Source organism: Mesorhizobium sp. WSM4837, assembly GCF_055811435.1.
In genome coordinates this window covers 56,183-97,941 of sequence record NZ_JBVVQE010000024.1, presented here as the reverse complement: position 1 = coordinate 97,941, position 41,759 = coordinate 56,183, and the positions used below count along the sequence as shown (strand labels likewise).

Genomic DNA, 41,759 nt, shown 5'->3' with positions numbered 1-41,759 from the left:
CCCGTCTCGCGCTTCTCGCGTGGCTTGGACATTCGCCGTCCCCTCGATTCGCCGCCGCCGAACCGAGTGAATCACGCTCCGCAGCACAAGGGAATCGCAAAACCGAATTGTAGGAAAACAGCGCTCATAAACCGCCAATCCTGCAATTCCAAAGCCGCTATCCGCCTCAATCAACATGCCAGATCAATGGCTTGCGGATAGTTCACGGTCGACGAGCCTAGATCGCTTTAGGCGCGGCCGGGAACAGTGCCGACCTGCGATTTAATCACCTGTTCGCTGGAATCGCGCGAATGCCGGAGGGTCCTTACAGGAGCCTCAGCAACACTGTCGTCTTCAACAGGCAAGAACCGGCTGACAAGAACGACGGCGAGAGGAATCAAGAAAACGATACCCGGGTCGGCGCCGCCGCTTGCCAGGGATCCAGCCACGAGCGCCGATAAGGCGCAAGCGCGGACACTCGACGCGATCGCGTCGACCTCGGGATCGATGCGACCGCGGCCACCCCGCACCCCCCGCACCAGCATTGCCAACAGAACTGTCATCATCGCGGTGCCGAACAGCCCCAACTGGGAAAGCACCGCGATCGGCCAACTCGAGGCGCGCGAGCTTCCCAACCCGACCCCCAGTCCACCTGTATCGAAGAAAGACTGCAGGCTTTTGTAGTTCCAGTAGCTGCGCTCTTGGCCGGAGGCTGATGTGACTTTGTTGATTACCGTGTTGTCGACAAGCTGCAAGACCGGATCGAAGAAATGTGGATAGAACAGACTGGCGGCCATCGCGGAGAGGAGCAAGGGCGGTAGCAACGCGATAAGCAGTGCCTCCCCCAACCTCAGCCGACCTGAAGCGAGCGACTTCACGATGGAAAAGACAACGGGCACGCTTACGATTGCAAGACCAACGTAGGCGGTCGACGATGTCGACAGCAGCAGGAGAACAAACAGGGCCGCTCCTAACCCCAATGCGAATTTGGATCCGGTCTTGCGCCAATAGGTGTAGGTGAACGCCAGCCCTGCCAGCGATGCCCCACCGAACGACGATGCCTCTGAAAACGCCCCCGCGATCCGCCAGAACCCAGCTTCCGTGACCTGCGTCAGCATGGCGTAGTTGGCCGTACGGATCGGGGCAAGGACGTCGCCGGCACCGAGCACCTTGCCCAGCAAATCCAGGGCGCCCATCAGCACGTGCAAGCTGAACCACAGGAAGAAGCCCCGCCTGATATCCGCTAACGTGCCGCTGCGCCGAAGCAGCAGACAGGCCGCCAGGAACGTCAGCCCTCCCAGAATAAAGTATCCCGCCTGAGAGATATTGGCCGATACCGGCGCCAAGGCCGCTTCGTAGACGCCCCTGCCGGTGCGGGAAGCGACGAAGGCGCTTGTCTGCCCTGCAAAGAGCCTCGGAAATAACAGCGCTCCGATGCAGACATAGATCATCAGCGCGCAGACGATCCATGCGGCACCTATACGAACGAAGACCGCGCCTATTTCTCTCCAGATTCCCCGTCGAGCCAGCGCGGCTACTATCACGAGCATATCAAAGACGGTAAAGATAAGCGGCGATGAACCGCCAAGCGAGGTTATTGTCCCGATTGCCGTCGCACCAAAGGCCAGCGAGGCAATCAGTGCAGTGATCAGCGACCAGCGCATATAAACGACGAGGGCCAGCAGTCCCATGCAAATCAGTGCCCCAACGAGGGAAACCTGCATTTCACACTCCGACCATCAATGATCCAGACCCTGACGGCCCCGCCGGAACCGCTGAGCTGAATGCTTGGCTTCACAAAAACCAGCGACTCTGATTTGCTTAGGATAAGGTTGGTTCTCGCAGCGTAGATTGACCCAGGGAGGAGGTCGCCGTGTTGCTCGCCATTATCGGCGTTGCCGGTTTTGCCCTGACAATAGGGCTTACGTTGCGCGCGCCGGCGCTGATAGTGACGACCTTGGTGGTGATCGTCGGCAGCGTCGCTGTAGGCAGTCTTCTTCACCTGTCTGTTCCAAACACCATCCGCTCGACGTTTTATCTTGTTGTCGTCACCCAAATTGCCTACCTGGTCGGCCTTGCAATTGCCGTGCTGCGGCATCGCCCAAGGGGACAATAGAGTGGGCGACAATCCCTTGTCGGCGAAAATCGCTTGAGGCCGTTTCTGCCGCGCCCCTGACATCGCCAAGGTCAGGAGGTCTGATCGAACTTCATCATGGCCGGTATCGTCCGCATCAGGATCGAAAGATCGAGGCGTAGAGACCATGTCCGAACGTACTGCGTGTCCAGCAATACGCGGTGCGAATACTCAGTTGTGTTTCTCCCGTTTATCTGCCAGAGGCCGGTCAGTCCTGGCCGCGTCTTCAAATATTCATGCGATGCGGCGCCATAGCGTTGCAATTCGTCGGCAACGACAGGACGCGGGCCGACGCAACTCATGTCGCCCCGCAAGATGTTGAACAACTGCGGCAGCTCGTCCAGGCTCGATTTGCGAAGCATCCTTCCGAAAAACAGGATACGCGGATCGCACTTCAGTTTCTGATTGGCTGCCCATTCCTGGGCGGCTTGTGGATTGCAGCTCAGATGCCGTTGGAGCACCTCCTCGGCATTCGGTACCATGGTGCGGAACTTGTAGCAGTCGAAGACCTTTCCGTTGAATCCAATACGGTGGTGAACGAACAGCACCGGACCGCCTGTGGTGGCCTTGATCAGAAGTGGGATAAGAACCAAGATCGGACCGGCCAGAATGAGCGCTGTCGAGGCTACCATCAGATCCAGCAGCCTCTTGGCCCAACCGCCGAGAGGCTGTCGGCTTTCGGTCCGCACATCGTCGTCAATGCTTGCCGTGCGCATATCCGGCTCAAACGGAACGGCGCCATGGTCATGGCTTGCGTTGAGTTGAGGCGACGAAAGGTCTGGCGTGATCGATCGTGCGGCCGCGTCGCTGTCGCGCCGAAGAAGCGATGTCGCGGGGGGCCCGGCTCCGACCGGTAGAGTCCAGCCTTCAACAGCCAGGTCTTCGCACTGCCGCAGGTTGCTTTCGATTACGTTGGACATCTTCCGCTTGCGCTCGATTTTCATACTTATAGCCTGCATCTTGTCGACGACGGATGATCTCCGGCAAGCAAGGAAAAGGTGGTAGAACGGGGGGGTTTGGCAGCGTGGCCTACCCCTTAGTTGCTAGGCCGGGTATGGACGAATGGCTGCTCCGTTCAATGCCTGGCACGATATCGGAATCGATTTTTCGACTCGCGACGCCCCGAAGGGGCGCGGATTCCCTTTGACGGGCAAGTGTCGGATTGACGGGGCGGTGTCGAGACTTGCCGCGGACTCTAAAGCGCGTCGCATTTGAACGGATTCATGCGACGAACTTTAAGTTCTTGTTTTTGATGCATGTCGTTATCGCAAAACCGCTGCGCACCCTCGGTTCAAGCCGGGTTCAAGGCCGAGGGCATGCTTTTTGCGCGCGACGTGCTGCCGAGAGGAGGCCAGGATGTCAGCGCGGCGCTTGACCTGCGCGCTTCCGGTAACGCCGGGCCGAAACAGTACGAACACGTGTCATCAACACGCCAAGGACGGAGGAATTGGTGTTTTTGAGTGTCTGCGTCAGGTCTTCCAGCTGATCAAGCGACGTCACGCCCCACTGCGCCACCACAATCACGCCATCAAGAAGCGGGCAGAGAGCAAGCCCTTCGGCACCGGAACTGAACGGTGGCAGTTCAACAATGACAATACTGTAACTGCCAACTTCGTTCAGCAATTTCTCCATATTATCGGGAATCAGCAAATTCGCCCAATTCGACGCATCGTTCTTCAAATAATAAAACGATGTCTTTTCAATGAATTGGATTTGATTGCTGATGTCTTTAGGGTTGCCGGAATCCCGATCGACCACGGTGAAATCGGAGGAAAAGAGACGTTCGTTGGCCAGTGCCGACTTATCGTCGGCGTTGATCACGAGGGTCGCCGTGCCCGACCCCCCACACAGCGCCGCCAGATTGCTTACAACGGTGCTCTTGCCGTCGCCGGGGGACACGGATGTAATTCCGATGCGACGCCCCGTTGAAGCGTTGGCCCCGGCCAGGCCCATGATCGCCTTGACGCTCCTGAGGCTGCCGCTGAATGAAGAGTCCGGGTTCCTGAGTACCTCGTCAAGCCGGCCAAAACCACCCCGCCTGAAGCTGACCGGCGGCAATTCTCCAATACAGGCCAGGCCCAGTTCGCGACGGATCTGACGCGGGGTCCTCACGTTCCGATCGAGCCCGCGTCGCGCCACGGCGAACCCGATGCCAGCTACCATCCCGGCAAGTGCGCCAAAGGCGAGGATCAGCGTCCTGCGCGGCCGACTTGCTTTCTTGGGGCTCGTCGCGGACGTGATCACGCGAGCATCGGCGATCAGATAAGGCTGTTGGTCGACCGAGTTTGTATATGCCGCGAGCAGACTTTCATACATCTTTCGATAGGTGTCGGCGGTAACCTCCAATTGCTCTAGCGTAATCTGGTGTGTTGGCTTTCCTTCGCTGTGTACGAGGTCCTGTCCGGCGACGGGCGTCTCGTCCTGACCGATGCTGTAGTCGTGTTTTGCGCGAAACTCCTGGGCGACCCGGGTCGCCCTGTTCATCTGATCACCGACCTCCCGCATCCGCCTTTCCAGCCATGCGATGCCTTCGCTAGCCGTTGCTGTTGTCGTTTGAACTTGCTCGCGCACGAACGCTTCTGCTGTGGCGTTTGCGACGCGTGCCGCCAATGCCGGATCGTGAGACTGGAATGTAATGTCCATTGCATAGGAGACACCGACACGCTGGACATCCAGACCATCGCTGAATATCTCCACCGCGCGACGCCGACGCTCGGATTCCAGCTGCGGCCCGTTCACCTCCAAACGATCCGGCCAGGGCAGCACGCTATGGAAGAAATCCGTCAGCGCAGCATTGCCGGCATGGAATCCGCCGGCATCGACGATGCCCATCCAGGCTCTGCGAAACCTCTCGCCGATGGTCGGACCGTCCAGATCCCTGAAGGTTGGATTGTCTAGGAGTCCAAGATCATCGATCACCATCATCGCGATCTTCTGGGAGCGCAGAACTGCAAGTTGGCTCTCGACCTGAGCGGTGTCGAGCGACAGGTTCACTTCGGCCGGTTGCTGCTGAAGGTTTCTGGGTATCTTCGGTTCGATCAGGATCTGGGTGCGCGCCGAATAAATAGGATCTGAGGTAGCAAAGTAGAACGTGGCGCAAACGATTCCGGCGACGACGAACGCAAGAATCGAGAAAAGATACTGCCGAGCAAACGAGACAACGTCAGCGAGGCTGATAAAGTCCTGCGGTGCGTCCGCCCCAAGCCATGGCTTGTGAGCAATTGCCGCCGACGGCCGGTCTAGCATGGCTTCAATCCATATCTGCAACAAAAAGAGCGGCGAACTGCAACGCTCGAGCAGCATCGCCACCGATGGGTCCCGCTACGAGCATGCAGCCGCGCCACTGTTATGATGACAACCGTTTAGCTCGATCGGCCCAACAGGTGGGCGCCAGGAAACATCTCATTGAGCTTGTAGACGACCTCCGTCCTGTTCGTCGCCTTCAGCTTCTTCATGATGTTGCGGATATGGACCTTGACCGTGCTCTCGCGAAGGTTGAGCTCATGAGCGATTATCTTGTTCGCCTTGCCACGCCTGAGAGCCTGGACGACCTCTTCTTGCCGCTCCGTGAACACACTCGCCATGGGCCTTGTCATATCGGCGGTTGTGTCGATTGCCTTGTGCTGGGCAAGCACGCTGCTTGCCGGCACAAATGTGCCGCCGGCAAGGACAAGATTTACGGCTTCAACACAGATCTCGAAACGGATCGATGAAGGGATGTAGGCTTTTGCGCCATAATTCAACGCCTTCAGAATCTGCTCCAGATCGTCGGTATCGGCCAAAATCAACACTGGAACCGGGTGGGCCTCATTCACGAGATCGGCGATTTCGCTGCCGGTCCTTGCATCTGTCACCTTTCGGCTGCCCACGTTCAGCAGAATAGCCGATATCGACAGTGCATTCTCTTGATGCCGCCACTCTTCGATCGAGCCGAACGACAGGATTTCCTTCCCGATGCCATAGGCGGTCAGGCATTGCGCAAGACATTGTCGGTCAAGCACTCGCTCGTCTAGCAGAGCCAGGCAAGATTCGGTCAAGCCATGTCTATGAAGATGTATTCCATTCCCAGCCTTGCGCGATACGAATTCAAGTGCACCGGGTGATTTGCTATCCAGTTGAATTGTCGGAACCATGAACTTACTCCCCAAACTCTACCCAACGTTTCGAGACCAGTACGATATGTACTGCAGGCAAATACTATTTCCCGCAAACGATGATCTGTTCGCGTCGCCTTCACTATAACCTCGGGATTTCCCAAGCCCCACCTTGGACAGCACTACCCCGTCCATAATGTTTATCGCCGAAAAGATGTGCCTTCACTAATTTAGGTTAATGAAAGGTAAAAAATTTTCTATCCCTTCACTTGGCCCTAGCAATTTGGTCTAGGAGGGATGGTAGCCAGAGAACTCACCGACATCGCGTTGTTTGCCAGGCGCGGCGGACCGTCGCTAAAGACAGCGGGCGTCGCCGATGGCAGCGCGGCTTCAGGCGCGTCGCACCGCCTTTGCATCGTGCGCCAAAGTAAGTGTCAACCATCGATATACCTGTCATCGAACTCGGCAAACTTCGTTACGCCCAGCCGATCCAGCACGCGGACGTGACCTTGGCGGAACTCCAGAAACCCGCGTTCCCGTAATTCCCGCAGCATTCGATTGACATGGACCGGCGTCAGGCCGAGCGCGTCCGCGAGGTCATACTGGGTGAGAGGGCATGCAAAGCCAGTGCGGCTGGCAGCGCCGACGCGCTCCAAGCGCGCTCTCAGCTCGAGCAGCAAGTGCGCTGTACGCGCCAAGGCGCTGCGTCGGCCTATATTGGTGAGGTGTTGGGCAACAAGCGCTCGCTGGCGCGCCAGCGTTTCAAGAAAAAGCGAGGCTATGTGGGGCGACTTCGCTGCTCCAAGAGCAAGCGTCTTGGCCGAGGCTTCCAGCACCGCAAGGTCGGTTTGAGCCACAAATGTCTGGAGAGCAGCGCCCGTATACGTCTGTGGCAGGACAATGTCGCCCTTCAGGGCAAAGTCCAAAATCTGTCGCTGTCCCCCGGCAAGGTCATGAGAAATGCAACCCCAGCCAGACTCGATTATATAGACGCGATCGCCGTCCTCCCCCTGATTGACGATAGCGGTCTGCGCCGCATATCGCTTCGGCATGAAGCCTAGCGCCTTGATATACGCCTTATCGTCGCTTTTGACTGCGACTGACGTCGGACGGTTTTCATTCTCACTCAATGAAAGGCTTGTAGCATACGTCATTCGAACCCCGCCAATCCTCCCCTGATACCCTCCCTAAGCAAAAACGTACTCCAGCTTTGACGTGTTGAGTACCCTGCACGGGCTACAACCATTGGGTGATATTGCACTGCACTCTCACAAAAAAGCAAGGATCACACCTGATCGAGCGCAGTAGGACCCGAATTCATCATAAAGCTCGACCGACGTTCTGCACCATCCATTCGAATGGTGAGGTCTCCGGCGGTCGGAAGCGATTGATGGACACCGTGCAACTTTCGACCACGCCACCCTTCCGGATGCTTACGGCTTTCGGCGTGACTGGCTAGCCTACCGACAGCAAGGCCAGGCATTGCTGCTGACTTGCGGTCGCGCTTAAGTTGTCGCGGGCGAACCGGCGGTCGTTCAACATCGGGCGGAACGTGCCGCTACCCCATCCATGCAACCTTCTGATTTCACTCCCAGACAGCACCTAGGGTTCCGCCAGATCGAGCAGCACCGGGTCACTCAAGTGCAACCGCTGCAGGCCAGATGCCTCACAAAGCCGGCAGGTCGCGCTCGGCCCGGTACGAGAATTCCTCAGTGCGGTGACAAGGTTTGAACGGACGAGAGCGTTCATTCACAGATTCGGCCACTTCGGCTCGATGAGTAACGCTGCAGTTTCAGGACCGGAACGCGTCGATTGACCGTCCCTCTTTCGAGCCAAACTCTCTCCGGGTTCAGCCGCGACACAGGCGCGAGTACTCCATTCGCGTTAGCTCTGAAGCCCCGATTGCCTCGCACGTGCGAAGAGACGCTCGCCACGCACCCTGAAGAGGGCGACGCGCTTCAGGGCGAGCGGCCGCCTCAACCGCCCTGTTGCGCTCCATAGGGTTGGTGCTCCCGCCAAGTCGCGGTGGCTCCGGTTGCGGCTTGCGGCCGGATTGGTCCGCCCTGGCGGACCGATAACTCAGGTCACGCCGAAAATGTCGCCTTGCTCGGCCCGTGATTATCGATGTAGTCGCCCGGATCCCCTGCTCACCACGCAAAAACCGTGGGATTTCCTGCCCTCCTCTCGGAGACGCGCTAAACTGCCATTTGATCTCGCTTGGCGTCGGGTCTAGGAAACTCTCGCCTGATGGCGTTTTGAATCCGCTTTTCCAGGGACATGACTGCCATGCTCAAACCCAAAACGCATAGCATAGACAGTACAAAGGCAAGGGGCGTCGAAAAACCTAATGAAAACAACCACCAGACCACAACCATTCCAACCGAGTAATGATTCAGATATACTGGATAGCTAATTCCCCCAATGTATCTCACAAAATTCCGGTAGCCTGAAATATTGTATTTAATGAATTCATTATACCTTATTCCTGCTGCCATTGCATACATGCACATCAACCACACAATCACGGCGGCGGTTTTATATGCATAACCGCGTTCAACCGACATAAAAATTTCAGCAGTGCCCATACAGCCAAAAAACAATATCAATATCGTCTTCCCCGCATGTCCCATTTCGCTACGGCCGTCGCCGCCGTTCCTGACAAGAAAGATGATCATGCCGGTCGCGAAGAAAACGCCGTGCTGCAGCAGAAGCAGTTTGAAGGGGAACCGCGAAAGCACTGATATCGCTTCTTCCGGCCGCGTGGACGGCGGCAGCAAGTGCAACCCGGAGAGAATGAGAAGGTATACCGAGCTCGAAAACCCTATTATTTTGGCCAGATCATAGAGTGATAAGCGAAACCTCGACAAAATTGACGCGGCTACCAGGAGGTAGAATACGGCCTCGACGACGAGCGACCATACGACCCCGTCGATATAAGGGCCCTTGGGAGACAAGGTTACCGATCTGAAAAAATCCATCAGAAGATGGGAAAAATCCTCGCCATAGAGAGCTCGTGCGGCCAAGCTGACGAGCGCGGACAGCCACAGGGCGGGCAAAATACGCGTAGCGCGCATGCGCGCGAAGCGCAGCGCTTGCGACGCGCCCCCTTCGCCTGCAGCGCTCATGGCAATGACGAACCCGGAAATTACGAAAAAAACTTCGACCCCTACAGCACCCAAACCGGCAAACGCCGACAGAAAACCGAAGGCGACATCGCTTCCCTCGGTGACTGACGCACTGCTCCAGGCGAATGTCGCGAAATGGTTCAGCAGCACCAAGAGCGCTGCAAAAATGCGCAAGAAGTCCATGACGTGGTAGTGGACATTGCGTTCCATATAATGTTTCCGAACCTTGCCAGAGGCCAAGGCCGAATACTATCGTGAAACGGTCAGTACGCCTGCTGCTACATTCGGACATAGCCGAATTGATTAACCGTCGGATATGACCCGTTTCGTGGGCAGATCCACCGAACTGCTACGCCTGGATTGCTCGGCGCCTTGACATGTTGAGCAGCGTTGCGTCCGATCGTTGCCATTGACGAAGAATGCTACGCGCCGTCTTCCAAGGTGACCGCATGGCTGTTGCTCATCGCCGTCTTGCCGCGACCTCGCAAGGGATAACTGGTTGAGACGGTGGATGGCGGTGAGGTTCCTACGGCTCCACCCGCTCTACTCCTAATTGGTGTCGCCCTCCTAAATGATGCCGTGCTAATGTTCTAGCCGGCTTGGGAGGTTCCAATCGACCTCATTGCGAATGTTTTCGCCGGCACGTGGGCTGCCGGCGTGCTTGCCGCCATCTGGTATGTCTGGAGGCGGCCCTCGCTGCCCATTGCCGAAAACAAGCAGGACCGCGATTTGCGGGAATGGCTGGACGGGCAGGTGTAGAGGGCCCGCCAGCACTGGGTTTTTTGACTGGCTACCGGGTCGCCGAGCGCGAAAGAGCAGCCTCTGCTTGATCGGCACTGCTCAGGAATTCGTCGCGTTCGGCTATCCACAGATCCGCATAGTCGACATTCTGCCACTCGGCAAACCACGGACCGCCACTTGTATAGTGGACCGCCTTGGGTGTGCCATGCGCCGGCTTTTCGTTCCAACCTTCAAGCCAGTTCCACTCTACCGGCAGCGAGCCCAAATCCTCATCGGCGACCCACTGCATTCGGTGGAGGTAGGCGCCACTTTCGCGGTTCACGACCTCCGGCGTAAGCGATTTAACCGCAGGATGCGCGCAATTGAACAGCATCAGCGAGGACCAGTTTTTTCGAGGGTAGGATGTCTGGACAACGCCATCCATCTTGGTGGTGGCCTTCGGCGTGTAGTCGTGCTGGACACAATAGACCGCCTTGTTCGACTTCGTGTATTCCAGCAAACCTGCGACGTCACCGAGCCACAGGAAGTCGCAATCGCAGAACAAAGCCCAGCCCGTATAGTCGGCGAGAAAAGGCGTGAGAAACCGCGTATAAGTGAACTCTGTTGACGCGAGCGGATCTTTCTCCCTCCAATACAGTTCACGGGCACGCAGCTCGTCCTGCTTGATTGGAATGACGGAGACAGGCACCGAAGCGTTTTTGAGCAAAGAGTGCCGCGCCACGTCGTAGGCGATCGGCTCACGGCTGTCCCATCCAACGAATACCCTAAACGCATCAGTCATATTCAGTACCTTGGCTCCAATTTCAAAACGGGCACACACTAACTGTCTGGCAACAACTCGGCAACAATGGCGCGGAAATTAGCCGGGGCGATTTCTAAAGCCCGCGGATTTGCCGTTCACCCCGGCCCGGCTTTCCTCGGCGCACCTCGACTTGCCACCCAACGCGACAAGCGCCCATTTCTGATAGGTGTAGCCGGCCGAATAAGCGGCGACCATCGCACCGGTCGAACCGTCCAGAAACCCCAGCCTGAAGACATAGCTGTTCATATAAGCCCAGACCGAGCGCAAAACCGCCTTGCTGATCGAGCTTTTTTTCCCCTCGGCAAGCATCCGCGCGGCGGACGCTTGCGCGTATCTGCCTATCTTGTCATGCGCGTCCGCCAGGTCGGCGATGGAGTCATGCTCCAGGGGGTGGGACAATCGCGAGACCTTGCCATTCACCACCACCTTCTCATGCACGGTGTCGTTGCTGAAGCGGCCGGACTGGCGACGGAAAAGCCTGAGCACCAGATCGGGCGACCAGCCGCCATGGCGGACAATACGCCCACAAAAACGCGATCGTCTTGGTATTTCGAAGCCGTCACAGCCTTTCGGGCTGGCGATTGCGGCCCTGATTTCCGCTGCCAGCGGCGGCTCGACCCATTCGTCGGCATCAAGCGAAAGGACCCAATCGCCTGTCGCCGCGGCGAGGGCGCGGTTTTTTTGCGCGCCGAAACCCGGCCAATCCAAGGTGATCAGCACCTTGGCCCCGAGCCCGCTAGCGATGTCCCTGGTCTGATCGGTGCTGTTATTGTCGAGGACGACGATTTCGTCGGCAAAATGTACCGAGCGAAGGCAACGTGCAATGCACGCTTCCTCATTGCGGCTGATTATGACGACTGAGAGCGCCGGCACGGTCAGACGGTTCCGGCATCAAAACTGCGACTGTTGTTCAAATGAAACTGTCCCCCGGCCGGTTGGCACTCCGGTGATCCTAACGGATTCAAAAAATATGTCGAAAATTATTTCAGGTCGAGATTTTCGTACAGCGCTATCATTCTCCTGATCATGACGTTGAAATCGTAGTGTTCGGCTGCCGCCCTGACCCTGGCCGCAGTCTCGGGCCGTGACGACAGCAGCAAGGCGCGGGCAAGCCCGGCGGCGAGGTGGTTTACGCTGGCTGCGTCGCAAACAAGCGTCGGCTCGAAGCGATCGACAAGCTCGCGCGCCCCACACCCGGTGCTGACGACGGCGGGCAAGCCGCTGGCCATGGCTTCGATCACCACTGTGCCGAATGGATCATAGATGGAAGGCAGCACCGCAATGTCGGCGGCGCCGTACCATGGCAGCGTATCTTTTTGCGGCCCCAGCATTCGGAGCCTTGCACCAAGACCAAGCCTGTCACCGGCCCGCTGGAACGTATCGGCGCGCGAATCGTGGCCAATGACCCATAACTCCGGCTCACCATCGAGCATTGCGACAGACTTCATCAAGGCAAGAAGTCCTTTTCGCGCAAAACCCGAGCCTACGAAGAGAACGACCGGCCTGTCATCGTCGACGCCAAGCCGTGAGCGGACCACGGCTCGATGCTGTCTTCGCAACTCCAGGTTGAAGCGCTCCAGGTCGACCCCGTTGGGAATATGGTGCACGCGTTCGGCCGGATAGTCGTAGTGACGGACAATGTCCTCCGCCACCATTTTCGAAATGGCAATCACCGCTTTAAGCCGTGGGCTGCCATAGGTCGCGCGCTCGAGGCGCAGCGTCTGGCGGTGAAACGGGCTCAGCGCCATCGCTGCCGTGCCAAGCCGCGTCTCGAAACGCCGTCGCTCGGCAAGATAGGCGGCATGAACGCCTTCCCCGGCACGGAAGACGTCGCAGCACGGAAGGCGATCGTTGCTCTGCACCAGGGCCGGCGGCATTTCGGCGATCTTGCGGCAGGCGGCTCGGGCAAAGGACGTCGCCCGCAGGTAGCGGGGAAAGCGGCGGCCGGCGCACTGGATGAACTCTATGCCTTCGTGTCGCGGCCAGTCGCCTGACAGCACGGCCACCGGCCGTTGACGCGCGGCGAACGCCGCCATGATGTTTTCCAGCATGATCTCGCCTCCGCCAAAGGGCGCGTAACGCTGGCGCACGAACAGGATAGGCTTTTTCGGGTCAGCTTGAACCCGTTGATCATGCCGTGGCAAATCCATGCGACCTCGCTACGCCCTTTTGCAAGCCAATCAAGCTTTCCAACTTGGCGGGACTTTGCTCGCAGTCTATTAAGCGTGGCAAGCCGGTCCTGGATCGGGGCGCTGGCGTATAGTTCCGCTGGTTGCGGCTATGCCACGACGGTAGACTGCTTTCAAGGCGAGGGTTTTTGCCGATGACCACCAGCCATGTCTCGCCCGCCGACAAGACCGTCTCGGGCAAACGCAAAGTCGGCGTGATCCGCCGCCTGGAGCGCTCGTTGCGACCGGGGCTGCGAAATCTCCGCGGTCTGGTCAAGGAGCCGTTTCTAGCCTGGGCGCATCCGGAAGCTCTGGCTTTCTACAGCAGAGCGATGCAGACGGCTTATCTGCCGGACGACCTGATCGACGTCGTCCCGCAACTCAAGATCCTGTATCTCGCCACGCCGAAGGCGGCGAGCAGCCGCATTCGCAGCAACCTTGCAGCCATGATCGGCAATGATACCGTGTCGGAGTGGCGCAGCGACCAGAACTGGAAGGTGCACAACCGAAAGGCGTCGAGCTTGCAGGCGCCTCGCCATGGCATCGTGCAGTTCCATCGCATGGCCACAAGTCCCGAAGCCTTGCGGTTCACCTTCGTTCGCAATCCCTATACAAGGCTGTTGTCGTGCTGGGCCGACCAATATCGCGACCGCCCCCTTGTGCCTGGCTATGGCAGGGTGGAGGTCTATCTGGCCCATCGCGAAAGGGCGGATCCGTCGCTGCCTGTCGGTGCTGACAAGAGCCTGTCGTTTGCTGATTTCGTCGCCTTTGCCTGCACGACCTCGACATGGCGCATCGACAAGCATTGGCAGAGGCAAAGCGACATCGTCAACCTTCCAGGCGTTGTGTTCGACCTCATCGGCAAAACCGAGACTTTCGCACGAGATTTCGAACAGGTTCTCGATCATGTCGGTGCAAGCGAGGAAATGCGACGCGCGGCGATGCCACCTCTGCACACCTCCTCGCGCCGCAGGCTTGCCGACTATTTCACGCCAGAACTGGCCGATACGATTTACCGCGCCTATGAGCGCGACTTCGATCAGTTTGGCTATCCGCGCGCGCTTCCAGAGTGAACAATCCGCGCGACGGAACCCTCAAACATACCCGAACGCCTGCATCAGCGGTTTGCCGCGTCCCTCGGTAAGCTCCTTCAATTCCATTTGACCCAGTTCGGTCTTCCAGCGGCCGCGGCCATCATAGATCGGCTTGTTGACCTGCTGGTTGCGGAGCGCGGCATGTTGGGGTTGCGCATCGAGTGTGAACCATCGTTGCGGGTTCCGATGATAGTCGAGCAAACTCTGGTCGAACGACAATCCCAGGAAGGTGCAGATCTTTTCGATGGTCGCTTCCGGGTCATTGACAAGATCTTCGTAGCGGTAAATCAGGACGTCCGTGCTGCCGCGCTCGGCAAGCACCATTGTGTTGTCCGAAATCCAGCGATCCAGGCTCTCGGTCGCATCACCAAGCCGCTTGGTCAGCGAAGCAACGGTATCGCGCCCATCGCGTACCGGCATCACGAACTTCGCGCCCGGCACCAGGCGTCGTATCCGGTCGACACGTCTGATATGACGCGGTGTCTTTTCAAGCAGCACCGACTTGCCCGCCCCAATGGCCGCCCGTTCCAGCTTCGAGTAGCGATACAGCGCAAGTGGAGTCCATTTGAAAAACACGTTGGTTTCTTCGAATGGCAAAAAGACATCGGCATGCGAGGCAAGGATCGTCGCTATCAGCGTGGTGCCGCTATGCCCGCATCCGCAGACAAAGCCTTTGCATCGGATCAATTCACACCTGCCCTGTCGTCGACATGAGATATGCCATGTCGCTGAAAGGATTCATCGAGCCATTTCCAGTAATCGAGCCGGGCAAGCATCGTTTGTATCCCGCCGCACATCTTCATAGCGCAGAAGCGCAATCTTTCGAACGTGACTTGCGCCTGAAATATCAGACACCGCAGTGTCGCGCTAGGAGCCGTTGTAGCGAGATTTGTCGGGTCGATTTGCGCAATGCCCCTCAGATTCTTCTGGTCGGCGACGCCCCAGGTCGTCAAGCATTACGCGCAGCCAAGTCCGCCCGGATTTGGGAAACGAGACGACAAGGGAGGGGGCGGCTTCCTTGCAAAAAGGCGGACTACAAACTCAACTTATAGACTCCGATTGCGGCACTTTGATCGAGCGGATCAGCGATTGTAAATATCGATTAAGGCTTCGGCAATCCGTTGCGAAGCCGGCACCTTTGGATCAATCGACAGATTGGCATTGAGGAAGTCCCGGCTTTGCTCAAAATAGGTCGGTCTTGACCTGACCGCAGCGCGGATGTCCTCGACGAGGTCATGCTCCGACAACGTTGGTTTGAAAGCGCCCATGGGCCTGTCGAACTCGACCATGGGCGAAACCGGCGGAAACAGCACCACCGGAATGCCGCAGGCGATTGCTTCATAAACAGTGGTGCTTGGGCGCGTTACGAGCGCCAGAGCGTCCGGGAGCAGTTGTGCGAAATCCAACGGCGATTTGTTCGGCATATCGACTTTTGCGAACATCGTGGGGTGGACGCTAACGACATGGGCAAGGCCGAGTTTTGCACATGCGGCTGCCACGGCTTCAATCGCCTGGCGATCTGCGGGGTCCTCGATATTCCCCTTGAAGTTCACCAGCATAAAAAGCCCTTCGTCGTGCCTGGCACCAGCGCTTGCGGCGGCACGCTCAATGACCGGGGAGCCGACAACATATGTCGGCTGTCGCCTTTGCTGCAGCGCCGCTGGTCCCATCGACAGGATGTAGTCAGCTCTCACAAATCGATGCGGCCGCAGCTCTCGCGCACCTCCGATGAGGCCGACCACACGGACCATGCCGAAGTTGATGGAGTCGATGAATCGCCTAAAAAATTGCGGCGCAAAGTCACTTCCCGTCACCAGCATGTCACCGGGCCTGATCATCCGCTCGAGGTCAGCAAAGCCGATATGCGATATTCCTCGGGTGTTGAGTTCAGGTCGCGCTACGCCGCCGCGTTTCAATCCATCGAGATGCGCGAACACGCAGCGGATGCCGCGGTCACCCAGAATTTCTGCCGCGTCAGCCAGCAGCCGAACATTGTTGCGGTTGTGTGGGACGAAGTAGACCGTCCTCGTCGCTGCCCTGCCGCGAGCGTAGATACGCCCGCGCTTGAACAGATTTCCTGGATGCACAAGCCGGTACGCCGCGAGGAGCCGCTGCACAAAGCCATCGCTGACAGGAGAAGACGCCTTTTTTCCCAAACTACTACCCAAAGATATGCATCGCCTCTTATCCGCAAAATCTAGAACGGCCGCCCGCCGGTTAGTTTACAATGCTCTCGCCGTCAAGAAAGGCGCCTAACTCTCCGCCGGTTGTAACCTGCCTGGCACACTCGCGGTGCCTTGGGCGGTGGATTCAACCAGCGCTGATGAGTGAGCCCATGTGGTTTTGCGCGTCTTCCATCACCGCGGCCCAAGGCCGTTCCCGTTTCGAGACCAGCACGGCGGAGGGATAGTAGGGCGTGCGATCGCCCTCGACCGGCCAGGAACGTTTGAACCCATCGCCAAGAATAAAGACCGACGGGATGCCGAGCGCGCCCGCCAGATGCGCCCCGGTATTGCTGATGGTTACCACGGCGTCCATCGCGGCAACCTGCGCCGCGAAAAGATCCATGTCGACAAGTTGATCCACCAAGACGTCGTGCAAGATGCGCGCGGGATCACCATCGGTCAGGATTTTCAGGTCGGGCTCGATCCGGCCATATTGCAGCGAAACGAACCGGAGGTCCGGACGGCTGATAAGCCCGCGCCATGCCGTAAGTGGCGGCAGGTCCTTGCCAGGATTGGAGCTGCCCCATGCGATGCCGACCAACGGCAGGTCATCCTTGCGATAGCGGGCGCGAAGCTCAGCGACCCGCGCCGGATCCGGCTTGAGGGGAACAAAATGCTCCCGGATCGTGGTCTCATTCGTCTCGAACACGGCAGTCAGATGCTGGACGCCGGCGAAGAGCTGGGCCTCGCCATAGGCGGCCTTGCTCCCCGGACCGACGGCCCGCACATCGGCGGCGGGAAATGTCCGCTGAAACAGCGGCACCAAGCGGTGCTCGACCAGGACGATCAGGCGAGCCGCGCGGGCGCGCGCGCGGCCGACGGAACTCGCATGGTGGATCGCGGTGGCCAGACCCTGCTTTTCGGTTTCCATCAGATCGACGAGCAGGACCCGGTCCGAGATATCCTGGCCGAGCCATTCGCCGTCGACGCGGCCCTCGACGATGTGGCGCCGGGCGATCTTGAGCTCGGCCGCAGGGCCGTAGGCGCCCATACGCATCAGCGCCTTGCTAAGTTCGTCGAGCAGGTAGACCTCGCGTCTCGACTTCGCGATCGATCCCAGCGCCAAGGCTTTCGGCAGCGCCGCCGACCAGTCGCGCGCCTCGATGCTTCGCCTATAGTCCGCCATCTGATCGGCAATGTCGCTATCGCGCCAGCGCAGGAAAAGCTGCCGCCGGTGACGACGGAACCAGACCTTGTAATTGTAGCCTGCGAGCGCCATAACTCGGCGAACCCGGCCAAGCAGTTGACTAGCTTCCATCACCAGCTCCACCGACGATTTGCGCAACCCGTCCACCTGCTTCCCGCATGGCGGACGCCCACGCCCGGCCGCCCTTTCGCACCAGTCGAACGCTTGGATATGTGGCGACGGTCTCGCCGAAGGCAGGCCACGACAGCCGAAACCCATCGTCGAGCATGACGACAGTCGGGACGCCAAGCGCTCCGGCCAGATTGGCGCCGGTATTGCTGATCGTCACCACCGCATCGAGCGCTGCGATTTGCGCGGCAAAGCGGTCCATATCCGACAACTGGTCGACGGAAGCGTCATGGATGATGCGTCCCGGCGCCGAGCGTTCGAATTCGGCGAGCGCTGGCCCGACATCGCCATACTGCATACTGATGAAACGTCCCGGCAGATTGCTGAGCAGCGCCCGCCAATCGTCCAGAACCGGCAGGTCCTTGCTCTTGTTCAGGCTTCCCCAGGCGAAGCCGATCAGAGGCCCCGGGCCACGATCGAGATAGGTGCTGCGCAGCTGGGCGACCAGTCGGTGGTCCGGCTCCAACGGAACGAAGGGCGCGCGCGCTGTCGGCTCATCCGGCCAGAAGTACCTCGCCAGTGTCTCGAAACTGGCGAAGACATCGGCGTCCACCGCAGCCAGTTCCCCTTCTCGCTCTAGCCTGACATCGAGCGCAGGATAGGTTCGGCGATAAAGTGGCGCGAGTCGCGGCTCGACGAAGACGGTGCATCGGTCGGCAGCTGCGACCACCGGCCCAAGCAGCGACGCGAACTGGAGGAAAATTGCAAGATCACCTTCGCGCCGCTCGACGGCAAGCCTACGACCCGCAAGATCACTGCCATCCCATTCGGGCCGGCCGGGCACTTGTTTGCTCGATGCAATCAACTGCCAGGCACGATTGCCGCCGCGGAGACGTCTCAGTCCACGCCCAGCTTTTTTGACAAGCCCGCGATCGCCAAGCTGCTCACCGACCAGGCCGAGTGCCAGCGCGTGTTCCCGGGCCGCCTGCCAGTCATGCCGTTCGACACTCTGCGCCATCAGGCTCGCATGGCGTTTGACGCTTTCGTCAGCATGGCGAGAGGGGCGCTTAAAAAACTTCTTTGCCCGATCGAGAACCTTCTGCAGCCGCTTGCCGTCAACACCTTGCGGGCGCAAGTCGGCGGCTCTTGCCTTTTCAAGGATTGACCGTCTGCTCGGCACAGCGACCCTCAACTATCGCTAGACAGCGTCGAACGCGCCGTCAGAATCGACGAGAGCTGCCGGCCGACGTTGTCGAGCACCACCGGCCACGGACGTCCTTCCTTGCGCATGACGACGCCGTTCGGATACCAGGGCGTTCGATCGCCAATCGCTGGCCACGCTGTCTGAAACTTGTCGTCGATCACGAAAATAGTCGGAACACCGAGTGCTCCGGACAGATGGGCCGCCGTATTACTGATCGTTACGACGGCATCGAGCGCGGCGATCTGCGCGGCGAAACGGTCCATATCAAGCATCTGGTCGACACTGTCGTCATAGATAAGCCGTGCGTCATTGCCGTTGCGCAGGCGCCGCAGCGCCGGCTTGATCTGTCCGTATTGGAGGGAAACGAACGTCGCGTGTGTGCGGGCGATGAACCGTGCCCATTCGGGGAAGTCAGGCACGTCCTTGGTGTGTGATTTGCTGCCCCAGGACAGACCCACCAGTGGCAGATCCGTCATCGAGCGATAGCGCTTGCGGAATGTTTCGACGAGTTCAGGATCTGCCCGCAGCGGCACGAAATTGGCGGCAAGTGTTTCGGCATCGCGGCCGAAAACCCAGGCGAGATTTTCGAAGGTCGCAAATTTGTCGCCAACGACATTCTGCTGCGCTGGGACTACGGTCGCATTCGGGAACGTCCTCTGTACAAGCGATACCAGGCGCGGCTCGACCCGAATTGTCGCGCTTTGCGCACATGCAGCGGCGGCTCCGGCCAGTCGCGCATGACGGATAACGCGGCCAAGGCTGCGAGGGTCATCCTCTACAAGATCGATCAGCAGTGTATCCGAGCCGAGGTCTTCTCCAGTCCACTCGTTGGCACCTTTCCCTTTTCGTTGCCGGCGAGCGGAAAGCCGAAGCTCGGCCGCCCGTGCGAACTTGCCCAGCCGTTCGAACGCCTGGCCTGCCTTCTGCATCATTTCGGGGTCGCGGGCACGATCGGCCATGATGGCCATTTCATTGGTACTTGCTTCAAGCCCTGTCCAGTCCCGGCGCGCAATCAGCGCGTCGACCTTGGCCTGCTGCTCAAGAACGGAACGAGGCTTGGAGCCGGCAAACAGCGTCCGCACGGCCTTTGTGTACCGGCGCAACTGCAGGCCCAATCCACCAATCACATACCGGATGTAGGAACCGTGGTAAAAACTGGTCATCGGCCTTCAGCGCAATACGCTCTGCCGCAGCGTTTTGCCGCCTTCGACGAGCGAAGCGGACGCTTCCAGATGGAAGATCGAGCGATAGATTTCGCTGCGCCTGGCGAGCTCGTCATGAGTCCCGGAGTCCGCGAGGATGCCAGCGTCAAACACCAGAATACGATCGGCCGCCTTGATGGTTGAAAGCCTGTGCGCAATGCAGATCACCGTGCGCTGAAATGCATCGTCGAACGCAGCCTCCATGACCGCCCGTTCGTTTTCGCCGTCGAGCGCGGATGTTGCTTCATCGTAGACAATCACGGGCGCATCCTTGAGCAGGGCGCGCGCGATGGCAACGCGTTGTTTCTGCCCGCCCGACAGGTTGGTACCGCCGGGCCCTACCAGGGTGTCGAGCCCGTTTTCAAGGTTCGAAGCAAAACTTGTGACCCGGGCGAGTTCCGCCGCGGAATCGATTTCTTGATCCGTGGCGTTCGGGCGTCCGTCACGAATGTTGTCACGGATAGAACCTTCGAACAGGAAGATATCCTGTGACACCAGTGCGATATTGTCGCGAACGTCGGCCAGGCTGATCTTCGCAATGTCCTTGTCGTCGATGAAGATCCTGCCCCTGTCCGGCTCCATCAGGCGCAGGATCAGATTGACGATGGTGGTCTTGCCAGCGCCGGAGCGGCCAACAATCGCCAGCTTCTCACGAGGTCGGACCTCGAAGGAAACACCGTGCAGCGCCGGGCTGTTGCCGCCATAGGAGAAAGCCACATCTTCAAAACGGATACCGCCCTCGGCGCCGGTGAGGTGCTCGCCTGCGGTTGCGAGTTGTCGCTGTTCGGGCGTGTCGATCAAATCATACATCTGCTCGACGGCAACCATTTGCTTCTGGATGTCGACATTGACCCGGGCGAGCCGCTTGGCGGGCTCATAGGCAAGCAGAAAGGCGGTTATGAAGGCCATGAATTCGCCCGGGGTCTTGCCGTTGCCGAGGGTCTGCCAACTGGCATAAATGAGGAAAAGGCCGATAATGAAGCCACCGCCTGTCTCCATCAATGGACTCATCAACGCCGATGTCCGGTTGATCTGGACGCCGCGCCTTTCCATCTTGCGGACAGCCTTAGCGAAGCTGGCGATCGCCTTTTCCTCGAGCTGGAACGATTTGATGGTGCGAATGCCGTCTATGGCTTCCGTGCCGATCGACTGAACCTGTGCCGCCAGCTCTGTTTCGCCCCTTGCCAGCGACTTGATCTTTCGCGTGATCGTGCTCACCGAGAGGAAGATCACCGGCAAAGCAGCCGCCGATACAAGCGACATGGTCGGGTCCTGTACGACCATGACGCTTGCCAGTCCGACCAGGGTCAAAACGTCGGAGGCCGTGTTGCTCGTCAGCGTGATGATGACGGACGCACCGGCGCGCGCATTGAACATTATCTTGGAAATGAATTTGGCCGGATGCTGATTGACGAAATGGCCAATGTCGAGGCGCATCACCCGGGAAAACTGCCGGTGTTGGAGGTCCGACACGATGGCCCTGCGGACGTTTCCGGTCGTAATGGTTTGACCGTATGCCGCGATGCCCTTGACAGCGGAAAGTCCGATGATTGCCGCGCTGATACCCCAAACGGCGGCGGCGTTCCTGTCGATATAGATGCTGTTGATCATGTCGCGCATGATCCAGGCAAATCCGGACGTCGCCGCCGCACCGGCAATCGTGCACAGCAAACCGGCGAGATACAGCTTTATGTGCGGCGGCAGGTTCTCGAGGATCAGGCGCTTGACCAGCGGGTACGCCAAGGCCGCTGAAATTCGTCTCTTTGCGCTCATTCGGTTTCCTGCTGCGATGTGTCATCGGTGTCAGTTGGCCTTTGCCGATCCATGCGACTTTCGCGACACCGCTCGCACATCTGCTATAAATCTATGTCGGATTGCTTGTCTGTGACTTTGTTCGGACGTGCAGTCAATGCCGAATCCGGATGCCAGCCCGCGTTGACGGGATCGGTGACCATGGGAGCATACACAACTCTCCGAAGGGTCCAAGAGGAATGATCGCCTGGGCTTTGGAATAGAGCCTCCGGCAAAATCGGGCTCCCAACCGCCAGAATTGATGAGCAGCCAAGGACCGGGTTAGCGATCTAATCATTCCAAGAAATAGCTTGGGTCAGGCCCGCACCGATTATATCCTGAATACCCGAATAGCTTTGCGAAATATCGCTCATCACATTGAAGTCCGGCTTGTCGATAGTGGCGGAAAGGTATTCCTTGTATTTTGAAGCACCGTTCCAATATTGGCCTTCATCGGCGGCGACCTGAGCCTTCGTCGTAAAATTAGAGAAAAACTTAAAATGAAGAAGAGCACCATAACTCTCCACGTGGTTACGCCAATAGGGTAGCGGAGCGTGAATTGAATTTAAGATCGTCAATCGATCCCCGTATACGAACGGATATTTCGTTAGGGTGTGCGTACCAAACACCCGACTTCTCGGGCCACCTCGGATTTTGATATTTTGCGGGCTCGTCGTGTAGTCGTATCCCGAAGCATCGAAATGATCGGCTATCTCCCAAGGAGCGCGTTTTGGGTCAAACGGAAAGTCCCTTAAGTCTCCTGCTGGATACATGTCGATCATCGGCGCCAGCAAGTGCTTCATGCCTCTTTTTCGGATCCAACCGGCAAGGTCATGCAGGTCGTGGCGATTCATGCCATCATAAACCAGGTATTCATCCGCATCCACGATCACGTACCACCGGTTGAACCCGTATCTGCGGATTATATCCTGTCGCCAGAAAGTTCCGCGCCCTGCTTCTCCATAGGTCTTTCGTGAGATGAATACGTCCACATCTGGCTGGCTCAACAGAAATTCCCGTGTCCCGTCCTCAGAACGGTCATCGACAATGGCAAATCTGGAAACGCCGATCGATCGATAGTGATCAAGGAATGGAATTATCTCAGGATATTCGTTCCTGACGACTGACACAAGCAATATTTCTTTTTGAGAAACTGGCGATAGATTTCCACGCGCTTCTAAATCGTCTTTCCTCAGCGCGTTGCGAAATCTATACTGAATTGTGTCGGCAATCGATCTACGGAAAATATGAAACTGGCTTCTTTTCTTCATTTGAGCTCACAAATTTCAAGGGGCTGTCCGCACAAAGATCGCAGCGACCATGTTCGGATCGCCATGTTTTTTCGAACGTCGCTCATCACTCGACTTGTTATAGGTGATGGCAAAGGTGGTTATGAAGGCGCGATCCACTCGTCAACATCCAGTGGAGATGACTAGTGCCAGTCCAAGTTGATTTTATTGGCCCAATCTCGTTTGATTGCTTCGCGGAGCGCGCGCGTACGTTCTGCAAGCTGTGGGATTTTTTTCTCGTGGGTTTCGGCAAAGATCATATCGATCTTGTTCATTATTCCACAGGATAATATCGATTCGAGCATTGGCACTTCCGCGCCCTCTACATCAATCTTCAGTATCCTCACCGGAGATCCAAGTTCTCTAACGAAATCAACTATGCTTAACTGTTCAACCTCAGTGTAGTCGTCTTTCGAAATGTTAGATTTGTCCGCATACAAGGAAGAGGATTGCGACCAAAAGTCTGGGTCAGAACTGAATTTACGTGACCGGTAGAGCTTCGCAGTCCCGGATTGGTCGGCAAGCGCCTGCTGATACAGATGGACATTTTTGAATGCTCCAACGTTCTTGCGCAGCCGTTCGAAGGTGTAGGGGTCTGGCTCGAAGGCATGAACCGTCGAGCCCGTCTTGGCCAAGGCCGAGGTGATCTCACCCAGATTCGCGCCGGCATCTATGACAATATCGCCTGGCTTCAGCCGCCGGCAGGCCCGTCCGAACAGATACGAAGCATTCCATGAGGGACGCCCGAACCAACGGCTGTAAGCGTGATATTTTAGCAATTTAACGTTCATAGTCACACAAAAAGATCCTGTCGACAGATCCTGTCGACTCCACTGAACGTCGGCACCAAAATCCTCTATGCGCAAAATCCAGATGAGAGGGAGACGTTCTATGCCAATTTTGGTGCTGCTCTGCAACAGGGTCGCCGCGATTCTTGGCGTGCCTTTAGAGTAGTCGCTTAATGATCGGGACTTGGGGCCTATTTTCGGTTGGCTTTGAAGAGAGCGTTTGCGACGATAATGGGCTTCCGCATGACGGCAGTGATTGCGAGCTTTGGCGGCGTGCCGGCCGGATTGCGGCCAGCGGGGAAGCGGGCTAAACGTCGGGCATTGCTGTCAGCGGCCAACTATGACGATCATGGAGCGATGTGACATTGCTAGAGCGAGTTCGACGAAAGTATCTTCGGCTCCGCAAGCGACTCGGGTACATTCAACCTATCCATTTGGCGGCTGCGGACAAACTGAATAACAAGTATGGCGATTTTTCCAGTTCAGGCGTCATTACAATCCGTAAAAACGCAGTATTCACTCGAAAAGATATATTCTTCACGATGGGAAGTTGCTTTGCAGAGGAAATTCGTCTTGCGTTAACAAGCAAGCAGGTCGCCTGCGTTCCGTCTTACAGAAATATCAGTTTCGACCCAGCGCAAGCCATTGTAGATGAGCTGCCCGGGCGAGAGCATATGAACTTCTATAACACCTTCACTGTTCGCCTTCAGATTGAGCAAATGCTCGGCTTGTGGGATCAAGCCAATGACGACTGGTGGCAGATCAAAAAACCTGCGCCTTGGGGTCCGATCTGCTTTCAGGACCCCTACCGCCGTCTCATCCTCGCCAAATCTCCGGAAGTTCTCAAAGAGGTAATCGAGAGCATGAACAGGGAGATGCGGGTTGGCTTCGATGCGGCCACAGCATTCATATTTACCTTCGGAATGACTGAGGTCTTCATCAACAGGGCCAGTGGCAAGGTAGCAGCACAGAAACCGCTTTATCGTGGCGGAGGCGGAATGCAGGAAACGACGCTTCACGTCAGCAGCTTTCAGGAAAATTATGCCAACGTGATGGCTACCGTGGACATGGTCCGTCAACACAAACCCGATGCACCGATAATTCTCACAGTCTCACCGGTTGCATTGGCTCGGACGTTTCAAGACGCGGATGTCGTCACGGCGAACACTGAAGGCAAATCCGTTCTTCGGGCTGTGCTTGGTCAAGTCTGCCGGGAACGGGACAATGTCCATTACCTTCCCTCATTCGAGCTTGTCACCTATGGAGGCCTCACTCATAGCTACGAAGAGGACTTACGGCACGTAAAGAGATCGGTCGTCGACGACATCGTTGAACAGTTCTTCAACGCGTACTTTGCTCCGTCGTAGGCGTCATCGTACGGACACCCCGTGCCTTGCCGCCGTGACATCGTCTCTTCGTGTCGATGGAGAGTAGCCGCAGCCATTCAGCGCTAGACGTTTGTGGACGGAAACTAGACTAGCACAGCGCGCTCTTGACCGATATAACGCCGCCGACCTATCCAGCCACGAGAGGCTAATTCATGCTGTTTTGGAACACCCGCAAGAAATTCGCAGGAACGTGGGAGGATCGCCTCGACGGGCTGTTTTCGTGCGGGGTAGACTACGCCGGCAAGACGATCCTCGACGTCGGCTGCAACATGGGCATCGTCGCTTATGAAATCGCCAAGCATAGGCCGGCTTACATCCACGGCATCGACATCCTGAAACCCGCATATCGGCGTGGCTCGCTCGATCTTTCTGGGATCTGGCGTCGAAAGCCGATTTGATGCCATGAACTTGGGGAGCCGAAAGCTTCCATCCGTTCTCCGAGACAGCTATGATGTCGTTCTGCTCCTCGCTGTTTACCAGCATGTCCGCAGGGGATTGGGCCAGGATAAGGCTGATCGCATCTTTGCCGATATCATAAACCGCGCACAGACCGTAGTGGCGCGGGTTCCAAAAGAAAAAGATATTCGTCTTCAGTCTTTAATCGAGGGCGCTGGATTCAGCTTATCTCATCGCCACCAGTCGCCGCGCGGCTGCACGGTTCAGGCTTATCATCGCCACTAGGGCTTGTTGCGTTCAGCCCGCCTTGTCGCACAGCGGCACCTTGCGCTTTGGCGCCCGATATTTCGCCACAGACTGACCGTTCCAATGTCGACCGTGACCGCGAGGTCCGATCGTGACCTTGACGCCCTCATCGTCTATCCGGGTGTCTCCGGTAAGGTCGATCTTCTGGCCGCGCTTGACCTTTAGATGTGCTGTCTCGAATGCGGGAAATTGTAGCTCGGGATCGAGACGCTTACGCCGCCCTCAGTGACACGCCGGCGCACCGTGGCAGTCACAGCCACCTCGTCGCCAATGCCTATCTCCCGCGTCATGCCAGAGATTCTGCAGCCGGCGTGGCAACCGTCAAGGGGCGAGAATCTTTCGCTGCTTGAAGTAGCTCAAGGGTGCGGGCGCCCCGCCGGGGTCCTGCAATGGAATCAAGGGACGAGGTGAGAGCCATTTCTCTGCTAAGTCCTTTGCCTGCCTCAAAGTGCGACAATTCTCGACCGCACCAGTTTTTCCCAATAGCTGCTACTTTTGTTGCGCAATTTTTCTGTTTTCCCCAGTTCTTCGTGGGACTGTTTGTGCAAGCTGAACACCGCGCGAACCTGCGGCTGGTTGACGCGGAATGCCGCGCACTAGCTTGCCTTTACGACAATCGCCTGCCCCGTTGGAAGTTCGATGATGCCTTCCGGGCGGTTTTCGAAAAATTGATCAAAGGCCTTTCGGGCTCCAGGACAGAGCGCAGAGCCGTAGTCGTCACATATGATCATGCCATTCGCGCACACCCGATCGTAGAAGAAGGCGAGCGCGTCACGTGTCGGCTCGTAAAGATCGACGTCAATATGGACCAGGGCGAAACGCCGGTCAGATACGTTGGAAAGAGTTTCCGGTATCCATCCGACATGAAAAGTGGTGTTGCTGAAGTCGGAAATATTCTCTCTGGCTACCTTCTCGTCGGTGCTGAGATCGCCGGACTTCCATGGCGTTCGGCCGTTTGGCTTGCGATCCTCTGCGGTCGGTTCCGAGAGGCCAGCGAACGAGTCAAAAAGGTGGTAGTGCCGTGGCCGAAGATCGCTCATCAGCATGAATATCGTCGACCGGCCTTGCCTTACGCCGCATTCGGCCACATCGCCGTCGATACGCTCGATCGATCGCAAGCAGCTTTGCAGGACGAAAGCCCGGGGATCTGGAATCCCACGGATGTTTTTGACCCGCTGCAGCGCCTTTCGGAAAAACGGCTGGTCTTTCCAGACCATATGACTGGAATAAACATAGAAACCGTATTTGTCGGCCTTCTTCTGAGAGACCTTATACCAGGCCACGCCTCTGCGTTTTTTCGAAATGACAGCAAGTGCCGCGTCTCTCAATTTCATCCTGTATCCTCCAGCATTCGACATGTCCATAACACGGGCAGAAGAGAAAGCTCTACCGGCATCAGGCGCGGAATGAAATCGAGTTCCGGCTGAGGGACATTAGCTTATCGAGCGCCGCAAGGAGCGCTTCCCGGTGCTCGTAATAAGCCTATGCCTGGAATGGAACGCCCATGCAGTGCGACTCAAGATCACGGGTCATGTGCCTGGGCCGGTGCGGAACAGGCGCGCAGCCGGGCATCCTGGCCGTTCTCCGGCATGAGCGCCAGCGCCAGGCATTGTCGATCCGCTAATTCGGGAGGTTCAGTCGACTGCCCCGACCAGTACATCGGGGTGTTCGATTATCGCGACCCAGCGCCCGGTATGCGTAGACGACTGCCTTTTTATGAATCGATATCCAGTTACCGACCAAGGCTTCACATCGTCATTGAGGTTGTCGAGCACATAGTCGCCTTTGTCGGTCTTGACGGTCAGCACCGCGTGCCCCTCGCCGTCCTGCTTCCTGACGACGGTGATCAGAAGGTTCGACAGCGATATGCCCTTCTGCCTGAGCAACTGGCGCTTGAGCAGGACATAATCCTCGCAGTCGCCGAGCGCGTGGTCAGGATAGGACCAGAATTCCATCATGCCGTGAACGTCCAAATCGCTCGCGGGCCTGATCGATCTGTTCACCAGCTTGTTGACGGAGGCGAGCTTGCCTTCCATGCCCGCGGACAGAAGGACTGGAGCGCTCTTGCCTGATCGTATTGCGCACTCCGCGGCCCGCCGTCTGCAGAATTCGATGTAGCCGACAGGGATGGAGGTTGGCTGCCCGGTGGCCATGGCGCCAGGCACGACGTCGGCCGAAGCCTTCTCCATCGGCGTCGCGGACATCATCAAGCCTATCAGTAGGCCGGCACACAGCCATGCCCGCGGTACCACCAATCCCATTCGCCCCGCCCCAGAGGTAACAACCCGAAACAATCTTTAATACCGCGTTACCATCATTTCATAAGCGCATCAACACAGCCGCCGCACAATTTAAAGCGACGGTCGCGAACCACCTGATGGTGGGCGCCGCACGGTCGCCCGATCAGCAAATTATGCGTTCACCCGATCAGGGGAATTGTCCCGCTTTTACGTCATCGGCGTTCTTCGGCAGTTCCGCTTACCTGGACCTGATGACGGCGCCCGACAGGTATCTGGCCGCGCAAACGCCGACAGGCGGCCAAAAAAAATTGTAGCCAAATTTGTCGAAGTCCAAGAGCTGCGGGACCTCGCATGGATTCTCATACATTCGGATACACTTCGATAGCACTCGGGCAAATCTCTGCGACAGGCTCAGCCTAGTTTCATCCGTGAGCAGGGAGCCTCGTCATGATGGCGAGACAGAGAGCCGACAGGATTTCGCAAAGCAGGAGTCAATTCCGCGCGAGCCGCCGTCGGCGGGTCTGCTCGTTATTGAAAGGAACAGTACGATGAACAAACTTGTAACCGCTATCGCCCTCCTCGCCCTGTCGACAGGAGTCTCGCTCGCTGCCAATCAAAACCCGGACCGCGATCCAACCCGCGGCTTCCCTACTGGCGTCGACAACAGCGGAATGACCTTGGATACCAGTCACACGGCTTCCTTGCCTCAACCGATGGTCGCTCCGAAAGAAGAACAGCCACAGCCCGGCAAGGTCCTTGGGGGTCGTGCGCCATGGGCGGGCAGCCGTTGATGCGCTGAACTTTTCCTCCCATGCAAAATTGTCCAATCACCCCGCATTCAGCGGGGGTGGTTGGACAAGGGCGCCCGGGAAAATCGCGCCGATAGGGTGAATTCAATGTCTCAGGCGAGCGTGTCGAGGCGCCATGGCGAACAACCATGGGATCACGGCAGGCGTCTCGGAAATGACCTTGGCAGCAGGGAAGAACAAAGCTCCGCATCAACCTGCCGAGCGCCCCGGATCGCTGCTTCAAGGTCGATTTCGACGCCATAAGCGCTAGCGATACGCGGGTAGAACGTCGACGCCGGCTCACGACCGGCTTGCCGGTCCTCATGGGATTCCAGCGCGCGCTCAACGACTCGGCGATCGAGCGGTTCTCGCGCCGAGCCAGCCGGTGCCATCCGGGATGCCGTCGTTCAAGCGATCGCCGCAAACCGGCGCCGCGCCGTCTTAGTGGCACCCCGCAATAGCGCAAGATGTATAGACAACCGGCCGCAACTGGTGTTCGTTTCCAATCCGACCGCATGGTTTTTTTCGGGAATGCAGGAAACCGCCATGAACGCCGCTCGCCTGTTCGACCTGACCGGAAAAAAGGCGCTGGTGACGGGCGCCAGCCGCGGCATCGGCCAGGCCATGGCGGAGGCGCTCTCGGCGGCCGGTGCCGATGTGGCGGTGACCGCCCGCGACGAAAATTCCCTTCGTGAAACGGCGGACCGAATTAGCGCACATCGGCGAAGGTCGCTTTGCCGGTCTCTCGACGTGCTCGACACCGATCGCATCCGCGTGGTGGTCGACGAGGTGGCGGATGCCTTTGGTGGGCTCGACATTCTGGTCAACAACGCCGGCTACGAAAAAGTCCAGCCCTCGCTCGACGTGGACGAGGCGGTATGGGACCGCATCGTATCGACCAATCTGAAGGGCGCCTTCTTCTGCGCGCAGGCTGCGGCGCGGCGGATGGCTGACGACAACAGCGGTGGCGCGATCATCAATCTTTGCTCGCTGACCTCCTATGTCGGCATTCCGACCGCGGTACCCTACGGCTCGTCCAAGTCCGGGCTTCTGGGCATGACCCGCGCACTCGCCGCGGAATGGGCATCGCTCGGCATCCGCGTCAACGCCATCGCTCCGGGGTATTTCCATACGGCGATGACGGACGCCTTTTATCAGGATCCCGATTGGCAGACTGCGATGCTGGCCAAGATCCCGCAGCGGCGCTTCGGCACGATGCAGGACTTGGCCGGAGCTGTTGTGTTTTTGGCGAGCGGGGCATCCGCCTATGTCACCGGGCATTGCATTCCGGTCGACGGCGGCTTTCTCGCATCCATCTGAGCGACTGAGATGCGGCGCAACGAGGACTGTGTAGACCGAGCTTGTATATGGTTGTATATACCACCTGACACGCTGGACGTCCTTGCATGCGACCGGCGACAAATGGGGAACCACAATGCAGGAGCGTTTTCGGGCCGCAGCTTCGCACGAAGCGGAAGGCGACAGGGAAATCGCCGTCACGGCCCGCAACGTCGGGATGGACTTCGATGGGGTTCAAGCCGTCAAGAACGTGTCCTTCGATCTGCCGAAGGGCCGGTTTCTCACCATTCTCGGGCCGTCTGGGTCCGGCAAGACAACCCTCCTGCGGATGATCGCCGGGTTCCAGACCCCGAGCAGCGGCGAGATCTTCATCAACGGTGAAGCGGTGAGCGCGGTGCCACCGCACAAGCGGTCGATCGGTATGGTCTTTCAGAGACTTGCCTTGTTTCCTCATATGACGGCGGCCGAGAATGTCGCCTTCCCGCTGAAGATGCGTCGGCGCGACGCACGCACCATTCCCGACCGCGTCGAGCGATATCTGGCTCTGGTGCGGCTCGGAGGCTATGGCGGCAGGCGCATTCACGAACTGTCCGGCGGGCAGCAGCAGCGCGTCGCGATTGCGCGCGCGCTGGTGTTTGAGCCCGACCTGCTGCTTCTCGACGAGCCGCTCGCCGCACTCGACCGCAAGCTGCGCGAGGAAATGCAGCTTGAATTCCGCCGCATCCAGCGTGAGCTCGGCGTCACCACGATCAATGTCACCCACGACCAGCGCGAGGCGCTGGTAGTTTCCGACGATATCGTCGTCATGGATCAGGGCGAGATCCAGCAGAAGGCACGGCCGATCCACACCTACCGCCAGCCACGCAACGCCTTCGTCGCCAATTTCATCGGCGTCACCAATTTCATTGCCGGCACGGTACGGGCCGTATCGGAAATGGGCGATGTTTCCATCGTTCGGGGTGATCTGATGCTTGCCGGAAAGGTCGGCGATCCGGTCAATCCGCCTGCCGAGGGCGACAAGGCATCGGGAGCGATCCGCGCCGAACAGATCCGTCTCGCCGGCGATGCTGCGCAGCTGTCGAAGCTTGATTGCATGCTGGCCGGGACTGTGACCGACACCATCTTCGAAGGCGAGCGCATGGTCTACGAGGTAGCCTGCGCCGCAATTGGCGACGAGGTCATTCGCGTTTTCGACCATGATCCCGCCGCGCACACGCAGTTCGACATAGGCGAAAGCGTGTTCCTGGGGTGGAACACCAGGGACATGCTTGTTTTTCGATAGAACCGGAGACCGGTCAAACCCAGAGGAGAATGCAGATGAAGCGCTTTAAGCCGACATTATCCCATCTTTCCCGCAGAACCTTCCTTCAGGCCACCGCTGCGCTCGGCGGCGCCTCAGCGCTCGGCCTGCGCGGCGCCTATGCGCAGGAACCGGAAAAGCCGGCGGAGATCATCGTGCGCGCCTGGGGCGGCAGCTGGGTGGATAGCCTGAAGGCCGGCGTGTCCGACAGCTTCACCAAGATGACGGGGATTGCTGTCCGTCACGACCTGACCGAAGACAACGAGATTCAGCCCAAGGTCTGGGCGGCCGTGGCGCAGAAACGCGTCCCGCCGATCCATATCAACTGGGACACCACCACCAATGCCACGAAATCGGCACTGCGCGGCGTGACGGAAGACCTCTCCGACCTGCCGAACCTCGCCAATGTGACGGACCTTGCCAAGCCGGCCGGCCTGGAAGGCTTCCCGATCGTCAATACCTACGGTTATGTCTATGTACTTGCCTATCGGCCTGCGGCATTCCCGGATGGACCGCCCAAGTCCTGGAAAGATCTGCTCGACCCGAAGTTCAAGGGTCGGCTTGCCTTCTACAATGACGGCATCGGCTTCCATTTCCCCGCCCAGGTCGCCGGTGGTGGCAAGCTGGAGGACATTCCCGGCAACATGCAGCCGGCATGGGATTTCATCACCAAGATGAAGGCACAGCAGCCGCTGCTGGGCGAAGATCCCGACTTCACCACCTGGTTCCAGAACGGCGAGATCGACGCCGCCTGCACCATCTCGACCAACGCCCGGGAGGCGCGCAAGAACGGCGTCAAAATCGAATGGGTGGTGCCGGAAGAGGGTGCAAAATTTGACACTGACGGTCTGTGGATCCCCAAGGGCCTGCCGGAAAACGAACTCTACTGGGCCAAGCAGTACATCAATCACGCCTTGACCAAGGAAGCCCAGCAGATCTGGCTGGACGGGCTTGGCTTGCCGGGCGTGGTGCCGGGCCTCACGCCGCCCAAGGATCTGGTGGGCGATCCGTCCTATCCGACCACTGAAGCGGATTTCCAGCGCCTTATCCGCATCTCGTCGAAGATCCAGGTCGAGAACGAGAGCGACTGGTTTTCCAAGTTCAAGGCGATCATGCAGGGCTGACGCCGGTCGGCCGGTGCTGCGCTCGTGCGGCACCGGTTCCTTCACGACGTCGGATACGGATTTTTCATGCGGGCAGCCAGGACAGCCTATCCCCTGACATGGCACATCATGGATGCGTTGGAAGGCGTTGCCGCCGCTACCTGGCCGGCGCGGTTCAGGCGCGCTACGCCCTATCTGATGCTGCTTCCGGCGGTGCTGCTTGTCGGGCTGCTCGTGCTTGGTCTCATCCAGATCGCGGATGCCAGCCTGCGCACGCTCGACACCACCACCTTCCAGTTCTCCGACGACTATTCCATCGCCAATTTCCGCCGCGCGCTGACCGAGCCACTGTTCCTGGTCGTCGCGCAGCGCAGCCTCGTTGCCGCCCTGATCGTCACCGCGGTGACGCTCGTCTTCGCCTTTCCCTACGCCTATCTGATGGTGCGCACGCGTTCGCCGGGATTGCGCAAATTCCTGCTGATTGCGCTGTTCCTGCCGTTCTTCATCGGCCAGGTGGTGCGTGCCTATGGCTGGCTGATCATCCTCGGCAACCAGGGCATGGTGAACGAGGCGCTCGGCCTTGTCGGGGTCGCCCCGATGCGGCTCATCTATAACTACCCCGCCGTGCTGTTCGGCCTCGTCCAGTACATGCTGCCGTTTGCCGTACTGATGCTGGCGCCGGCACTCACCGCCATTCCCGAAGAGCTCGAGGCAGCCGCTGGATCGCTCGGCGCGAACTGGGTTCGCACGTTCATCCACGTCGTGCTGCCACTCGCTCGTCCAGGCTTCGTCGGCGCCGGCGTGGTGGTGCTGACGCTTTCGCTCACCGATTTCGCAGTCCCTGCGATCCTTGGCGGCGGCTCGCAGGATTTCATCGCCAACGCCATCTACGACCAGTTCTTCCGCACCTCCGACCAGGGTCTCGGCGCGATGCTGGCGCTTATGCTGGTCGCGCTCGGGTCAATCCTTGTCGGCTTGGTGTTCGCGCTGTTTGGAGCCGGAACGCTCGCCATGGGGAGGTCGCGGGCGTGAGCGGCTCGCGCAGCAAATCGATTGTCCTGTGGACCCTGGTGACGATCGCCCTGGTGACGCTTTCGGCGCCGACGATCGTTGTGCTCGGCGCTTCGTTTACCGGCGGCAACATCATCACGTTTCCGCCGGATGGACTGTCGCTGCGGTGGTACGCGCGTATTTCGCAGGCCTCCGACCTGCGCAATGCTTTCCTGCGCACGCTCCAGGTCGCGACGGTCTGTACGATCGTTGCCATTCCAGTGGGCACGCTGGCGGGCATCGCGCTGGCGAAATATGCGGTTCGTTTTGAGAAGACGATCCAGATCTACCTGCTGCTGCCATTCACCATCCCGCTGATCGGATCGGGCATCGGCCTCATGCTGATCTTCGGCAACGCCGGCATTCTCGGCCAGCTCTGGCCGGTCGGCATCGCCTGCTGCGTCATCAACCTGCCCTTCATGATCTGGGCGGTGACGGCGAGCGCCACCGGGCTTGACCCGGATCTTGAACTGGCCGCCGCCAATTGCGGCGCGCCGCCGCTCCAGGTGTTCTTCTCCGTCACCTTGCCGGCGGTCATGCCAGGGGTGATCACCGGCTCGCTGCTGATGTTCATCCTGGCGCTCAACGAGTTCCTGGTCAGCCTGCTGCTCGTCGATGCCCGCATCGTGACGCTGCCGGTGCTGATCTACAACTCCATCCGCTCGATCATCACGCCGGATCTCGCCGCGATCTCCGTGGTCTTCATCGCCTGCTCGGCTGTCGCCGTTTTCCTGCTCGACAGGCTGGTCGGGCTCGACATCTTCCTGAAATCGAAATGAGGAAAGCCGGCTCGTCGGCCGCAAAGGAAATCCTATGCCAAACGTATCATTCCACGATTTGAGACAACTCGACGCCGCCGCTCGTTCGGCATTGATGCGGCGCTCAGAGACCGATCTCTCTGGCTTTATGGAGAAGGCCGCGCCGATCATCGAGGCGGTCCGAACAGAAGGCGACGCCGCGCTCGTTCGCTTCGCCCGCGACTTTGACAAGGCAGATCTCGATGCCACGCGACTGAAGGTCAGCCCCGCCGAGTTCGACGCCGCCTTCGGCATGGTCGACGAGGACGTGATCGCCGCCATTCGCTTCGGCATCGACAACATCCGGCATTTCCACGAAGAGCAGAAACCGGAAGCGATGTGGCTCAAGGAAATGCGGCCCGGCGCCTTTGCCGGCGACCGCTTCACGCCGATCCGCTCGGTGGCGCTCTATGTCCCGCGCGGCAAAGGGGCGTTCCCTTCGGTGACGATGATGACCGCAGTGCCCGCAGTGGTGGCGGGCGTTCCGGAGCTTGCCATCGTCACGCCGCCGGCGCCCGATGGTTCGGTGGACGCAGCGACGCTGGTTGCGGCGCGCCTCGCCGGCGTCGAAACGGTCTACAAATGCGGCGGCGCGCAGGCGGTCGCCGCGGTCGCCTACGGCACAGAGACGATCACGGCCGCGCTCAAGATTGTCGGTCCAGGCAGCCCCTGGGTGGTTGCGGCCAAGCGGCTGCTTGCCGGCGTCATCGATCCTGGCCTTCCCGCCGGCCCGTCTGAAGCGATCATCCTCGCCGACGACAGCGTGCATGGCGGGCTGGCCGCGCTCGACCTCCTCATCGAGGCGGAGCACGGACCGGACTCGTCTGCCTATCTGGTGACCCACAGCCGCCGCGTGGCGGAGGAGGCACTGGCCGCGCTGCCGGAGCACTGGGCGCGCATGACCGAGCAACGGGTCGCGTTCTCAACCGCGGTCCTGACCGGCGCCTGTGGCGGCATTGTGCTGACGGCCTCGATCGAGGAGAGCTACCGCTTCATCAACGACTACGCACCGGAGCACCTGGAGATCCTCTCCACCGACCCCTTCGCGCACCTTGGCCACATCACCGAAGCTGCAGAGATCCTGATGGGACCGCACACGCCGGTCTCGATCGGCAATTTCGGGCTGGGCCCCAACGCCGTGCTGCCGACCAGTCGCTGGGCGCGTACTTGTGGACCGCTCTCGGTCACGGATTTCGTCAAGCGCTCTTCGATCGGCTACGTGACGGAAGCGGCCTATCCGGAATTCGCGCGCCATGCCCGCACACTTGCCCGTTATGAAGGCTTCTCCTCGCATGAACACGCCGTCTCCGACGTGCGCGACCGATATCTGGCGCGGTAGCGGATGATGAAGGCGGCCAGACTCCATGCGGCGGGCGATTTGCGGGTTGAGGACGTGCCATCTCCCGGCGAACCAGCGCCTGGCTGGGTGCGGCTCAAGGTGACGGCCGCCGGCATTTGCGGCTCCGACCTCCACAACTTCCGCACCGGTCAGTGGATCAGCCGCGCGCCGAGCGTCGTTGGACATGAGTTCGCTGGCGAAGTGACTGCCGTGGGGGCCGGCGTGTCCCAGTTTGCGCTCGGAGACCGGGTCGTGGCCGATTCGCGCTTCTGGTGCGGCGAGTGTCCTGCCTGCCTGGCCGGCCGGCATAATGTCTGTGCCAGACTGGGCTTTGTAGGCGAGATCTGCGACGGCGGCTTCGCGGAAGAGACGCAGCTGCCGGCGCGGCTGCTTGTGCGCCACGACCCCACGCTCGATCCCGCGATCGCCGCCATGGCGGAGCCGCTGGCGGTCGCCCTGCACGCGGTGCGGCGGCTGGCGGCGCCGGCCGCAGCGCCGGTGCTTATCGCTGGTTGCGGCCCGATCGGCGGATTGGCTGCGCTGCTCCTGTCGCGGCCAGGCGAGAGACAGGTCCTCGTCGCCGACCGCAATACGGCGCGTGCGGAGCTTGTGGCCAAGGTGAGCGGCGCGACCGTCGTCGACCTGGACGCCCTGCCCTGTGATCCCAATCTGCGCCATGCCCCCAATCTGCGCAATGCCATCGACGCGACGGGCAGCGTGGCGGTGATGGCGCGGCTGCTCGATGTTTTGGCCGGCGGCGGCACGCTGGCGCTGGTCGGCATTTCGCATGGCCGCCTCGACCTCGACCCCAACTTGCTGGTCGAGCGCGAGATCGCGCTTGTCGGCTGCCACGCCTTCGCCGACGAGCTTGCGCCGGCCGTCTCGATGCTGGGCGATCTCGCGCCCGCGCTGTCGCGCTTCGTGTCCGACGAGATCGCGATCGGCGAAATTCCCGCCGCTTACCAGCGCCTGATCGCCGGCGTGAGCGGCGGGTTGAAGACCATCGTCCGGATGGAGAGCGGACGATGATCAGGCTTACCGAAACCGCCGGGCCGCTCTACGAAAAGGTCAAGGACTACGTGCTTGGCAATATCGGCAGTGGCAACTGGCCGAAGGACCGCAGGCTGCCTTCCGAAAACGAGCTGGTCAGCACGCTCGGCGTCTCGAGGATGACGGTGCACCGGGCGCTGAGGGAACTGACCTCGGAAGGCCACCTGCTGCGTATCCAGGGCGTAGGCACCTTTGTGGCGCCGCCGAAACCGCAATCGGCCCTCATCGAAATCAGGAACATCGCCGGCGAGATCGCCGCGCGCGGCGCACGCCACAGGGCCGAGGTCATCGTCCTCGAGAAGATTCGCAACCCGGCGCTGGACCTCGTCGTCGCCTTCGAGTTCACGCGCCGCAGACCGGTCGCCCATTCGATCATCGTGCATTTCGAAGACGATGTGCCCGTCCAACTCGAGGAACGCTTTGTCAATCCGGCGCTCGCACCGGACTACCATCGGCAAGATTTCGTGGCGACCACCACTTACGACTACCTGCAGCGGGCGACGCCGCTGACGGAAGTGGAGCATGTGATCTCGGCCGTCGCCGCAGAAGAGATGGCGGCCCGCCATTTGAAGATCCGACCCGGCGACCCATGCCTGCTCCTGCATCGGCGGACCTGGTCGGGCGCGGCGGTCGCCACCGTCAACAAGCTCACCTATGTCGGCAGCCGCTATTCGCTGGGCAGCCGCTACGCGCCCTCACCCGCCGCATGAGCAGCGACAGCCCGCCAGGCAGGGCGGGCGGCGCTATCGGCCAAACGGCTGCCTTGATAGGCAATCAGCTCCGCCTGCGCCGCCTTTTTTCTTGTTGACGCCGATCAGATCATTTCGGGTCAAGCCTGGCCGCCGGTCAAATTGCACCGGAGCGGCCAGACTGATTGGCCGACCGTTCAAACCAAACCGGGGACCACGAAAACCAGCCAGGCGATGACAGGGCCGATGATGGCGATAAGCGCGCTGTAGATCAGCAACGTCTTCAGCACGCCCTCGCGCTCTGCTTCCCGGGCATTGGCGACGACCAGCGCACCGTTGGTCGAAAACGGGCTGGTGTCGACGATGGTGGTGGAGATCGCGATCGCCGCAACCACACCTATGGCACTGATCTGTCCCTGCAGGAGGAAGGGCACGGCCAGTGGAATGATGGCTCCCAGCAATGCCGTGGACGAGGCGAATGCCGATACAATGGCGCCGGTGAAGCAGAGGAGGAGTGCAACCAGCAGCGGCATGCCCAGGCTTGAAATGCCTTGGGCGACGTAGTCGATCGTGCCGATCTTCTCCATGACGCCGACATAGGTGATGATGCCGGCGATCAGGAGCACCGTCGACCAGCTGACCTTGTCGATCGCTGCCTTTTGGGTCTTTGGCGAGAGGAGCGCGAGCGCGACCGCGACGGTGATCGCCACCAGGCCGACATTGAACTTGAAGACAAGTGCGCCGACCGCGAGCGCGGTTAGGCCGACTAATGTCGTCAGCCTTTCCGTAGTCAGGCCGGAAAGCGCCGACACATTTTTTGTCTGCTCCTCAAAGACGTGATGGCTGATCGGAGTAGCCGGCGTGCCGCCGTGGCCGACGATTGACTGCGTGACGCCTTCGGGGTGGAGGTCAGGCAGCGGTCCCGACGCGACCGAATACTTACGCAGCACCTTTGAGCCGCCGAAGACGAAGAATACGAGGACGGCGATGGCCAGATTGAAGAAGAAGCTGGAGAGAAACAGTGATGTCGGCGCGAACGGCAACCCCGCCTTTTCGACGATCTGGTTGGTAATGCCGCCATAGACGCTGATCGGCGAAAAGCCGCCCGCCTGTGCACCGTGAATAACCATCAATCCCATCATGACCGGATTGATGCGGTACTGGAACGCAAAACCCAGCGCCACCGGGGCCAGGATGGCGACCGCCGCAGGTCCAAGCGCACCGAAGCCGGTGATGACGGCCGCGACCAGGAACATGACCCAGGGAATCCACGCCACATGTCCGCGCACCAGTTTGACCGCGCCCTCGACCAGCCAATCGATAGTACCGTTGATCTGGGCGATGGCGAACAGGTAGGTAATGCCGACCAATGTCAGGAAGAGGTCGCTCGGGAAGCCAGCAAATATTTCCGCCGGCTTCATCGCCATGACGAGCGAGCCGACCAGAAAGGCGCATGCGAAGGCGAGCGCGCCCATATTGATCGGCTGCATGGTGGCGATCACGAACATGCCGATCAGCAGCGCAATCGACAGAATCTGGATGTTCATAGCTTCCTCCCTCGGGAAACGCCTTCAGGCGCCCGTTCTCATTTCCATCGGTGGTAGATCAGCCTGCGTTGGTCTCGCTCCCAAGCACCAACGCAGGGTCGTCAGCGCCTCCTAGAGCCGGATGATTTCAGGAGTCGACCTGAAATCTGAATCCGGCTCTAAATCAAAGAGATAGAGCATGATGTCGTCCGAAAACCGCTTCACACTTTTCGGCATCATGCTCTAGGAGGCGGGCATGTAAAGGTTGCTGAACCGGTCGCGCAGAAGGTTCTTCTGCACCTTTCCCATGGTGTTGCGCGGAAGGTCCTCGGCGAAGATCACCCGTTTCGGCTGCTTGTAGCGCGCGAGGCGGTCGCGCAGCGCGTTCAGCACGGCCTTTTCGTCCATTGTGGCACCGGGCTTGAGCACCACGATGGCCGTCACCCCCTCGCCGAAATCCGGATGTGCAATGCCGACGACCGCACTCTCGGCGACGCCGTCGAGTTGATCGATCTCACCCTCGACTTCCTTCGGGTAGATGTTGTAGCCGCCGGAGATCACCAGGTCCTTGTCGCGGCCGACGATGTGGAGATAGCCCGCCTCATCGATCTTGCCGAGGTCGCCGCTGATGAAATAGCCGTCCTTGGTGAACTCCGCCGCGGTCTTTTCAGGCATCCGCCAATAACCCCGGAAAACGTTCGGGCCCTTGATCTCGATCATGCCGGTTTTGCCTGGTCCGAGCGTCTCGCCGGTGGCCGGATCGGTGACCCTCACCGACACGCCCGGGAGTGGGAAACCTACTGTCCCTGCCCTTCGCTCGCCGTCATAGGGGTTTGAGGTGTTCATGTTGGTTTCGGTCATGCCGTAGCGTTCGAGAATGGCGTGACCGGTGCGCTGCTCGAATGCGGCGTGCGTTTCAGCGAGCAACGGCGCCGAGCCGGAGATGAACAGCCTGATGTTGGCGACCGTCTCCCGGTTCAGGCCCTCATGCTGCAGCAACCGGACATAGAAGGTCGGCACGCCCATCATCAGCGTCGCCCGCGGCATCAGAGAAAGGATTTCCTCCGGATCGAACTTTGGCAGCAGAAACATCGAGGCGCCGGCGATGAGTGTGACATTGGTCGCCACGAAGAGCCCATGCGTGTGAAAAATCGGCAGCGCGTGGATCAGCCGGTCGGCTGCCGTCACCTGCCACCATTCGCGCAGTGCTATTGCATTGGACAAAAGGTTGTCGTGCGTCAGCATTGCGCCCTTGGAACGGCCGGTGGTTCCAGATGTGTACAGGATCGCGGCGAGATCGTCAGGCGCGCGCGCCGCGTCGAGAAAATCGTCAGACTCGTCGCGGGCCAACTCCATGAGCGACCCGGCGCCGTCCGCATCGAGCGTTTCGACAATCGCGCCGTAGCCGTGCGCGATCGTCTCGACATCAGTTCGCGACTTCGAGGAGACGATGACGAGCCGCGGTTCGGCGTCACCGATAAAATAGTCGAGTTCAGCCAGCGTATAGGCGGTATTCAGCGGCAGATAGATCGCCCCGCAGCGCACGCATGCGAGATAGAGCATCAGAGCCTGCGGGCTCTTGTCCACCTGGACCGCGACGCGGTCGCCCGGGCGAACGCCGAGCACATCAATTGCGCTGGCGATCTGTCCGGAGAGCCGCAGCGCATCTGCATAGGTCCAACGCTGACCATCAATAGTCTCGATGAAAATCGACTCGCCTGACTTAGCGGATGCTCGCATGGCGTCGAACAGATGATTGCTCATTGAACTCCTCCCAATCTGCTTATTAGGTTTTCTGCATTTCGGTGCGGCGTCGATGAACCGGGGCCGCGATATCGGTGTCGGTCGAAGCGGTTGCCGCCAGTTTTCTTACCTCCGGCGAAGCGGCTATTTCGCCATGCTGCGCCAAGGCTTCGTGGTTCGCCTCGATGTCGTCCAACTTGTAAAAGTAGTTGACCATCAAGCCGTGGGACTGCCGCATCGCCTTGGCGGAGCGATCGGCGAGGAAGTTCAGCCGTTCAAGGCGAGCGCCGTTGCCCAAATGAAAACGCGCCACAGGATCGACCGGCCGTCTGCCGGTGGCTCGTTCCCTAATGAAATAGCGTGCGGCGAGCGGGAGAAGCACCGCTTCAACGGCCTGTGCCTTCTGCGGATTGTCCGCCCAGCCCGGATCGTCCAGCAGCTCGAGCGTCTTGAGGGTCCGATCATCGAGGCTGGCATCGGCCGCCTTGCGCAGTCTTGCCAGCCAGCCAGCGAAACCCGGAACCGGCGACAGCGTCACGAAGGTCTTCAAGCCGGGCAGGTCGCGGCGCAAATCCTCCACCACCTGCTTGATCAGAAAATTCCCGAAAGAGATGCCACGCAGTCCGTCCTGGCAGTTGGAGATAGAATAGAAGACAGCGGTGGTGGCGTCCTGGGCCGTGATCGGCGAACGGTTTACATCGAGCACATCAGCGATGGCAGAGGGAATCGCCCTGGTCAGCGCAACCTCGACGAAGATCAGCGGATCGTCTGCGAGACGCGGGTGGAAGAACGCAAAGCATCTGCGGTCGGCTGGAGCTAGCCTCCGCCGCAGCTCCTCCCAGCCGGCGATTTCA

General features: G+C 59.3%; 36 protein-coding genes and 2 pseudogenes (1 of these 38 cut by a window edge). 13 read left to right on the top strand and 25 right to left on the bottom strand.

The genetic code is table 11. The annotated features are described in order from the left end of the window. Positions 1–227: 227 nt before the first annotated feature. A complete protein-coding gene (locus tag AC0L3D_RS16475; RefSeq protein WP_287050093.1) occupies positions 228–1,703 on the bottom strand; it encodes a hypothetical protein in 1,476 nt (491 codons plus the stop codon). 149 nt (positions 1,704–1,852) lie between these two features. Between AC0L3D_RS16475 and AC0L3D_RS16470 the strand changes: the two genes are divergently transcribed. After that, entirely contained in the window at positions 1,853–2,095 is a 243-nt protein-coding gene (locus tag AC0L3D_RS16470; protein ID WP_473626603.1) for a hypothetical protein, read from the top strand. Between the two features lie 71 nt (positions 2,096–2,166). Here the strand turns inward: AC0L3D_RS16470 and AC0L3D_RS16465 are convergent, their stop codons facing one another. The 9 genes and pseudogenes from AC0L3D_RS16465 to AC0L3D_RS16425 form a co-directional block, all read right to left on the bottom strand. Continuing rightward, positions 2,167–3,057 (bottom strand): sugar transferase, encoded by an 891-nt coding sequence (locus AC0L3D_RS16465; RefSeq protein ID WP_473626602.1) that lies wholly within the window; start codon positions 3,055–3,057, stop codon positions 2,167–2,169. 415 nt (positions 3,058–3,472) lie between these two features. Beyond that, the gene (locus AC0L3D_RS16460; protein ID WP_473626637.1) at positions 3,473–5,416 is read right to left on the bottom strand and encodes a GNVR domain-containing protein; all 1,944 of its coding nucleotides are present in this window, start codon (positions 5,414–5,416) and stop codon (positions 3,473–3,475) included. 59 nt (positions 5,417–5,475) lie between these two features. Then, complete coding sequence (locus AC0L3D_RS16455; RefSeq protein WP_287050089.1) at positions 5,476–6,246, bottom strand: response regulator transcription factor; 771 nt, start codon at positions 6,244–6,246, stop codon at positions 5,476–5,478. 395 nt (positions 6,247–6,641) lie between these two features. Next, complete coding sequence (locus AC0L3D_RS16450) at positions 6,642–7,361, bottom strand: Crp/Fnr family transcriptional regulator (protein ID WP_473626601.1); 720 nt, start codon at positions 7,359–7,361, stop codon at positions 6,642–6,644. Positions 7,362–8,402: 1,041 nt separating this feature from the next. Continuing rightward, on the bottom strand, positions 8,403–9,542 hold the full coding sequence (locus tag AC0L3D_RS16445; protein WP_128245253.1) for an acyltransferase family protein: 1,140 nt from the start codon (positions 9,540–9,542) through the stop codon (positions 8,403–8,405). A gap of 580 nt (positions 9,543–10,122) precedes the next feature. Next, positions 10,123–10,854: a glycosyltransferase gene (locus tag AC0L3D_RS16440; protein WP_473626598.1), complete on the bottom strand. Its 732-nt coding sequence runs from the start codon at positions 10,852–10,854 to the stop codon at positions 10,123–10,125. A 78-nt stretch (positions 10,855–10,932) separates the two neighbouring features. After that, positions 10,933–11,361 carry a glycosyltransferase family protein gene (locus AC0L3D_RS16435; protein WP_473645065.1) on the bottom strand — a complete coding sequence of 143 codons (429 nt, stop codon included), beginning with the start codon at positions 11,359–11,361 and terminating at the stop codon, positions 10,933–10,935. A gap of 75 nt (positions 11,362–11,436) precedes the next feature. Next, a pseudogene (locus AC0L3D_RS16430) lies at positions 11,437–11,748 on the bottom strand (glycosyltransferase family 2 protein); the annotation flags it as partial. 107 nt (positions 11,749–11,855) lie between these two features. After that, the gene (locus AC0L3D_RS16425; protein ID WP_023799613.1) at positions 11,856–13,025 is read right to left on the bottom strand and encodes a glycosyltransferase family 4 protein; all 1,170 of its coding nucleotides are present in this window, start codon (positions 13,023–13,025) and stop codon (positions 11,856–11,858) included. Between the two features lie 173 nt (positions 13,026–13,198). On the opposite strand from AC0L3D_RS16425, the gene AC0L3D_RS16420 reads away from it, so the two are divergent. Continuing rightward, the gene (locus tag AC0L3D_RS16420; protein WP_473626595.1) at positions 13,199–14,116 is read left to right on the top strand and encodes a sulfotransferase family protein; all 918 of its coding nucleotides are present in this window, start codon (positions 13,199–13,201) and stop codon (positions 14,114–14,116) included. A 21-nt stretch (positions 14,117–14,137) separates the two neighbouring features. Here the strand turns inward: AC0L3D_RS16420 and AC0L3D_RS16415 are convergent, their stop codons facing one another. The 8 genes from AC0L3D_RS16415 to AC0L3D_RS16380 all read right to left on the bottom strand — a co-directional run bounded on the left by AC0L3D_RS16415 (position 14,138) and on the right by AC0L3D_RS16380 (position 24,020). Continuing rightward, positions 14,138–14,734 (bottom strand): sulfotransferase family protein, encoded by a 597-nt coding sequence (locus AC0L3D_RS16415; RefSeq protein ID WP_473626594.1) that lies wholly within the window; start codon positions 14,732–14,734, stop codon positions 14,138–14,140. A gap of 485 nt (positions 14,735–15,219) precedes the next feature. Continuing rightward, complete coding sequence (locus AC0L3D_RS16410; protein ID WP_473626593.1) at positions 15,220–16,293, bottom strand: glycosyltransferase; 1,074 nt, start codon at positions 16,291–16,293, stop codon at positions 15,220–15,222. Positions 16,294–16,447: 154 nt separating this feature from the next. Beyond that, positions 16,448–17,620, bottom strand: a complete 1,173-nt coding sequence (locus AC0L3D_RS16405) for a glycosyltransferase family 9 protein (protein WP_473645057.1) — start codon at positions 17,618–17,620, stop codon at positions 16,448–16,450. After that, positions 17,610–18,635: a glycosyltransferase family 9 protein gene (locus AC0L3D_RS16400; protein WP_473645055.1), complete on the bottom strand. Its 1,026-nt coding sequence runs from the start codon at positions 18,633–18,635 to the stop codon at positions 17,610–17,612. Before AC0L3D_RS16400 ends, AC0L3D_RS16405 begins: the two co-directional genes overlap by 11 nt. Before the next feature lie 170 nt (positions 18,636–18,805). After that, positions 18,806–19,984, bottom strand: a complete 1,179-nt coding sequence (locus AC0L3D_RS16395; protein WP_473626589.1) for a glycosyltransferase family 9 protein — start codon at positions 19,982–19,984, stop codon at positions 18,806–18,808. 6 nt (positions 19,985–19,990) lie between these two features. Continuing rightward, a complete protein-coding gene (locus AC0L3D_RS16390; RefSeq protein WP_473626635.1) occupies positions 19,991–21,643 on the bottom strand; it encodes an ABC transporter ATP-binding protein in 1,653 nt (550 codons plus the stop codon). Positions 21,644–22,104: 461 nt separating this feature from the next. Continuing rightward, positions 22,105–23,085 carry a glycosyltransferase family 2 protein gene (locus AC0L3D_RS16385; RefSeq protein WP_473626587.1) on the bottom strand — a complete coding sequence of 327 codons (981 nt, stop codon included), beginning with the start codon at positions 23,083–23,085 and terminating at the stop codon, positions 22,105–22,107. A 161-nt stretch (positions 23,086–23,246) separates the two neighbouring features. Next, complete coding sequence (locus tag AC0L3D_RS16380) at positions 23,247–24,020, bottom strand: FkbM family methyltransferase (RefSeq protein WP_473626586.1); 774 nt, start codon at positions 24,018–24,020, stop codon at positions 23,247–23,249. A gap of 305 nt (positions 24,021–24,325) precedes the next feature. On the opposite strand from AC0L3D_RS16380, the gene AC0L3D_RS16375 reads away from it, so the two are divergent. Further along, entirely contained in the window at positions 24,326–25,258 is a 933-nt protein-coding gene (locus AC0L3D_RS16375) for a GSCFA domain-containing protein (protein WP_473533787.1), read from the top strand. Positions 25,259–25,431: 173 nt separating this feature from the next. Beyond that, a complete protein-coding gene (locus tag AC0L3D_RS16370) occupies positions 25,432–25,677 on the top strand; it encodes a class I SAM-dependent methyltransferase (RefSeq protein WP_473645053.1) in 246 nt (81 codons plus the stop codon). Positions 25,678–26,142: 465 nt separating this feature from the next. Here the strand turns inward: AC0L3D_RS16370 and AC0L3D_RS16365 are convergent, their stop codons facing one another. The 3 genes from AC0L3D_RS16365 to AC0L3D_RS16355 all read right to left on the bottom strand — a co-directional run bounded on the left by AC0L3D_RS16365 (position 26,143) and on the right by AC0L3D_RS16355 (position 28,242). Beyond that, positions 26,143–26,271 (bottom strand): hypothetical protein, encoded by a 129-nt coding sequence (locus AC0L3D_RS16365; RefSeq protein ID WP_473626583.1) that lies wholly within the window; start codon positions 26,269–26,271, stop codon positions 26,143–26,145. Positions 26,272–26,577: 306 nt separating this feature from the next. Then, on the bottom strand, positions 26,578–27,315 hold the full coding sequence (locus AC0L3D_RS16360; RefSeq protein WP_036264615.1) for a TylF/MycF/NovP-related O-methyltransferase: 738 nt from the start codon (positions 27,313–27,315) through the stop codon (positions 26,578–26,580). Between the two features lie 300 nt (positions 27,316–27,615). Continuing rightward, positions 27,616–28,242 (bottom strand): transglutaminase-like cysteine peptidase, encoded by a 627-nt coding sequence (locus AC0L3D_RS16355; RefSeq protein WP_473626582.1) that lies wholly within the window; start codon positions 28,240–28,242, stop codon positions 27,616–27,618. Positions 28,243–28,769: 527 nt separating this feature from the next. On the opposite strand from AC0L3D_RS16355, the gene AC0L3D_RS16350 reads away from it, so the two are divergent. Continuing rightward, positions 28,770–29,012, top strand: coding sequence for a hypothetical protein (locus AC0L3D_RS16350; RefSeq protein ID WP_473626581.1), 243 nt, complete (start codon positions 28,770–28,772; stop codon positions 29,010–29,012). 152 nt (positions 29,013–29,164) lie between these two features. Here the strand turns inward: AC0L3D_RS16350 and AC0L3D_RS16345 are convergent. After that, positions 29,165–29,433 (bottom strand): annotated as a pseudogene (locus tag AC0L3D_RS16345) (plasmid stabilization protein). 122 nt (positions 29,434–29,555) lie between these two features. Here AC0L3D_RS16345 and AC0L3D_RS16340 point away from each other — a divergent pair. From AC0L3D_RS16340 to hutC, 8 genes are all read left to right on the top strand, one after another. Next, entirely contained in the window at positions 29,556–30,329 is a 774-nt protein-coding gene (locus tag AC0L3D_RS16340; protein ID WP_473626580.1) for an SDR family NAD(P)-dependent oxidoreductase, read from the top strand. Positions 30,330–30,525: 196 nt separating this feature from the next. Beyond that, positions 30,526–31,590 carry an ABC transporter ATP-binding protein gene (locus AC0L3D_RS16335; protein ID WP_473626634.1) on the top strand — a complete coding sequence of 355 codons (1,065 nt, stop codon included), beginning with the start codon at positions 30,526–30,528 and terminating at the stop codon, positions 31,588–31,590. A 35-nt stretch (positions 31,591–31,625) separates the two neighbouring features. Next, complete coding sequence (locus tag AC0L3D_RS16330) at positions 31,626–32,732, top strand: ABC transporter substrate-binding protein (RefSeq protein WP_473645051.1); 1,107 nt, start codon at positions 31,626–31,628, stop codon at positions 32,730–32,732. A gap of 66 nt (positions 32,733–32,798) precedes the next feature. After that, positions 32,799–33,743, top strand: a complete 945-nt coding sequence (locus AC0L3D_RS16325) for an ABC transporter permease (RefSeq protein WP_473645049.1) — start codon at positions 32,799–32,801, stop codon at positions 33,741–33,743. Beyond that, entirely contained in the window at positions 33,740–34,540 is an 801-nt protein-coding gene (locus AC0L3D_RS16320) for an ABC transporter permease (protein ID WP_027156432.1), read from the top strand. Before AC0L3D_RS16325 ends, AC0L3D_RS16320 begins: the two co-directional genes overlap by 4 nt. 34 nt (positions 34,541–34,574) lie before the next feature. Next, positions 34,575–35,897 carry a histidinol dehydrogenase gene (gene hisD / locus AC0L3D_RS16315; protein ID WP_031255121.1) on the top strand — a complete coding sequence of 441 codons (1,323 nt, stop codon included), beginning with the start codon at positions 34,575–34,577 and terminating at the stop codon, positions 35,895–35,897. A 6-nt stretch (positions 35,898–35,903) separates the two neighbouring features. Further along, positions 35,904–36,926, top strand: coding sequence for a zinc-dependent alcohol dehydrogenase (locus AC0L3D_RS16310; protein WP_473645063.1), 1,023 nt, complete (start codon positions 35,904–35,906; stop codon positions 36,924–36,926). Then, positions 36,923–37,657, top strand: a complete 735-nt coding sequence (gene hutC / locus AC0L3D_RS16305; protein ID WP_023799637.1) for a histidine utilization repressor — start codon at positions 36,923–36,925, stop codon at positions 37,655–37,657. The genes AC0L3D_RS16310 and hutC overlap by 4 nt, the downstream gene beginning before the upstream one ends. 176 nt (positions 37,658–37,833) lie before the next feature. On the opposite strand, the gene AC0L3D_RS16300 is transcribed toward hutC, so the two are convergent. The 3 genes from AC0L3D_RS16300 to AC0L3D_RS16290 all read right to left on the bottom strand — a co-directional run. Then, a complete protein-coding gene (locus tag AC0L3D_RS16300; protein WP_128172146.1) occupies positions 37,834–39,183 on the bottom strand; it encodes an SLC13 family permease in 1,350 nt (449 codons plus the stop codon). 222 nt (positions 39,184–39,405) lie between these two features. After that, complete coding sequence (locus AC0L3D_RS16295) at positions 39,406–40,926, bottom strand: malonate--CoA ligase (protein ID WP_023799639.1); 1,521 nt, start codon at positions 40,924–40,926, stop codon at positions 39,406–39,408. Positions 40,927–40,948: 22 nt separating this feature from the next. Further along, a protein-coding gene (locus AC0L3D_RS16290) for a malonyl-CoA decarboxylase (protein WP_287172014.1) crosses the window boundary here: on the bottom strand, positions 40,949–41,759 show its 3' portion. 584 nt of this gene lie beyond the right edge of the window; only the last 811 of its 1,395 coding nucleotides appear in the window; its start codon lies off the right edge, out of view; its stop codon occupies positions 40,949–40,951.

Coding starts and splice junctions, on each gene's coding strand:
- AC0L3D_RS16475 (WP_287050093.1), bottom strand. CDS start 1,703: ATGCAGGTTTCCCTCGTTGGGGCACTGATTTGCATGGGACTGCTGGCC.
- AC0L3D_RS16465 (WP_473626602.1), bottom strand. CDS start 3,057: ATGAAAATCGAGCGCAAGCGGAAGATGTCCAACGTAATCGAAAGCAAC.
- AC0L3D_RS16460 (WP_473626637.1), bottom strand. CDS start 5,416: ATGCTGCTCGAGCGTTGCAGTTCGCCGCTCTTTTTGTTGCAGATATGG.
- AC0L3D_RS16455 (WP_287050089.1), bottom strand. CDS start 6,246: ATGGTTCCGACAATTCAACTGGATAGCAAATCACCCGGTGCACTTGAA.
- AC0L3D_RS16450 (WP_473626601.1), bottom strand. CDS start 7,361: ATGACGTATGCTACAAGCCTTTCATTGAGTGAGAATGAAAACCGTCCG.
- AC0L3D_RS16445 (WP_128245253.1), bottom strand. CDS start 9,542: ATGGAACGCAATGTCCACTACCACGTCATGGACTTCTTGCGCATTTTT.
- AC0L3D_RS16440 (WP_473626598.1), bottom strand. CDS start 10,854: ATGACTGATGCGTTTAGGGTATTCGTTGGATGGGACAGCCGTGAGCCG.
- AC0L3D_RS16425 (WP_023799613.1), bottom strand. CDS start 13,025: ATGGATTTGCCACGGCATGATCAACGGGTTCAAGCTGACCCGAAAAAG.
- AC0L3D_RS16420 (WP_473626595.1), top strand. CDS start 13,199: ATGACCACCAGCCATGTCTCGCCCGCCGACAAGACCGTCTCGGGCAAA.
- AC0L3D_RS16405 (WP_473645057.1), bottom strand. CDS start 17,620: ATGGAAGCTAGTCAACTGCTTGGCCGGGTTCGCCGAGTTATGGCGCTC.
- AC0L3D_RS16400 (WP_473645055.1), bottom strand. CDS start 18,635: ATGGCGCAGAGTGTCGAACGGCATGACTGGCAGGCGGCCCGGGAACAC.
- AC0L3D_RS16395 (WP_473626589.1), bottom strand. CDS start 19,984: ATGACCAGTTTTTACCACGGTTCCTACATCCGGTATGTGATTGGTGGA.
- AC0L3D_RS16390 (WP_473626635.1), bottom strand. CDS start 21,643: ATGCGCGACATGATCAACAGCATCTATATCGACAGGAACGCCGCCGCC.
- AC0L3D_RS16385 (WP_473626587.1), bottom strand. CDS start 23,085: ATGAAGAAAAGAAGCCAGTTTCATATTTTCCGTAGATCGATTGCCGAC.
- AC0L3D_RS16370 (WP_473645053.1), top strand. CDS start 25,432: ATGCTGTTTTGGAACACCCGCAAGAAATTCGCAGGAACGTGGGAGGAT.
- AC0L3D_RS16365 (WP_473626583.1), bottom strand. CDS start 26,271: ATGACGCGGGAGATAGGCATTGGCGACGAGGTGGCTGTGACTGCCACG.
- AC0L3D_RS16360 (WP_036264615.1), bottom strand. CDS start 27,315: ATGAAATTGAGAGACGCGGCACTTGCTGTCATTTCGAAAAAACGCAGA.
- AC0L3D_RS16355 (WP_473626582.1), bottom strand. CDS start 28,242: ATGGGATTGGTGGTACCGCGGGCATGGCTGTGTGCCGGCCTACTGATA.
- AC0L3D_RS16350 (WP_473626581.1), top strand. CDS start 28,770: ATGAACAAACTTGTAACCGCTATCGCCCTCCTCGCCCTGTCGACAGGA.
- AC0L3D_RS16340 (WP_473626580.1), top strand. CDS start 29,556: ATGAACGCCGCTCGCCTGTTCGACCTGACCGGAAAAAAGGCGCTGGTG.
- AC0L3D_RS16335 (WP_473626634.1), top strand. CDS start 30,526: ATGGACTTCGATGGGGTTCAAGCCGTCAAGAACGTGTCCTTCGATCTG.
- AC0L3D_RS16330 (WP_473645051.1), top strand. CDS start 31,626: ATGAAGCGCTTTAAGCCGACATTATCCCATCTTTCCCGCAGAACCTTC.
- AC0L3D_RS16325 (WP_473645049.1), top strand. CDS start 32,799: ATGCGGGCAGCCAGGACAGCCTATCCCCTGACATGGCACATCATGGAT.
- hisD (WP_031255121.1), top strand. CDS start 34,575: ATGCCAAACGTATCATTCCACGATTTGAGACAACTCGACGCCGCCGCT.
- AC0L3D_RS16310 (WP_473645063.1), top strand. CDS start 35,904: ATGAAGGCGGCCAGACTCCATGCGGCGGGCGATTTGCGGGTTGAGGAC.
- hutC (WP_023799637.1), top strand. CDS start 36,923: ATGATCAGGCTTACCGAAACCGCCGGGCCGCTCTACGAAAAGGTCAAG.
- AC0L3D_RS16300 (WP_128172146.1), bottom strand. CDS start 39,183: ATGAACATCCAGATTCTGTCGATTGCGCTGCTGATCGGCATGTTCGTG.
- AC0L3D_RS16295 (WP_023799639.1), bottom strand. CDS start 40,926: ATGAGCAATCATCTGTTCGACGCCATGCGAGCATCCGCTAAGTCAGGC.